This window comes from Paeniglutamicibacter psychrophenolicus (genome assembly GCF_017876575.1).
Taxonomy (GTDB): Bacteria; Actinomycetota; Actinomycetes; order Actinomycetales; family Micrococcaceae; genus Paeniglutamicibacter; species Paeniglutamicibacter psychrophenolicus.
Genome location: NZ_JAGIOE010000001.1, coordinates 4,282,905 through 4,340,575 on the forward strand (window position 1 = coordinate 4,282,905; position 57,671 = coordinate 4,340,575).

Below are 57,671 nucleotides of genomic sequence, written 5' to 3' on the forward strand. Positions count from 1 at the left end.
TTGCCCAGCTTGAGCTTGGCTTCGTCGAGCACCGCCTCAACGGTCTCTGCGGTGGTGTTCAGCTTCTTGGTCTTGCCGTCGACCTTGATCGAGACGTCCTTGGGAGTGGAGATGTCGATCGCGGTGGACAAGGAGGCCAGGGCGAGTGCCGGGCCCTGGTCGATCTGTGCCTTTTCGGAAACGTTGAGCTGGTCCACGACATCGGCGACGGTCAGTCCGGTGGTGTGCACGACGCGGTCCACGCCGTCGATGCTCACGTTCACGGCCTTGTTGCGCTTGATCTCGATCAGGGCGCCGTCGGCGACCGGTGCATCCAGTGCCGGGGTGACCACGTCGCGGTCCCCCACGGGGATTGCGGAGTCCTTCAAGACATCGCCAACGGTGGCGGCGCGCGTGGAGACGGACTGGCTTTGGCCGTCGATGGCCACGGCAATGGTCTTGCCGGCACCGACGAACATGACCAGGCCGAGGATCAACGCGGTCAAAACGGCTGCTTGCGCGCCGACTTTCACCCAGCGATTCTTAAGGGCATTCTGCACAGGATTCCAAACTTCGGTCTATCCCGGGCACGGGGGCAGCAATGCCACACGGTGGGTGAACGGTTGCTCCCGGCAGAAACCGGGCGCAGCCCACCATGTGCTCATTGGTTGGTGCGAGCACAATCCAATTCTTTTTCATCTCATCGATGTTGCGGCGGGGCGCTTGCGAACTCGCCCCGTGCAGAATCAAATGCACCCGGGAACCTTCCCCGATCCCGGCTACTAAAGACCAACCGTAACCGAATCGTAATAACGTCGCAAGCACTTCGTGCTTGCCTTGTGCATAAAACCGGCTAGAAGTCCCCGTAGACGCGCCGGGTGTTTGCCGCCAGGGCGCGGCAATATTCCTCGAGGTCCGAACCCGTTGCTTCGGCCATGAAGCGCACGGTTTGCGGGATCAGGTAGCTGGCGTTCGGCCGGCCCCGGTAGGGGTGCGGGGTGAGGAACGGGGCATCGGTCTCCACCAGCACCAATTCCGGCCTGGCCACCAACAATGCCGCACGCAGGTCGTGCGAGTTCTTGAATGTCACGGTGCCGGAGAAGGAGAGGTACCAGCCGTTTTCGTTGCAGATCTCCGCAAGCTGCGCGTCGCCGGAAAAGCAGTGGAAGACCACGCGCTCGGGAAGCGATTCATCCCGCAGGACACGCACCACATCGAGATGTGCGTCACGATCATGGATTTGCAGGGCCTTGGAATGCTCGCGGGCAATGCGGATGTGCTCGCGGAAGGAGTGCTCCTGGGCCGGGCGGCCGGGCTCCTTGGTGCGGAAATAATCCAGCCCCGTCTCGCCGATGGCGCGCACCCGCCCGTGGGCGGCGAGTTCCTCGATGCGCGCAATGGCCGCATCAAGGTCCCCGGTGGCGCCCAGGCGCGCGGCGTCGTTGGGGTGGATCGCCACGGCTGCCAGCACCCGGGAATCCTCGGAGGCCGCACGCACCGCGAACTCGGAGGATTCCACGTCGCAGCCGACCTGGATGACCCCGGGTACGCCGACGGCGTTGGCCGCGTCGAGGGCCTGGGCGACGCTGACGTGCACCGAGCCGTCACGGAAATCCAGGTGGGTGTGGTTGTCCGGGACGCCGAAGGGCAGCGGCGCCGGTGCCGGAGGGTAGGAGAGGTTGCGTTTCTTGCCGTGTTCGTCCTGGGCGCTGCGGTTCGGGGCATCCGGTTCGTGGCCGGCATCGGCCGGAAGGTAGGCGGCCGGCACGCCCAAGGTGGCGCCGATGTCCGTTTGCTGGTTTGAGGCAGGCATTGGTGCCTTCTCCCCCTTCGTTTGGTGTCCCGGATTTACGGGCCAATGGCCGTTGGCCCATCCAGCGTACGCGGCCCGGCACACCGGCGCGCCCCAGCGTGACGCAGCGCACGCCAATGACGGTATCGTTGGAAAGGAGATTACATACCTTCCACCGTACGGATGCGTTCCAGGAGGACCTTGCATGTCGCTTTCCACCGAGTCCCAGATTCTTCCGGCCGATGAATTCGGCCGGGTCTGCGAAGAAGTGCTGGCCGGTATCGCCACGGTGATCGATGGCAAGGCGGAGGTGGCGCGCACCGCGCTGATCGTCCTGCTGGCCCAGGGCCACCTGCTGCTGGAGGACGTGCCGGGGGTCGGCAAGACCATGCTGGCCAAGACCCTGGCCAAGTCGGTGGACTGCACGGTGCACCGCATCCAGTTCACCCCGGACCTGTTGCCCTCGGATGTGACCGGTGTGTCGATCTTCAACCAGAACACCCACGAGTTCCAGTTCCGGCCCGGACCGGTGTTCGCGCACATCGTGATCGGCGACGAGATCAACCGGGCCAACGCCAAGACCCAGTCGGCGTTGCTTGAATGCATGGAAGAGGGACAGGTCACCGTCGACGGAACCACCCACATGCTTGAAAGCCCGTTCATGGTGATCGCCACGCAGAACCCCATCGAGCTGGAGGGCACCTTCCCGCTGCCCGAGGCACAGCGCGACAGGTTCATGGCCAAGATCTCCATGGGCTACCCGGATGCCGCCGCCGAGATGGCGATGCTCGAGACCCACCAGTCCACCTCGCCGTTGGATGGCCTGCGCCCGGTCCTTGACCTGGCATCGCTGCACACGCTGATCAACACGGTGGCCGCGGTCTACGTTTCCGACCCGGTGAAGGAATACGTCGTGGCCCTGGGCCGGGCGACCCGCGAGCACGCGGACATCCGCCTGGGTGCCTCCCCGCGTTCCCTGCTGCAGCTGCTGCGCGCCGCCAAGGCCGAGGCAGCGCTCAACGCCCGGGACTACGTGTTGCCCGAGGACGTGCGCAACATCGCCGCCAAGGTCCTGGGGCACCGGCTGATCCTGCACCGGCGTGCCGAGGCCGCCGGCTCGAACGCCGAATCGATCCTGGTCTCCATCCTCAATGCGATACCGGTTCGCGCCGGGGCCCGCGGCTAGTCCGCCGGGTACGGCACAGGCCAAGGCAGCAACCACCATGAGCATCCCGTCGGCGGAACCCAACGAGTTCCGCGAATCCCCGTCCGGCAACCGCTGGATCGCCGCAGAAAAGCCTGCAACGCTACGCGAAAAAGTCCACCTCGGGTTTCTCACCGCGCGCGGCTGGGGACTCTTTGCCGCCGGGGCGGTCGCCCTGCTGCTGGCCTTCCTGATGGGCCGGCGCGAGCTGCTGGCCATCGCATTGTTCCTGCTGCTCACCCCGCTGCTGGCGGCATTCCTGCTGCGCTTTGGCAATTCCGAGCTGGCCGTCACGCGGACCTTCAACCCGCAGCAGGCCAGCACCGACTCCGGGGTGCGGGTGCGGCTGCACATCACCCACAAGGGCAGCGGGGCCGGGCCCCTGACGCTGCGCGACACCCTGCCGGAGGATTTCGGGGCGGGCCCGGAATTCCGCTACCCCTCGCGCACCGCCACCGGTGGCCCCGAGGGCTCGGGCAGCTGGTACGAATACCGGCTGCGCCTGGCCACCCGCGGCATCTACTCCATCGGGCCGGTCCGCGCCCAGGTCGGCGACGTCTTCGGGCTGGCCTCCCGGCCCTCGGCCCTGGATGCACCCAGCGCGCTGCTGGCGCTGCCGGTGTGCGAGATGCTTGAACCCACCGGCATCCCCGGCGAGCACGGCTCCCACGGGCAGGCCGCCTCGAACCGTCGCCTGACCCCGGATTCCTTCGAGGTGATGACCCGCGAATACCGTCCCGGGGACACCGTGCGCCGCATCCACTGGCCGGCCACCGCCCGGAAGGGAACGCTGATGGTGCGCCAGGAGGACTACCGGGCCACTCCGCGTGCAGTGCTGATGCTGGACCGCTCCCGCACCGCGTTCCTCGCCCAGGGCGTGGGCGCCGAACCGGTGCTGAAGATCCCGCAATTCACCTCCACCCCCAAGGACTCCAGCCGCCGCTTCGAATGGGGGCTGCACGCGGCCCTGGGCATCGGCGCATACCTGGCGCAGACCGGGTTCGGCATCGATCTGATCGACCACCGCGGCACCTCGATCAACGCGGTCTCGGCCTCGGGCACCGAGGACTCCGCGGAACTCTTTGCCGGGCCCCATGCCACCGCGAGGATGCAGCAGGCACTGGCAGCCCTGGGGCTCGAGGACGCCACCGGGGAACGCCGCGAACCTGCCCGGGCCACGCTTGCCGCGGCACTGAAGGAACGCATGCGCGAGCGCGGGGACCGGCTGGTGCTGATCCTGGGCGAAATCACCGAAGCGCAGGCCGACACCTGGCTCGAGGTGGTTGGCGCCCGCAGCAAGGTCACGGTGCTGTGCGTGGCCAACCGCGAGGGACACCTCGCACCGGTCATCTCCCGCTTCCGGCAAGCCGGCTGGGCGGCCGTTGCCGTCAACCCGAAATCCACGCTCGCCGGGGCCTGGGCGGAATTGGGGCGCACCTCATGAGCACGCCAACCCTGGACAAGCCCCGGGTCCCGCACCCGGACCCGCCGGCGCCACGCCGCGGGGCACCTGCCCGAAGCCTGCCGGCCGCGGCCTTCTGCGCCTTTGCGGTGCTGGTGGGCGTGCTGGGGGCTGCCGCCTCGCTGCACGGAGTGATCAGCGACTGGGGCTGGATGCTGCAGGTCACCGCGGTGGTCGGCGCCATCGTGCTGGCCGCCAACCTGGTTCGGGCACTGGGTGCCCGCCGCTACCTGGGCACCGCGGCAGGTGCCGTGGTGGCCGTGGCAGTGCTGACCTTCCTGTTTTTCGCCAACACCGCCTGGCTGGGCGTGGTGCCCACCGCCTCGACCTACCGCGCACTGCTGCGGGTGTGGGCGCTGGCCAACGACCAAATGGGCTCCCAGGTACCCCCGGTGCAGAGCACCGGGGTGATCGTCTTTTCCGTGTGCGTGTGGGCAGCCGCGGTGGCCCTGGCGGTTGACGCCCTGGCCTTCGAGATCCGGGCCGCGGCCCTGGCCGGGCTGCCGCTGGCCATGCTGCTGTCGATCTCCTCGCTCTTCGAGGCGAACGGGGCCGGCATCGGCACGGTGTCGGTCACCGCGGCGGGCTACCTGCTGGTCCTGGCAGCTTCCCGCTGGCAGGACGGTTCCGGGTCCGGGCGCCGGGCCATGGAGCTGCAGGATCCGGGCTCCGGCGGGCGGGGAATCCCGGGGCCGAGGACGCGTTCGGCACTGCTGCAGGGCACCGCGATCATCGCCGGGGCGCTGGCCACGCTGCTGGTGCTGCCATCGGCCATTCCCGGCTTCTCCAAGGGCATGCTCACCGAGGGCACCCGGCCCTCCTGGGGCCAGCTGGCCACCAACATCGACCCGATGATCGCCCTGGGCAACGACCTGCGCAACCGGTCCTCGGGCACGGTGCTGCACTACTTCACCGATTCGCACACCCCCGTCTACCTGCGCACCTCGGTCACCGGGGACCTCACGACCGATCGGTGGGAACCGGATCCGGACATCTACCGGGTCCCGGCCACCGAGAACCTGGTGACCCGTGCCTTCCCGACGGCCTTCGAGGCCGCCCGGCCGGCCTTCACCCGCGTGGTCACCGACAAGTACCGGGGAGCGTGGATGCCCCTGCCGGCCAACGCCATCACCCTGAGCGGGCTGGGCGGTTCCTGGGGCTGGAGCCCCGACACCGGGACGCTGCGCGCCGCCAAGGGCGCCGTCCCGGAGGCCGAGGACTACACCGTGATGAGCGTGAACCCCGAGATCACCGCCAAGTCGCTGCGGGAGCTGTCGGCCTCCATGCCCGGCGGATTCTTCGCCGAGGTCGACCAGGAGTACCTGGCGCTGCCCCAGGACACCCCCGATTCGCTGGCCGAGGCCACCAACACGGCCGTGGCCAAGGCCGGGGGCGAGGCGTACGGGCAGGCCGTCGCCATCCAGGACTACCTGCGTTCCACGGTGTTCACCTACTCGGAAAAGACCCCCGTGGAGGACGGCTACGACGGCAGTGGGATGAAGGTCATTGACGCGTTCCTGCAGGAAAAGGCCGGGTACTGCATCCACTTTGCCTCCACCATGGCGCTGATGGCCCGTGAGCTGGGCATCCCCAGCCGCCTGGTCACCGGTTACTCCCCCGGCACCCCCACCGGGGTGAAGATCACCGGGCAGAACGGCGCGGAACTGAACGAATACATCGTGAACTCGCGCAACGCCCACCTCTGGCCGGAACTCTACTTCCCCGGCGCCGGCTGGGTCGCCTTCGAGCCGACACCCGGGCGCGGGGTCCCGCCGGCCTACGCGCCGGCGCTTCCGGCGTCCACCGCCAGCTCCGCCGGGGACCCGCGCCTGACCAACCCGTCCAATTCCTCCTCCGGGCCGTCATCGGCCGAGTCCTCCGCGAGCACCCCGGCCGCGGCCCCGGGCTCCGGCCCCGACTCCGGGACCCCCTTCTCCGGCCTGCTGCCGCTGGTGCTGATCGTGCTGCTGGCCGGTGCCGGTCCGTGGGCGGCCCGCCGCATCCAGCGCACCGGCAGGCTGGCCCGGATGCGCCGCCCCGGCGAAAGCGCCCAGGACTACGGCAGGGAAACCGGTGCCGCGGCGGCGTGGGCCGAACTGGTGGCCCTTGGCCTGGACCATTCGATGCCCATGCGCCACGACGAATCGGCGGGGGACTACTCCCGCCGGCTGGCCCGCATCCTGCCGAGCGCTGCCGGGGCCTTGTCCGTCCTTGCCGGGGCCTACGAGCGGATGCGCTACGCGCCGGGGCGCGGGCAGCCGGACGCCGCGGTGTTGGCCGAGGCGCTGTCCGAGGTGAAGCACGCCCTGTCCGCCGGCATGGGCCCCGGCGAGCGCCTGGGCCGGGCCTTGTGGCCTCGTTCGCTCTTTGCCCCGCGCCCGCTGGAGCCCTTCGGCTACGCCTCGGGCAGGTAGGCGGCCAGGTAACCGGCCAGGGCCTCGAACTGGTCGGGCGGGATGAATCCGGTGGCCTTGATCTTGGACAGCTCCAGGGTGCTGTGCACCGGGCGCGGGGCCATCGCGGGGTGCGCGGCCCGGTAGCCATCGGTGCTCGTGGCGGTGATGCGGCCCGGGTCGTGGCCCAGCGCCGCAAAGACCTCGGCTGCGATGCGCGCCCAGGAGACCGTTTCTCCCTCGTTGGTCAGGTTGTAGGTCCCGTAGGGGGCCTGCGAATCGAGCAGGTGCAGGATGCCGGCGGCCAGGTCCCTGGCGAAGCAGAGGCGTCCGAATTGGTCGTCGATGACGCTCGGGTCCACCCCGGCGCGGGCCAGGCGCGTCATGGTGGACACGAAGTTCTTCCCGTCCCCCACCACCCAGCTGGTGCGGACCAGGTAGTGCCGCGGCGCCTGGGCCACCACGGCGTCCCCGGCGGCCTTGGTCTGCCCGTAGACCCCCAGCGGGCAGGGGGCGTCGAACTCGGTGTAGCTGGGCTTGCGCCCGTCAAAGACGTAGTCGCTGGATAGGTGCACCAGCGTGGTCCCGTGTTGGGTGCAGGCGACCGCCAGCTGCCCCACCGCGGTGACGTTGGCTGCCCAGGAGGCCCGGCGCCCGGCCGGGGTTTCGGCCTCGTCGACCTGGGTGTAGGCGGCGGCGTTGATCACCGCCCGGTACCCGGAGAGGTCAAGGGCGGCCAGCTGGCGGGCATCGGTGATGTCCATTTGCCCGCGGGTGGCGAATTCGTAGCTTCCGTCGGCAGGTGCCAGGGCGGCCAGGGCGCGGCCCAGCTGCCCGTTGGCGCCGAGCACCATGGTCTTGCGCGGGCCCACCGGGGTGAGCGCATCCAGCATCGGGTGGGTCCGGTCGGCTTCCGAGACGGTGGCCTTGGCCAGCGGGATCGGCCAGGGGATGCCGGCGGACGGGTCGGCCAGGTTCAGGAAGGTGTATCCGGAACGGGCCTTTTCCGACCAGTGCTCGGTGACCAGGTAGCTGTATCCGGTGTCCGGTTCCAGGGTCTGGAAGCCGTTGCCGACCCCGCGCGGCACGAACACCGCCTGCCCGGGGCCGAGCGTGGCGCTGAAGCTCTTGCCGAAGCCTTCCCCGGCGCGCAGGTCCACCCAGGCTCCGAAGACGGATCCGCCGATGACCGCCACGTACTTGTCCCAGGGCTCGGCGTGGATGCCGCGGGTGGTCCCGGCCAGGCGGTTGAAGGAGACGTTGTTTTGCACGGGGCGGAAATCGGGCAGCCCGGCGGCCACCATTTTTGCGCGTTGCCAGTTTTCCTTGAACCAGCCGCGGGCATCCTCGTGGACCGGCAGGTGGACCAGCAGCAGGCCGGCGATCCCGGTTTCCTGCACGATCGGTGCGTTGTTCACTCCCCCGCCCCGTTCTCCGGGGCCGCGATGCCTTGCGCCGCGTGGGCGGCTTCCTGGAGCAGGTAGCGCTGCTCGGTCCCGGCCTTGGCACCCTCCCACCACCACGCGTTCTGGCGGTACCAGGAAATGGTTTGGCCCAGGCCGGCGGACAGGTCCCGGTGTGCCGGGCGCCAGCCCAGTTCGGTGCGCAGCACCGAGGCATCGATCCCGTAACGCAGGTCGTGGCCAGGCCGGTCGGTGACGGTGTCAAAGGCTTCGGGGTCCTGGCCCATGAGCCCCAGGATCGACTGGAGGACCTCCCGGTTGGACTTTTCCCCGTCGGCGCCGATGAGGTAGGTCCTGCCCACCGTTCCGCGGTTCAGGATTTCCCACACCGCCGAGGAGTGGTCCTCCACATGGATCCAGTCCCGGACGTTGGCCCCGGCGCCGTAGAGCTTGGGCCGCACCCCGGCCAGGATGTTGGTGATCTGCCGCGGGATGAATTTCTCCACGTGCTGGTAGGGCCCGTAGTTGTTGGAGCAATTGCTGATGGTCGCCCGCACCCCGAAGGAGCGCACCCACGCCCGCACCAGCATGTCCGAGGCGGCTTTGGTGGCCGAGTACGGGCTGGAGGGGTTGTAGGGGGTGGTGTCGGTGAACCGGTTAGGGTCATCGAGTTCCAGGTCCCCGTAGACCTCGTCGGTGGAGATGTGGTGGAAACGCGTTTCGTGGCGGCGCACCGCCTCGAGCAGCGTGTAGGTGCCCACCACGTTGGTGTCCAGGAACGGCCTGGGGTCGAAGAGCGAGTTGTCGTTGTGGGACTCGGCGGCAAAATGCACCACGGCGTCGGAAGTGGCGACGAGTTCGTCGACCAGCGGCGCGTCGGTGATGTCGCCGATGGCCACAGTGAGCCGCGGCCCGGGGATTCCCTGCAGCGAGGCCAGGTTTCCGGCGTAGGTCAGCGAGTCAAGGACGGTCAGATGCGCATCGGAGTGCTCGATCAAGTAGTGCACGAAGTTGGCCCCAATGAATCCCGCACCCCCGGTAACCAGGATTCTTTTCATGATTGCAAGGCTAGCTCCCCTCCCCATCCGTGACTAGGTGTGTCTAGGATGGGGCCATGAAGGGGATCATACTTGCCGGGGGAACGGGATCGCGCTTGCATCCGATCACGCACGGAATTTCAAAACAGCTGGTGCCTGTCTATGACAAGCCCATGATCTACTACCCGCTGAGCACGCTGATGCTCGCGGGGATCACCGAGGTGCTGGTGATCACGACCCCTGCCGATGCACACCAGTTCCGCGGGCTGCTGGGCGACGGATCGCAGTTCGGGATCACCATCGACTACGCCATCCAGCCCTCGCCCGACGGGCTGGCCCAGGCCTTCATCATCGGCGCCGCGCACATCGGGGACGGGCCGGTGGCCCTGGTGCTGGGCGACAACATCTTCTACGGTCCGGGCTTCGGTTCGCAACTTGCCGATTTCCATGCCGATGGCGGGGCGTCGATCTTCGGGTACTGGGTCAAGGACCCGGGCGCCTACGGCGTGGTGGAATTCGATGCCGAGGGCACCGCGGTGTCGCTGGAGGAAAAACCGGCCAGGCCGCGCAGCAACTATGCGGTGCCCGGGCTGTATTTCTATGACAACTCGGTGATCGAGCGGGCGCGTGAGCTGGCGCCCTCGGCGCGCGGGGAACTGGAGATCACCGACATCAACCGCCAATACCTGGAGGAGGGCTCGTTGCGCGTGCACGTGCTGGCCCGCGGCACCGCGTGGCTGGACACCGGGACCTTTGATTCACTCAACGACGCCTCGAACTTCATCCGCACCATCGAGGCCCGGCAGGGGCTGAAGATCGGGGTTCCCGAGGAGGTCGCCTGGCGCCGCGGGTTGATCGACGATGAGGCGCTGGAGGCCTGTGCGGCGAAACTGGGCAAGAGCGGCTACGGCGCCTACCTGCGCACGCTGTTGGCCCACGACTTCGAGGATCCCTACCACTAGGCATCGCCGGCCGGGGTGCACCCCGGGCGACAAGCAAACGGCGGCGCCCCCTGGTCCACACTTCCCGTTCAATGGGGAAGGTTGGAACAGAGGGCGCTGGGCGTTTGGTGCTTGTTTAGCGTGCCGCGTACGGGTCGGCGATGCCGATGTACTGCGTGGTGGTGTACTCGGCCAGGCCCTCGGCGCCGCCCTCGCGGCCCAGGCCCGACTGCTTCACGCCGCCAAACGGTGCCGCGGCGTTGGAGATGACACCGGCGTTGAAGCCGACCAGGCCGAACTCGATCTGCTCCGCCACACGGAAGAGGCGGTTGTGGTCGCGGCTGTAGATGTAGGAGGCCAGGCCGTATTCGGAGGCGTTGGCCAGCTCGATGGCGTGGGCCTCGTCGCGGAAGGTCGTCACCGGGGCCACGGGCCCGAAGATCTCCTGGCCCAGGATGGCCGCGTCGTTGGCGACGTTGGCCAGCACGGTCGGTGCGTAGAAGTAGCCCGGGCCCTGGACCGGGGCTCCGCCGGTCACCGCCACGGCGCCGGCCTCGACGGCGGCCGCCACCAGTGCGTGGACATCGTCGCGGGCGCCGGAGTCGATCAGCGGGCCGACGTTGGTTTCCGGGTCGGTGCCGCGTCCCACCTTCAGCGCGCCCATGGCCGCGGCGAACTTGGCGGTGAATTCCTCGGCCACGGATTCGTGGACCAGGAAGCGGTTGGCCGCGGTGCAGGCCTCGCCCATGTTGCGCATCTTCGCTGCCATGGCGCCCTCGACCGCGGCGTCTAGGTCGGCGTCCTCGAAGACCAGGAACGGTGCGTTGCCGCCCAGCTCCATGGAGGTGCGCAGCACCTTGTCGGCGGCGTCCTTCATGAGCATCTTGCCCACGGCGGTGGAACCGGTGAAGGAGACCTTGCGCAGGCGGTCGTCCTGCATCAGCGGTCCGGAGATCTTCGAGGCGCTGGCCGAGGAAACGACGTTGAGCACGCCGGCCGGCAGTCCGGCTTCGAGCATGACCTGGGCGAAGAGCTGGGAAGTCAGCGGGGTGAGCTTGGCGGGCTTGAGCACCATGGTGCAGCCTGCGGCGATCGCCGGAGCGACCTTGCGGGTGGCCATGGCCAGCGGGAAGTTCCACGGGGTGATCAACAGGCACGGGCCGACCGGCTTGGTCTGCACGATGATCTTGTTCTTGCCCTCGGGGGTGGTGAGGTAGCGGCCGTAGTCGCGCACCGTCTCCTCGGAGAACCAGCGCAGGAATTCGGCACCGTAGGTTACCTCGCCGCGGGCCTCGGGGACCGGCTTGCCCATTTCCAGGCTCATCAGCAGCGCGAAGTCATCGGCACGCGCGGTGACAAGGTCGAAGGCGCGGCGCAGGATCTCGGCGCGGGTCCGCGGTGCGGTGCGTGCCCAGGATGCCTGGACGGCGTCGGCGGCGTCCAGGGCCGCCATGGCGTCCGCGGAAGTGGCCGAGGCCAGGGTGGCAAGCTTCTCGCCGGTGGCCGGGTCCAGGACGTCGAAGGTGCCGCCGTCCGAGGCGTCGCGCCATTGCCCGTTGATCAACAGACCGGTGGGGATGGTGGCAAGAAGTTCGGATTCACGCGTTGAGGTAATGGTCATGGCGGCGGTCTCCCTTGATCGCTAGGGGGTGTACGGGAACGGTTCTGCTCTTCCCTGCCCACGCTAGTGCCGCAGCGGGTGGGTGTAAATTTCTATCTGCACTATGACGCGCACCATGTGTTGTGCAGGTATCCCAAGGCCCCGCCCGCCCGGCGTGGCCGCCGGGCACGTACTTCGGCGTACGCCGGCGGGTTCCTTAGCCGCGCGCCTGGAGCACCGCGGCGTACAGCTCGCGCTTGGAGACCCGCTCGGTCTCGGCCACCGCTGCCACGGCTTCCTTCAACCGCAGTCCCTCGGTGACCAGTTGCTGCACCTGGGCCACGTGGTCGGTGGCCCGGGCCGGTTCCCCGGCCGGTGCCCCGGCGATCACCACGGCGATTTCCCCGCGGACCTCGCCCTCGGCCCAGAGCAGCAATTCGCCAAGGTCTCCGCGGATGACCTCTTCGTACATCTTGGTCAGTTCCCGGGCGATGGCACCCTTGCGGTCCGCCCCGAAGGCATCGCGCAGCGCGCGGATCATCGCGTCCAGCCGGTGCGGTGCCTCGAAGAAGACCATGGTGCGCTGCTCGGCGGCCAGGTCCTCGAGGCGCTTGGCCCGCTCCCCGGCCTTGCGGGGCAAAAAGCCCTCGAAGGTGAACCTGTCGGTGGGCAGCCCGGACAGGGCCAGCGCCGTCAGCACGGCCGAGGGACCTGGGACCGCCGTGACGGTGATGCCCGCGGCAACCGCGGCCTCGACCAGCTTGAACCCCGGGTCCGAGACCGCGGGCATTCCGGCGTCGGAGACCACCAGGATGGTGGCCCCGCCGGCCACCAGCTCGAGCAGCTCGGCAAGGCGGTGGGTTTCGTTGTGTTCGTGGTAGCTGATCAGTCTTCCGGGCACGCGGACGCCAAGCCCGGTGGCCAGGTGCAGGAAGCGCCGGGTGTCCTCGGCCGCCACGATGTCCGCGCTCTTCATGAGTTCGATCAGGCGTGGGGACGCGTCGGAAAGGTTGCCAATGGGGGTTGCCGCGAGGACGATCTGGCCCGGGGTTTCTTGAGTTTCCACGTCCCAAGCCTACTGCCCGCGTGTGCCTCCGGTTCCCGCAGGGGGCCGCCGGTACAGTGTTGATGGTGACTACCGCTTCCATGCAGAGAACGCGCCGCTGGGTTGAGTCCCCGCAGGGCGCCTTCGGGATCCAGGCCCTGAGGGACCGCTTGTCCGGCCCACTGCATCGGGCCGGGGTCTGGGGCTGGATCGTTCCGTTGGCCATGGCGATTCTCGGCGCGGTGCTGCGTTTCACCAACCTCCAGCATCCCCACCTGCTGATCTTTGACGAGACCTATTACGTCAAGGACGCCTACACCATGATGCACGCGGGTTACGAGCTGGAGTGGGGCGAGAATCCCAATCCCGCGTTCATCTCCGGGCACCCGGATCCCAAGGAATCGGCTTCCTTCGTGGTCCATCCCCCGCTGGGCAAGTGGCTGATTGCCGCCGGGATGTGGCTGTTCGGGACCGACAACGGGCTGGGCTGGCGTTTTTCCGCGGCACTTTTTGGCACGTTGTCGGTGCTGCTGTGCGCATTGGTGGCCCAGAAGCTGTTCTCCTCGGTGCTCCTGGGCGGGGTCGCCGGCCTGCTGGCCGCGGTGGATGGCCACCAGATCGTCATGTCCCGCACCGGGCTGCTGGACATCTTCTTGATGTTCTTCATCCTGGCCGGGTTCTACGCGCTGCTCCTTGACCGTTTCCACGGGCGGGCGAAGCTGGCCCGGGCGCTGTCCACCGCGGACGGGTCGCGGCCCGCGGACAGGTTGCTGGCCTACGGGCCATGGCTGTGGTGGCGGCCGTGGCGGCTGGTCGCCGGGGTGATGCTGGGGGCCGCGGCCGGGGTGAAGTGGTCCGCGCTGTCCTTCATTGCGCTCTTCGGGCTGATGACCGTGCTCTGGGACCTGTCGGCACGGCGCCGTGCCGGGATCCGGCACTGGGTCCTGGCCGGGCTGTGCCGCGACGGGATCCCCGCGTTCTTGCTGATCATTCCCACGGCCGCGGCGGTGTATCTGGCGACCTGGACCGGTTGGCTGCTGTCCATCGATGGCCGCTACCGCCAGTGGGCGGTTCAAAACCCCTCGGAAACCTGGGGCTGGGTGCCGGATGTGTTCCGTTCCCTGGCCGAGTACCACCGGGCCGCCTATGCGTTCCACCAGGGACTGAGTTCGCCGCACGGATGGGAATCCTCGCCCTGGAGTTGGCTCTTTGCCGGTCGCCCGGTGCTGTTCTTTTACGAGTCGCGCGGCAACGGCGAATTCGGCTGCACCAGCGCCAATTGCGTCCAGGCGATCACCGACTTGCCGAACCCGATCATGTGGTGGTCCGCGACCCTGGCCCTGTTGCTGGTGCTGTTCTACTGGATCGGGGCGCGCGATTGGCGTGCCGGGGCGATCCTTGCCGCCATTGCCGCCGGGTACCTGCCGTGGTTTGCCTACCCGGATCGCACCATGTTCTTCTTCTACACCCTGCCGTTCGCACCGTTCATGGTCCTGGCCCTGACCTACGTCCTGGGCAGGTTCCTGCCCACCGACAGGCAGGTCCCCTGGCACCGGCGGCGCGTGCTGTGGGGCGTGGGGATCTTCCTGGCGCTGGTGGCGGCGGTGTCGGCGTTCTTCCTGCCGGTGTGGACCGGGGGAATGATCACGTACGAGAATTGGCGCATCCACATCTGGATGCCCAGCTGGGGATGACGCCCCTTCATTACTTCCCAGTAACATAGACTATGGTCCACACCACACAACGACCACCCACGGGAACACACCACACCATGCGCGAGGCAAGCACCGGACTCATCATCGACCTGCCAGGGGATTCAAACACCACGGACCTGCTGCTGTCGCGCCTGGCCCGCAAGGATGCCGCACCGCTGTTCAGCGTCAAGCGCGGCGCATCCTGGATCGACGTGTCAACCGCGGATTTCACGGCCTCGGTCCGGTCCCTGGCCAAGACGCTGCTCGCCCACGGTGTCGCCCCGGGCGACACCGTGGCGATCATGTCTTCCACCCGCTACGAATGGGCGCTGGCCGAGCAGGCCATCTGGTTTGCCGGCGCGGTGTCGGTGCCCATCTACGAAACCAGCTCCCCGTTCCAGGTCGAGTGGATCCTCAAGGATTCCGGGGCACGGCTCGCCTTTGCCGAGGACCCCCGTCACGCGCAGGTGATCGAACAGGTCGCCGCAGCCCTTGGCGAAAAGGTCACGGTGCTCGCCTTCGAGGACGGCACGGCTGCGGATCCGGCGGGCATTCCGTCCTCGGGGCTAAAGGAGCTGGTGGATGCCGGCTTCCGCAGCGCCGTCACCGACGAACAGCTCGAGGCCGCACGGACCTCGGCTGGCCTGCAGGATTTGGCGACCCTGGTCTACACCTCCGGAACCACCGGCAGGCCCAAGGGCTGCATGATGACCCACGCGAACTTTTCCCTGATCGCCGTGAACCTGGCCCCGCACATGGCCCCGGTGCTGGGCAGCGGCGAACGCACCTTGATGTTCCTGCCGCTGGCCCACGTGCTGGCCCGCGCCGTGCAGCAGGTCTGCGTGCACGCCGGCTCCACCATCGCCCACACCTCCACCGCATCGACCCTCGTGGCGGACATGGCCGCGGTGAAGCCCGGCTTCCTGCTGGCCGTGCCCCGGATCTTCGAGAAGATCCGCACCACCGCATCCAACACCGCGCAGGCCGCCGGCAAGGGCGCGCTCTTCGCCCAGGCCGAGTCGGTGGCCATCGAATACTCCCGTGCCGCCGACGCCCGCGCCCGCGGGATTCGCACCCATCGCTCCCCCGTGCTGCTGGCCAAACACGCCCTGTTCAACAAGGTGCTCTACCCCAAGCTGCGGGCGGTGTTTGGCGGCAGGGTGCGCTACGCGATCTGCGGCGCCAGCGCCTTGAACACCGATCTGGCGCACTTCTTCCGCGGCGCAGGCGTCGACCTGCTGGAGGGCTACGGGCTCACCGAGACCACGGCCCCGGCCACGGTGAACATGGCCCGGGACGTGCGGGTGGGCTCGGTGGGCATCCCCGTGCCGGGCACCGTGATCCGCATCGCCGAGGACGGCGAAATCCGCATCAAGGGCATCGGGGTCTTTGCCGGATACCACCGCAATGCCCGGGCCACGGCCGAGGCCTTCGACGAGGACGGGTTCTTCAAGACCGGAGACACCGGGACCCTGGACGACTCCGGGTTCCTGAGCATCACCGGCCGCAAGAAGGACATCCTGGTCACCGCCGGGGGCAAGAACGTGGTCCCGGGCCCGCTGGAGGAAATCATCCGGGCCTCGCGCCTGGTCAACCAGGTCGTCGTGGTCGGTGAGAACCGCCCGTTCGTCGCGGCCCTGGTGACACTGGATCCGGACGAACTCGGCCCGTGGTGCCGCGCCAATGCGCTGGGCGGGCTCTCACTGGGGCAGGCAGCGGTGCACCCTCGGGTGCTCGCCGAGATCCAGGCGGCCGTGGATGCGGCCAATGTGACGGTTTCCAAGGCCGAGGGCATCCGCAAGTTCACGGTCCTGGACTCCGAGCTCACCGAGGAATCCGGACACCTGACCCCGTCCCTGAAGCTCAAGCGGGCCAGCGTCATCACGGACTACGCCGCGGTGATCGACTCGCTCTACGAGCGCTAAAGCACCACGGAAGCACGAATCCCCTCGGCGGTGCCGCAAGGCACCACCGAGGGGATCTTGTCGTTCTCCGCAGGGGCGGCAGCTACAGGCCGAAGACGCGCTTTTCCTGGCGCAGGCGTGCGGCCTCGCGGCGCTTGGCCGTGGGCCAGCTGCGGATCAGCGTGATGAGTGCGGTGAGCACGACCATCCCTGCAATGCCGATCGCGGCGTCCACCCAGAACTGCGGCGGATACAGGCGGATCAACGTGTCCGAGTAGTTGAACGTCCAGTTTCCCTGCGAGAAGAAGATCTCGTGGAACGTGGTGAAGAAGCTGTCCCAGCCCAGGATCGCCACGGTGGTCAGCCCGGCCAGCAGCACCAGGGTCACCACGGATCCGGCAAAGAGCCCGCGGCGGATGCCTCCGGCATAGCGCTTGCCCAGGTAGGCCAGCGCAATGACCGCAATGACGCCCAGGGCGATTCCGCCCAGGTAGGTGAAGGACATGACGTTCTTGACGTCGGCCATGTGCTGGACCTCGGTGCCCAGGAAAAGCGGGTTGCCGTTGGGGAACCGCAAGTCGCCCAGGTACCGGTTGTCGGCGACGTTGTTCAGGAAGTCCACGCCGTAGGACCCGTAGGTCAGCCTGTCGGCGGTGGTGAACCCGAACCCGTCGGCCGGGAAGCCTGGTCGCTGGTAGGCGATCCAGAGGAAGATCGGGCTGGCGATCAGCCGGATGGCGAGGATCAGCAAGATGAAGGGGTAGGCAATGGCCAGCAGCACCTGCAGGGTGCGGGCCAACGGAGGCTTGGAATCCAGGGCGGCCTCGCGGGCGGCACGGCGTTCGCGCGCGGCCGGGGTCGGCTCGGGCACCGGGGTGTAGGCACCGAAGACCCGGTTGCGGGCCTCGGCGATCGCGGAGGCCGTTTCCGGGGGCGTGCCGGCACCCTGTGCCGCGGCGCTTGGGCGCGGCAGCGTCTGGGTCCTGTCGTCGCCCACCGGTGCGGGGGCGGCGGTTGCGGGTGCCGCAGACACCGAGACCTTGGTGGTTTCGGGCAGTGGTTCCACCGGGATCTTGGCAATGATGTCCTCGATCTCCTCGGGTTCCTCCCGCTTTGGCTTGGCCACCGGCTTCGCGGCGGGTTTCAGCGGTGCGGCGGCCGGGGGCTTGGCGGAGGGCGCCTTGGTCGGTGCCGGAGCATTGTCTGCCGGGGCCTTGGCCTCGGGCGCTTGGGCCGGTGCAGGTTTGGCGGCCTGGGCCGGTTCCGCCGCGGGGGCCTTGGCCGGTGCCGGAGCCGTGGCAGGCTTCTGCGCCGCAGCGGCGGCCGCGGCACGCGAGGCAGCCAACGAGGCTTCGATCTTGGCGGCGGCGGCCGCTGCGGCCGCGCTCAGCGAACCGGAAGCCGGCTTCGCCTCGGCATTGGCGGCGGGCGCTGCCGGTGGGCTCGCCGGGGCATCCGGCTTGCCGGTCTGCACTTTGTCCTGCTCAGCCATGCTTCTCCCTCAAAACTCTGACATGCGGTGCGTACGCTCTGCTGTCGCGGCGCGCCGTGGCCGCACCGCCAAACACACAGCCCTAAGACTATCGAGCGATCGGTACACCAGCCGCCCACTGGCGGCTTTTCGGCCCGCGTGTCGGTATCCGTGGAACTGCGGCGGCCCGGCCGTCGGGTTCCGGAATTTCCCGGCGCCGCGCACCCTGGTCACGGTTGCCGGGCTTCATGCGCTGGACATGCCCGCATGGGGAGATGGTGCAGCTGGGTGGGGCGGGTGCGCCCGGGTTGGTGCCGCCAGGCAGCGACGCGCCCGGATGTGCTGCCGACGGTGTGGTCGGCGCGGATGACGCGATTCAGGCGGCTGCGGTTTCGGGGTGAAAGACCCAGTTCCGCCGGGGTCTTCGGAGCGGGTCCCGGGAGGCGGGAAGCACCACGAGCGGGATGCCGTCGACGACGGTGATGCCGAAGTGCCCCGCGTGGAAGGCCGTGTGACACCGGATGCACAATAATATACCGTTACTGACTTGGGTCTTTCCACCTTCAGAGTATGGCTTGATGTGATGCACTTCGGTCCGGTGGACGGGCATGGAGCAGCCGGGATTGGCGCAGCCGCGGTCGCGCGCGGCGATGGCGCGCTTCTGGCCCTTGGTGAAGAAGCGCTTGCGCCGCCCCACATCCAGGGGCTCGCTGCGCCCTCCCATCACCACCGGGGTGATCCCGGCGTTGCACGCCATCCGGCGGGCGGTGGCGGCGGAGATCTCGTGGCCGTGGGCCGTGAACCCGGCCGATTCCAGGGCCCCGGTGAGGGCGGCGTAGTCGATCATGACCAGCAATTCGATGCGGGACTTCATCGGCATCCCTTCCTTCGGGGTGCCGGCCGGGTCCATCCAGGTCTGCAAGGCGTCGAACAGCGCCTGCGACAGGCGCTGGGCTCGGCGCCGGGCGTTTGCCTCGCGGGCGGATTCCCCGGGGTATTTGTCCCCGTCCGGCAACCCGTAGGGGTTCTCGGGCGGCAGCGGCCTGCCCACATCGGTGAAGCCCGCGCGCGGGCGAAGGGATTCCGGGGTGTCCGGGTTGGCTGCCCAATCCGGGATCGGCGGGGCCGGCTCGGAATCTGCGGCGATGCACGGGCCCGCGCCGGTTCCCCTGCCCGGCCGTTCCGGTGCCGGGCCATCGTCGACGGGGGCGAAGGGTGCGGCGGGGGTGCCGGAAGCGGTCCGCGGGTTGTTCAGGTCGTCGGCGAGGGTGCAAAGCCTTTCCTGGCCCTCGGCATCGACGAGCAGTTCCCAGAGGAACCCGGCGGCCTTGCGGGTGCGGAAACGCAGTCCCAGATGGCGGGCCATGGCGGCCTCCTGGCGCTCCAGCACGCTGGCGTCAAGTTTTTCGGCGGCGTTCTTGATGAGCTTGCCCAGGTCCTTGGCGTCCCCCTGCCGGAGGATCCCGGTGACCTTTTCCAGCAGCTCCTGCCGGGCCGCGCCGGGATCGGATTGCGCTTCCAGGGACGGTTCCAGCCCCTCGAGCTTGGCCGCGGCGATGGCGACGGCGCGCGGATCTGCTCCTCCTCCGTCCACGACCCTGCCCAGCTCCGGGTACCGCGGCGGCACCAGGGTTCCGGTCTCGTCGAGGTGCTCGTGCAGGCGTTCGTGGGAAAGCAGCCGGTGACGGGCCTGGAAGTATTCGAGGTGGAGGCGGGAGGCGAGGAACTCGGCCGGGCCCGCGTGCAGGGATTTGCGGTCCGCGGCGCTGGTCTCGTCGGCGGGCAGGTGCGTGGCCCCGCGGGCGAAGGCGGCCGGGTCCGCCAGTGCCGTGTCCACCGCGGCCAGCGCGGCATCGGTGAGTGTGTGGGCCTCGGTCTCGGCGCAGGCACCGGCGGCGAGGACCTGGGCACGGGCCCCGGCGTGGGCGATGCGTTCAACCAGCTGTGCCAGGGCGGCGGCCAGCACCGGGGAGCCGTCGACCGCCGCGAGGGCATCGTCGATGGCCCTGCCCAGCACCGGCTCCAGGGCCGCGAGCACCCGCACCCGGTGCCCGGGCGCGGCCGTGTCCGGGGCCGGGAGCGCCGTTGCGGTCCCCAGCACCCCGTCGATGGCGGCGAGCACCTCCTCGGTGCTGCTGGATGTGTTGCTCATGCCATCCATCATCGGACCGCGCACGGGGTGCCCGGAAGAGGGGTGCGCGGGGATGTGGATAACCGGGCCCGGGCACCCGCTGAGGTTAGTAGCGGTACGCTTCGGGCTTGTACGGCCCCGAAACCGCCAGGCCCAGGTACGCGGCCTGGGTCTCGGTCAGGGTGGTCAGCTCCACGCCCAGCGCGGCCAGGTGCAGCCGGGCGACTTTCTCGTCGAGGATCTTGGGCAGCACGTGGACGGCCTTGGCGTACTCCCCGGTGCCGGCCTTGGTGAACAGCTCGATCTGCGCCAGCACCTGGTTGCTGAAGGAGCAGGACATCACGAACGACGGGTGTCCGGTGGCGTTGCCCAGGTTCAGCAGCCGGCCCTCGGAGAGCACGATGACCGAGCGCTCCGCCGCGGTCCCGGCCGCGAAGGTCCATTCGTGCACCTGGGCCTTGATCTCGACCTTGCGCACGCCCGGGACCGCGGCCAGCCCGGCCATGTCGATCTCGTCGTCGAAGTGGCCCACGTTGCCCACGATGGCCTTGTCCTTCATGGACTGCAGGTGCGCGGCGGTGATGATGCCGGTGCCGCCGGTGGTGGTCACGAAGATGTCACCGGCCCCCAGCACGGTTTCGAGGCGGGCGACCTGGTAGCCGTCCATCGCGGCCTGCAGCGCGCAGATCGGGTCGATCTCGGTGACGATGACCCGCGCGCCCTGCCCGGCCATGGCCTCCGCGGCGCCCTTGCCCACGTCCCCGTAGCCGCAAATGACCACGACCTTGCCGCCGATCAGCACGTCGGTGGCGCGCATGATCCCGTCGGGCAGCGAGTGGCGGATGCCGTACTTGTTGTCGAACTTGGACTTGGTCACCGAGTCGTTGACGTTGATCGCCGGGAAGAGCAGCGTGCCGGCGGACGCCATCTGGTTCAGGCGCATCACCCCGGTGGTGGTTTCCTCGCTGGCGCCCAGGATGCCTGCGGCGATGCGGGTGAACCTGGCCGGGTCCCCGGCCAGGGAGGCGCGCAGGGTGTCGAGCACGATGGCGTGTTCGAGGCTTGTCGCGGCCTCGGGTCCGGGCACCGCGCCGGCGGCCTCGTACTGCGCGCCCAGGTGCACCAGCATGGTGGCGTCCCCGCCGTCATCCAGGATCAGGTTCGGGCCAAGCTCCGGGTCCTGTTCGGCACCGGGCCAGGAAAGGATCTGTTCGGCGGTCCACCAGTAGTCTTCCAGGGATTCGCCCTTCCAGGCGAAGACCGGGACCCCTTCCGGGTTTTCGGGGGTGCCGGCGCCCACGACCACTGCGGCGGCGGCCTCGTCCTGGGTGGAGAAGATGTTGCAGGAGGCCCAGCGGACCGCCGCGCCCAGGGCGACGAGGGTCTCGATCAGCACCGCGGTCTGCACCGTCATGTGCAGGGAGCCGGCGATGCGGGCACCGGCCAGCGGCTTCGACGCCGAGTACTCGGCGCGCAGGGACATCAGCCCGGGCATCTCGTGTTCGGCCAGGCGGATCTGGTGGCGTCCTGCCTCATGCAGGGACAGGTCGGCGACCTTGTGCCCGAGTCCCATCTCGCCACCCGCCTAGCCTTGGCCCCTGGCCGGGATGGTCGTGGCCTCGGAGGCCAGCATGACCGGGATGCCTTCAATGATGTCGTAGCTGTAGGTTTCGCCGTTGGCACCGGTGCCAGTGGAGACCAGGATGTCCCCGTGCTGCACCAAGGTGGAGCCGGTGACGGGGCAACGGAGCTGGGCGATGAGTTGCGCTGAGAGATTCGACATGGAACCCAGTTTAGGGCTCCATGTTCCCTTCGCGCAGTACCCGCAGGTGGCGACGGGTCAGGGACTGGGAATCGCCGGGCTCGATGGCCGGCGGGGCACTGCGCGGGGACGGGGTCTCGAGGGGCGGGGCCGCGACGGGGAGCGCCTCGTCTTCCCGCACCGCGTTGGCCAGGGCGTAGAGGTCGTCGTTGCGCAACCGTCCCTGCTCGGGCAGTGCCAGGCGCAGGACCTGCCACCCCAGCGGCGCGGTCAGGCGCTGCGCATGGAGGTCGCACAGGTCGTAGCAATGCGGTTCCGCATAGGTCGCCAACGGACCGAGCACCGCCGTCGAGTCGGCGTACACATACGTCAAGGTGGCGATGGCCGGCTGGCGGCATGCCGAACGTGAACAAAGTCTATTGGATCCCACGGTTACACAGACTACCGCAGCGCGGTGCCCGCCACGGCCGCGCACCGCCGTGCGGGCCAACGGAACCGCAGCGGGCTTCGGGTGGCTTACGCTAAAGACATGTCCGGAAAACTGTCGATCGATTTGGACGGGCGCGATCCTGCCTCGTTGGGCAGCGGGTCGACCCGCCGGTTCGCCGACCGCAAGCGCAACCGGCACGGACGCGGCCGCCGCGGGCCGATGCTCCTGGCGCCGATGCCCGGTGCACGCACCCGGGCCGAACGCTTCGAGGACCTTTTGATCGAATCCGCCGAGCGCCTGGCCGACCGCTGGGGCGAGCGGGTGACCTCGATCGATTTCCGCATCCTGATGGTTCCCAACGCCAAGGTTCTCGAGCGGGCCAGGGCCGAAGGCACCCGGGTGCCGTGGGCGACCAACCGCTCCGCGCGCCCCGGGCGACCCGAACGCATCACGCTTTACCGCCGTCCCATCGAGGAGGCGTGCGTCCACGGACCCGAGTTGCTGCCCGAGCTGGTGCATTTCTCCATCGTGGAGCAGCTGGCCGACCTGTGGGCCATGGACCCGCAGGCGATCGATCCCGAATACGGGATCTGGGGCGCCGGCCCGGGCGCCTGAGCGGAACCTAGTCCCGCAGCACGACCTGGACGCCCTCGCGACCCAGCGGCGCATCGCTGACCGGAAGCGCGGCGATCCCGTAGGCCCCGTCCGTGATAACGGCGGCGGCGTAGCTTGGCGCGCCGGTGGCCGAGAGCACCAGGGCCGCCGCGCCGGAACCGAAGTCCTTCTCCCCCAGTGCCACTGACTTGGATCCCGACAATTCGATGGTGCGGCTGGCCGAGAGCTTCCCGTCGGAGCCCAGCGAACGCACCGACACCGTGGCGGTGTCCTCCGGGGCGCTCAGCACCACGGTGGCCTTGCCCGCTGCCGGCAGCACCATCAGGTGTTCGCTGCCCAGCCGGCTGGCCGCACCGGCCCAGGCCAGGTCGATGGGTTCGTTCGCCTTGGTGCCGCGGACCATTTTCACGCTCGCGCTCACCGCGGAGTCGCCCTCGACGACGATGGTGTAGTTCCCGGCCGGAAGCCCGCCCAGCGGCATGCGCGCGGTGGCGTTGGAGGCGATGACCACCTCGCCGCCGCCGGGGATGGCAACCTCGCCGTTGGGGCCCAGGGCCCGCACCTGCACGGTGGCGCCCTCGGCCGAGGTGGCGGCGAGCACGAGTTCGGCCACAGCGTCGGCGTTGGCGGCCGGCTTGCCCAGCTCGCCGGCCAGCTTCGGCTCAAGGATCCGGACCCCGGGGATCACCTGGGTGTTGTTGGCGGTGGCCGCGGAGCCCAGGTAGTCAAGGCCGCCGGGTACCAGTCCGCGCAGCGTTGACTGCTGGATGGTCGCGTTGACGCGTCCGCCGCTGGAGGCGACCTTGGCCGAGAGGGCCTTTTCGTTGGGGGCATACCCGGCCAGGACGATGGATTTGGTTTCGCCCGGGGCCACGGCCAGCGCGGAGAGGTTGGGGGCCTGGATCATGCCGTCGGCCCCGCGCAGGTCCACGCGCACCTGGGCCACGGAGGCGGTGGGGTTCACCAGGTTCAGCACCGCGGTGGACCCGGGGGTGGTGACGGCACCGGTCAGCCAGCTCTCGGCCGCCGGGGCGGTGCAGGCTGCGGCGGCGAGCCCCGCCAGGTCGCCGTCGGTGGCGCGGTAGGAGCGCACGGCCGAGACCAGGGACTGGACCCCGCCCAGCGGCTGGGCGTGCACCGTGAGCGGCTCGGAGTACTTGCTCACCGGGCCCAGGGCTCCCTTGCGCTGGTTGGTGCCGTCGGCTCCGGCGCCGGTCAGCTTTTCGGCCTCCTGCGCCGGCAGGCGCGGGGCAATGGTCTTTTCGACCGTGAGATCGTTCTTGAGCATCTGGGCGCCGGGGATGCGGCCGGCCGAGTCGGAGAGCACCGCGGCGCGGATGGAGGTCTGGGCGTCCTTGGAGGCCGGGGCGAATTCCGGGTCGACCCCGGTTCCGGCGCCGGTGAACAGCTTCATGGTTGCCGGGCAGGATGCAAGTGCGTCGCCCGCGGGCAGCGAGGTCACCGGGACCTCGGAGCCCGGTGCGGCGGTGGCCGGCGGGAAGACGGAACCCGCGGCGATGGCGGCGGCGCCCAGGCACAGCACGCCCACCGAGCCCAGTACGCCAAGGGTCCGGCCACGGGTCTTGGAGCGTTGCCCGCGTGCCCCGGCCTTGGCGGTGGATTCCTTGGAACCGGCCGGTGAAGCGGCAGGTTCGGTTTCCTTGGCTTCTGCGGCGGTGTCGGCCGGAGCGGGCCCCCCGCCGGTTGCCGGTGCCTCGGCTGCCTGCGCGCCGGCGGTGCCGGTCGCGGCCACGGGTGCCGGGGACGGCACCGCGGGAGCATCCTTGCCCGGGGCACTGTCGTCGGGCAGCTTCGCGCCGGGAGCGAGTCCCGCGGCCTCGCGGGCGGCCTGGGCTACGCGTTCGGCCTCGCGCCGTGCCCTGCGGGAATCGTTTTTCACTTCTTCTCCTTGGCCGCCGCGGCACGGTGTCCGCGATCGAGTTCGTCAATGCTTTCGGCGTTGCCGCGGGTGCGGTATTCGTCCAGGCGGCGGGCGGCAAAGCGGCGGCTGCGCGGGATCGGGACGACCAGCAACAGGGCCAGAAACAGCACGACGAGCTGGGCGATGGCCACGGGCACCTGGTAGGGGCTCTGGTAATGCAGTTCCAGGGTGCCGCCGGCGGCGCCCAGCTCAAAGCCCTGGGCCCACTTCGCGGTTTCGGCGCCGGTGCCCGTGGCATCGGCACCCTTGCCGGTGGCGGCGGCAACGCTGGTGGGTTTCAGTTCCACCCCGTCAAGGGTTGCCTTCCATCCCGGGTCGGCGCGTTCGGCCATGACCAGCATCCGGTTCGCGTCCCCGGCCGGGAGTTCGGCCCCGGAGACCGCTCCGCGGTGCGAGGGCAGCAGGGCCACGGTCTTGTCACCGGCCATGATGCGCACCCGGGCGGTCGAGTCGGTGGCGTTGTCCGCGCCGGGGATCCTTTCCTTCGGTTCCACGCGCCACAGCCAGCCGGACTCGGTTTGCCCCACGGCAACCAGGCCCGGAACGGCGTCGAGGCGTGCCACCAGGGCCGAGGCGGTCTGTCGCTGGTCCTGCAGCACCACGAAGCCGGCGCCCAGGGAAGCCAGTTCCGTCCGCGGATCCAACGCCGAATCGGACACCAGGGTCGCCACGGCCTGTTCGACCAGGCGCCCGGCATCATCGGATTCACGCAGCGCCGGGTCGATCAGCCCGCCGACCAAGCGATTTGCGGATGCCGTCTGGGACAGGGCATCGGCGGTGGTGCCGGCCCCGTTCATCAACGCGGCGCCGATGGCCCCGTCGGCGTTTTGGGCCAGCACCAGGGTGCGATCCTCGTAGGCGCCCAGCCCGCGGTCGGCCGCGGTGGCCGGCAGCGTGCGCGGGGCGACCGGCTGCAGCAGGCTGGCGGCACCGAGCTCGGTGAAGGTGGCAGTGCCGCCCTCGGCCGTGGCCGGAACCGGGTTCTGCGCCACGATCCAGTTGGCCCCGGCCACCAGGACGGAAATGCCCAGCAGGGCCGAGGCCCACGCCAGGGCCCCGGTGGCGATGCGGGGCGCACGATCCGCGGATGCGGCAGGCACACCGGTGCGCTCGCCGCGGAAGACCGAGATCCCCAGGCCCGCGGCGAAGAGCAATCCCAGGATGAAGAAGGAGATGAAGGGGCCGTTGAATGCGGTAACGAAGGTGTCCCCCGCCACGGCGGAGGGCACCAGGGAGGCACCGTACCCGGCGGCGAGCATCAGCACGCCGCCCAACCACAGTGCGCGGGCCAGCGGCAGCGAGGCGTTCCGCCCACCGGCAAAGAGGCCAATGACGGCAAAGAGCAGCAGCGGGGCCCCGACGAGCAGGACCAGGACCAGTGCCCAGGGCCCGGCGGGCATGAAGTCGAATCCTGCCGGGATGCCGCGGAAGTCAAAGGCGCTCGGGAAGCCAAGTGCCTGGGCCCACAGCGGGGCCGCGTCGTGGGGCAGGGCCAGTCCCGGGTCGGTGAGCAGCACACGCGGGTTGCCCAGGGCTGCAACCACCAGCGGCAGGTGGAAGACCAGCATCGGCAGCGGCACCCACCACAGGGTCTTGGCCCGTGAGCGCAGCACGATGGCTGTCAGCACGATGAGCACCAGCAGGGCCAGGCCCGCGGCCGGGGAGCCGGCGGCAACCGGAACCAGCAGCAGCGCGGCCGCCGCGGCGGCGGTCCACGAGGGGACGGAACCGACACCGGGATGCGAGGCGCCGCGCGCCTCGGGGCCGCGGCGGGAGCCGAAGTCGACCCCGGCGCCCACGGAGCGCAGCAGCGCCAGCAGCAGCAGCGGCGCGAGCACGTGCACCAGCACGGCCCCGGCGCGCCCGGACCCCAGGGAAACCTGCAGCACCGGGGCCAGGCCCCAGAGCAATCCGCCGACCATGCGGGCGGCACGCGAGCGGGTGACAGCGCCCAGGCCCAGCCAGGCGCTTAGCGCCGCCAGCGGCATGGCGGCCAGGCTCAGCACCACGGCCGCGGCATTGGCGTTGCCGCCTCCTACCAGCGCCAGCAGCCAATGGAAGTAGTCGATCGGGTCCCCGCCCGCGGGGCTGCCGGATCCGAGGTTGGCCCACCAGCCGGTGGCGTTGGCGAAGATCTCGGTGGCCTTGGTGGAGATCGGCAGCAGTGCGCCGCCCGCCACGGCACCGGCGCCCAGCAGGGCGCGCAGCCCGACGAGGGACACCGCCAGGGTGGCCAGCACGGCGATGACTGCGCTGACGAAGGCGGAGGTGCGGTTGGGTGCGGCCATTGCCGCGAAGTCGTTGCGGTTGTCTCCGCTGGGGTCCTGCGAGGTCATGGCCCCGGTGCCGTCGCCGTAGACGGTTGCCCCGTCCAGGGAGTCGATCATGTGCTTGCGGTGTTCGCGCACCAATGCCTGGTCGGTGAGCAGCCGGGAAATAGAGTTGCGCGGGACCTTGCGGGTGGCCGCCGCTGCTGCGCGGGAGCGGGAAAGTTTCAGGGGGGTGCCCACGGCACGGAACGTGGCACCGAGCTGGCCGAAGGCGTACGCGGGGTCCTTGGCGAGCACCGACAGCAGGAAGCGGTGGATCCCGCCGAGCACCGCGCCGAGAACCAGGAACGGGATGGCCCATCCCGGGGCGTGCTTCAGGCGCATGAAGACCTCGGCGCGGCGGGTTTCGGCCGGCCCGGCCAGGGCGCGGACGACCGCTGCCTTGTGGTGGATCTTGGCCGCGGGCACGATGACCACGCGGTTGCCCATGAGGCGGTTGCGCCAGCACAAGTCCATGTCGTCGCCCAGCCCGGGAAGCGCGGGGTCGAAGCCGCCGAGTGCCTCGAAGACGTCGCGGCGGATCAGCATTCCGGCGCTGGTCACCGCGAAGGAGTCGGTGCGCGCGTCGTACTGGCCCTGGTCGACCTCGTCGATCTCGATGAGGGTCAGCCGCTCGGCGTACTTGTTCACGCCCAGGCCCACGTCCAGCAGGCGGCGCGGGGAATCCAGGTCAAGTTGCTTGCAGCCGGCTATCGTCACCGATTCGGTGGCCTCGACGACTGTCACCAGCTTTTCCAGGGCGTTCAGCTCCGGCACCGAGTCGTCGTGGATCAGCCAGAGCCACTCGGTGCGCCCGGCCCGCGGGGCCCCGAGGGACTGGACAGCGGCCATCACCGAGTGCCCGAAGCTGTGCTCCGGCACGTTCAGGATCGTGGCATCGGAGGGCAGGTGCTGGCGCAACAGGTCCACCGAGCCATCGGCGGAGGACGCGTCGACCCCGACGAAGCGGTCGACCAGGCGCGTCTGGGCGCGCAGCGCGGCCAGGGTCCGTGGCAAGAAATCTGCACCATTGTGGGCAGCCACAATGGCGGTGACGTGGATCGTGGGGAGAATTAGACTGCTCGCTTCCGCAAGCGCCGACGTTCGCGCTCCGACAACCCGCCCCAAATCCCAAAGCGTTCATCGTTGGTCAGTGCGTATTCCAGGCATTCGGAGCGCACGTTGCAGGCGCCGCACACGCGCTTGGCGTCCCGGGTCGATCCGCCCTTTTCGGGGAAGAACGCCTCGGGGTCGGTCTGGGCGCACAGGGCCTCGGACTGCCAGCCCAGCTCGCCTTCCTCGTCCTCGGACCCCAATCCGATCCAGATGGCCTGGGCCGGGCTCTTGCCGTCGGCCGACGCATCCAGGCTTGGTGCCCAGGAGGGGGTCGGTTCGGTGACCAGGTCGTTGGCGGCATCATGCGCCGCAAGGAAGGCAGCGGTTTCCTCGGCCGGGGTCAGGACCCTCGAACCATTGGATTCCTGGTCCGGGCCGGGAGCCGCAGGGTCCACGAACCAGTCCGCCGGCACACCCCGGCCGCCGTTGAAGTTGGGCGCAATTCCCGTCGTTGCGGCTTCGTTGAAGCTTCGATCCACGTTCCCCATGGTTTACCAACCTTCCGCCGTTACGAACTAGACACAAAAAATGACCGTAAAATGAGCGACATCGACGACCTTCAACAAAAAGCCGTCGAGAGACAATTTCACTCCCCCAGACGGTGCACTATCTAATTACACTGGTGTAACTCCGGTTGCGTCAAGTGCGGCCGTCGATTTTAGCCACACATGTCGTAGATTTAGAGCCACGCCACGCCCGAGACTTCGGCGGGATCGCACAGCAATACGCCTGCCCGCGGATTCCCGGGGAATTCACAGGCTTGACAAGGAGCAACACATGCCCATCGATACCAACTCGTTATCTCCCGTCGAATCACTGCTGGCCCCGGTGCGCCATTCCACGCACCCGTACCTCACCTGGTACTCGCGGTCCGGGGAGCGCGTCGAGCTCAGTGGACGGGTCTTTGACAACTGGGTTGCCAAGAGCGCGAACCTTTTGCACGAAGAATTTGATTTAGCCCCGGGCAGCGTTGTCGCCACCGACATGCCCGGCCACTGGAAATCCGCTGCGCTGGCCCTGGCCTGCTGGCACCTGGGTGCCGAAGTGCGATGCGTGGCCCCCGGAACGGATCCCGGGAATGTCGATGTTTTTATTACCGCCGATCCGCAAACCCTAGCAGTCAACGGCTCGGTCGAGGTCATCGCTGTCCCCTTGCCCTCGCTGGCCATGGCCTTCGACGGTCCGCTGCCGGTCGGCGCCACCGACTATGCCTCCGAGGTCCGCTCCTACGCGGACTCGTTCTTCCCCTCCCCCATCGACACCGCCTCCACCGCGCTGGTCTCCGAAACCGGGACCCTGGCCTTCACCCAGCTCTTCGCCGCCGGCACGGATCCGGTGGCCGCCGGGGCCACCCTGGTGAGCACCGCGTGGCCGCTGGAGCGGATCCTGCCGGCGCTTGTGGCCCAGTGGATCGGCGGGAACCCGGTGGTCATGGTCGAGGACGGGGTCAACATCACCGATTCCCTGCTCGGCGGTGAACGCGTCGTCACGCGCCTGGACGCGCAGGCCTAGGGAAGCCACTCCCGGATCCGTTGCCGGGGCATGAAAAAGCCCCGGTACGATTCCTTCCCGGTTTCCCCATGCCCGGTGGCGGGCGGTGGATTGCGTGAAGGTTGCGTGCCGGGGCACAGGCGGTTCCGGGATGGGCCGAAGCTATCCGGCGGAGCCGCCGGGCGTCCGCTGCGTACGGTGGCCGCCGGCGGCACCGTGCTCCAGCGCACCGGTGTCGGGGCCGACGCCAATGAGTTCGCGGTCGTGGGCGAATTCCTCTTCGTCGTCCATTGCGGCGCCAAAGACCCAGAAGCGGTAGGCGAAGAACCGGAAGATGGTGCCCAGCACCAGGCCGACCACGGAGCCTGCAATGAACAGGCTGGTGGTGTCGGTCAGGCCCATCCAGTACTTGGTGACGAACACGCAGGCCGCGGCGATGCCCAGGCCGATGGCGTTCATGATGAGGAACATCACCAACTCGCGCACGACGTTGGCCTGTCGGCGGTGGCGGAAGGTCCAGAAGCGGTTGGCAACCCAGGAGAACATCGTGGCCACGACGCCGGCAACGATCTTTGCCTTGACCTCGGAGTCATGCATGGGGCCTTCGAGCATCCACAGGTAAATGCCGGAGTCAATGATGAACGCGACACCCCCGACCACGCCGAATTTGGCGACTTCCCGCCACATCATGGACACCAGGCCCATGAGTTTGCCCCAGATGTTCGTCAGCATGATCCTCCATGTTTTCGTTTCAATGCACTGCGCCGCCGCTTGGGTGTTTCCTGGTGCCGGCGCTGCAGCTGAACCGCGACTTCTTGACCCGGTCAACCAAGCCATTCTAATGCGTTTCGCTGAAAGTTCACCGCCAAAGGTGTCCAAACTCGCTTTGGACACCACAGGTGGGCACGCGGGTTGGGTAGGCTAGGCGGGTGACGTTTCCAGTGATTGGCGTTGTTGGCGGAGGCCAACTCGCACGAATGATGGCCCCCGAGGCATTGAACCTCGGCTTCGAACTACGCATCCTGGCCGAAGGCCCTGATGTCTCAGCCGCGCGCTGTGTTGCCGACGCACCGGTGGGTGATTACAAGGATTTGGCAACCCTTCGGGAGTTTGCACGCGGACTCGACGTGCTGACCTTCGACCACGAGCATGTGCCCAACGGACACCTGCAGACCCTGATTTCCGAGGGCGTGAACGTGCAGCCGCGACCCGCCGCGCTGATCCATGCCCAGGACAAGCTGGTCATGCGTGCGGCCATCGCCCAGCTCGGCCTGCCCAACCCGGCCTGGGCCGCGGTTCAGACCGTTGAGGAGCTGGTGGCATTCGGCGAGCGGATCGGCTGGCCGATCGTGCTCAAAACCCCGCGCGGCGGCTACGACGGCAAGGGCGTGCGCATGCTCGATTCCGCCGACGAGGCCCGTGAATCCGCCGACTGGTTCGGCAACGGAGCACTGCTGGCCGAGGACAAGGTCGCCTTCACCCGCGAGCTGTCCGCCCTGGTCGCCCGCACCCCCTCCGGCGAGGAAAAGGGCTGGGACGTGGTGCACACCATCCAGGTCGACGGCGTCTGCGACGAGGTCATCGCCCCGGCCAAGGACCTGCCCGAGGAAGTCGCCCGGGCTGCGAAGGAAGCGGCGCTGAAGATCGCCGACGCCTTCGGCGTCACCGGCGTGATGGCTGCGGAGCTCTTCGAGACCCCCGGCATCGGTGCCGGGTTCGTGATCAACGAACTGGCCATGCGCCCGCACAACACCGGGCACTGGACCATGAACGGCTCGATCACCAGCCAGTTCGAGCAGCACCTGCGCGCGGTCCTTGACCTGCCGCTGGGCGCCACCGACGCGCTGGCCGAGACCACCGTGATGAAGAACTTCCTCGGCGGGGCCAACCAGGACCTGTTCACCGCGTTCAACGCGGCTCTGGCCGCCGAACCGCGCGTGAAGGTCCACGCCTACGGCAAGTCCGTGCGCCCCGGACGCAAGATCGGCCACGTCAACGTGGTTTCCGAGCCCGGCGAGTCGGTTGATTCGCTGCGCGCCCGGGCCAACGCCGTGGCCTCCCTGATCCGTGACGGCGTGCCCACCGCGGCACCCGCCACCGCCACCGCCACCTCCGTCGAAGGACACATATCTTGAGCACCACTGCACCACTTGTAGGCCTGGTCATGGGCTCCGACTCGGACTGGCCGGTCATGAAACTGGCAGCCGAGGCCCTGCGTGAGTTCAACATCCCCTTCGAGGCCGACGTGGTTTCCGCGCACCGCATGCCCGAGGACATGATCGCCTACGGCAAGGCCGCGCACACGCGCGGCATCCGGGTGATCATCGCCGGCGCCGGCGGCGCCGCACACCTGCCGGGCATGCTCGCCTCGGTCACCCCGCTGCCGGTCATCGGCGTGCCGGTGCCGCTGAAAACCCTCGACGGCATGGATTCGCTGCTGTCCATCGTGCAGATGCCCGCGGGCGTTCCCGTGGCCACGGTGTCCATCGGAGGGGCGCGCAACGCCGGCCTGCTGGCCGTGCGCATGCTCGCCGCCGGCACCGACGAGTTCGCCGCCCGGCTCCAGGAACAGCTCATCGACTTCGCAGGGACCCTGCGGCAGGTCGCCGCCGACAAGGGTGCCGCGCTGCGGGCCGCAGTCGCCGCCGAAACCCCCGGCAGCTAAGGACCCCTATGCCATCGACCCGCCACCACCCCCGCAACCAGGACCTGCTTCCGGACGCCGTCTCGGCCCCGGCGCCGGTGCGTTCCAAGCGCGCGCTGTTCCTGCTGCTGCTGACAGTGTTCTTCCCCGGCAGCGCCCAATGGGTCTCGGGCAAGCGCGCGCTGGGCGGGTTCGTCATGCGCATCACCCTGGCCTGCTGGGCGCTGGTGCTGCTGGTGCTGGCGCTCGCACTGTTCAAGCGCGACTGGCTGCTGGGCATCTTCGCCCAGTCCTGGGTGCAGCTGGGGGCCTCGGTGCTGCTGGTGGTGCTGGCCGCCGGCTGGCTGTTGATGTTCCTGAACACCCTGGCGATCATCCGTCCCAGGTACCTGGCACCGGGGGCCCGCATCGGGCTGACCGCCACGCTGTTGGTGTTGGCCCTGGCCATCACCGGGTCGCTGGGCTACGGCGCGTTCGTGCTGAACAAGGGCCGCGAAACCATTTCCAACGTCTTCTCCGCCGGACCGGCGTTCAAGCCCGTGGACGGGCGCTACAACATCGCGGTGTTCGGCGCCGACTCGGCCGGGAACCGCGAGGGCGTGCGCACCGACTCGATGTCGCTGCTCAGTGTCGATGCCAAGACCGGCAAGTCGCTGTTGATCTCCATCCCGCGCAACTTCCAGAACGCCCAGTTCTCCAAGGACTCCCCCATGCGCAAGGTGTACCCCGACGGGTACAACTGCGGCGATGAGTGCCTGTTCAACGCCATCTACCGCAACGCCACCGACAACCACGCCGACCTCTACCCCGGGGTGGAGAACCCCGGGGCGCAGGCCACCATGGAGGCCATCGAGGGCACCACCGGCCTGAAGGTCCAGGCCTACGTGATGATTGACATGGCCGGGTTCGCCGGGTTCATCGACGCCATGGGCGGGGTCACCGTGGATTCGGGCGGCTGGGTTCCCTACAACGGCAAGTACTGGCCCAACTCCTCGGTGAACACCCACTGGATCGCCCCCGGCGAGCACCACTTCACCGGCAAGCAGGCCCTGTGGTTTGCCCGCTCCCGCGACTTCACCACCGACTACCACCGCATCGCCCGCCAGCAGTGCCTGCAGCAGGCCATGATTTCCCAGTTCAGCCCCAAGACCATCCTCACGCGCTTCACCTCGCTCATGGATGCGGGCAAGCAGCTGGTGGAAACCGACATCCCGCAGCAGCAGCTCGGTTCGTTCCTGAACCTGGCCGACAAGGCCCGTGCCACCCCGTTCAAGCGCCTGACCCTGGGCGCACCGGACTTCGGGTCGGCCGCGGACAAGTTCTCCACGTACCCGAACTTCGAGGCGATCCACACCCGCATCCAGGACATGATCGCCGCGCAATCGGGCGCAGCGGCCTCCGGGTCCCCGGCCAAGAAGAGCGCCGAGGCGACCAAGAAGTCCGAGTCCGCCGAGTCCTCGTCCGATTCGGGCACCCAGTCGGGCAGCAAGCGCAATTCCGAGCCCGGGAAGATCTCAGTGGTTCCCTCCGACGCGCCCACCGAGCAGCCCGATGGGTCTGCCCTGACCGAGAGGTACCTGGTGACCCTGGAACAGATCGGCCGCACGGACTTGCTGGAAAAGATTGCCGCCAACAACAACGAGTGTTCCGTGCCCTGATTCGGGCCCACCACACCCCACCAGTCCAAAGGACCATGATGTATCGCCTGACAAACACCATCCGTGATTATGCCTGGGGATCCACCGGCGCCATTTCCGGTCTGTTGGGAACCGCCCCCAGTGGCAAGCCCGAGGCCGAGATGTGGCTCGGAGCCCACCCTTCGGCTCCTTCCCTGGCCGCCGATGGCACCGACGGCACCGCCACCGGCCTGGACCGGATGATTGCCGCGGACCCGCAGGGACTGCTGGGCCCGGAGGTCGCGCAGGCCTACGGCCAGCTGCCGTTCCTGATGAAGCTGCTGGCCGCTGGCAAGCCGCTGTCCATCCAGGTCCACCCCTCCGCGCAGCAGGCGGCCGCCGGATTCGAGGCGGAGAACGCCGCGGGCCTTCGGGCCGACGCGCCGCACCGCAACTACCGGGACGGCTCGCACAAGCCGGAAATGATCTATGCGCTTTCCGATTTCGCGGCGCTGAGCGGCTTCCGCTCCCCCGCCGAGGCGGCCGAACTCTTTGGTTCCCTGGGCGCGGTGCTGGAGGGGCAGAACGCGGCAACCTGCGCACGGATCGTCCAGCTGCTCTCCAACCCGATCGAGGCGCAGGCGCTGAGCTCGACCTGCGAGTACCTGCTGGGCGCCACCGAGGAACCGGGATTGCTGGTGCCCGCTGCCGTCGCGGCCGTGAACGCGAACCCCATGCTGGCCGAACACGTCTCGCTGGCGGAGCTGCCCAGGATCAACGAGCACTACCCGAACGACATCGGGGTGCTGGTTTCGCTGCTGCTGAACCTGGTGGTGCTGGCCCCCGGGCAGGCCATCTACCTGGATGCCGGAAACGTGCACGCATACCTGCGCGGGCTGGGCGTGGAGGTCATGGCCAACTCCGACAACGTGCTGCGCGGCGGGTTGACACCCAAGCACATCGACGTGCCCGAGCTGCTGCGCATCACGCGCTTCGAGGCCCTGGGCGTCCCGCTGCTCGAGCCCGAGACGACCATGTACGGCCAGCAGGTCTTCATCCCGCCCTTCGCCGAGTTCCAGCTCCAGCACATCGAACTGGACGCGGTCGCCGACTCCGCCGACATGGGCGGCGGGGACGTGCCGGTGGCCGCCAACGGCCCGGTCATCGTGCTGTGCGTCGCCGGCGAGGTGCTCATCGACACCCCGCGCGGGGACGAGCTGCTGCGCCGCGGCGACTCGCTGTTCATCGGCGCCAACGAGGCCCCGGCCATGGCCCGGCGCAGCGCGAACTCCGCGGGCCGCGCGTTCGCCGTGACCCCCCAGCCGGTGCAATAGTTCAGCAAGGCACAAAAAAGCCGCGGGGCCGGCAGGAATGAACTTCCTGCCGGCCCCGCGGCATTAAGCGGCAAGGCCGCCATGGAATTTAGCGGGTGTAGGCTTCCCACTTGTCGGCCTGGTGCTCGCCCTCGACGAAGCGGATGGTGCCCGACTTCGAGCGCATCACGATCGACTGGGTGTGGATGCGGCCGTTCTTGTAGCGCACCCCGCGCAGCAGGTCGCCGTCGGTGATGCCGGTGGCGGCGAAGTAGCAGTTGTCGCTTGTGACCAGGTCGTTGGTGGTCAGCACGCGGTCCAGGTCGTGGCCGGCGTCGATGGCCTTCTGCTTCTCGTCGTCGTCGGTGGGCCACAGGCGGCCCTGGATGATCCCGCCCAGCGACTTGATGGCGCAGGCGGTGACGATGCCCTCGGGGGTGCCGCCGATGCCCATCAGCGCGTCCACGCCGGTGCCCTCGCGGGTCGCGGCGATGGCGCCGGCGACGTCGCCGTCCATGATGAACTTGGTGCGTGCGCCGGCGGCGCGGATCTCGTCGACCAGCCCCGCGTGGCGCGGGCGGTCCAGGATGCACACGGTGATCTGGGAGACCTTCTTGCCCTTGGCCTTGGCGATCAGGTGCAGGTTCTGCTTGACCGGCAGGCGCAGGTCGACAAGCTCGGCGGCCTCGGGGCCGGTGACGAGCTTTTCCATGTAGAAGACCGCGGAGGGGTCGAACATCGAGCCGCGGTCGGCCACTGCCAGCACCGAGAGGGCGTTGTTGATGCCCAGGGCGGCCAGGCGGGTGCCGTCGATCGGGTCAACCGCAACGTCGCATTCGGCGCCGGTTCCGTCGCCCACGCGTTCGCCGTTGAACAGCATGGGGGCTTCATCCTTCTCGCCTTCGCCGATGACGACGACGCCGTTGAAGGAAACGGTGGACAGCAGCGAGCGCATGGCGTCGACGGCAGCGCCGTCGGCGGCGTTCTTGTCGCCGAACCCAACCCAGGGGCTCGAGGCGATGGCAGCGGCCTCGGTCGCGCGCACCAGCTCAAGGGCAAGGTTGCGGTCCGGTTCGGCGTCGCCAACCGAAAGTCGTGGGGACAGGTGGGCAAAATTCGTGGCTTCAGTCACGGTCTTCCTCGTCGTTGAGATCTGTTCGTTTGCCGGGGGCCAACACCGTCCATCATATCTCCCGTGGTCAATTACTCCCTTTCGGCACCCGCTTGCGTTACGTGCCGCCTTGGGCTGCGGCCGGTGCCCGGCCGGTTTAGATTCTGCGGCTGCAATGGGCGAGAATGGAGGGGTGAGTGAACACCCCGAAAGCCCCGCCGTGCCCGCAAACACCCCAGAGCCGACCCAGACCCCGGCCGCGGTGGACACCGCCGTGCCGTCGAACACGGCCGGACAGCTGCCCGATTCGGGCCAGGAACCGGCCCAGAAGCCGCTGCTGACCCCCTCACAGGCCAAGCGCGCCAACCAGACGCTCAAGGGCATGATCATCTCGGTGCTGCTCACGGTTGCAGTGGCGGTCCCCGTGATCCTGATCAACCCGCCGAACAAGGCCGACACCTACCGCGCCCCCGTCGACATCGCCGCGGTGGCCTCGCAGGCCGCCCCCGACGCCGACTTCACCCCGTGGGCCCCGCAGCTGCCCGAGGGCGACTACGTGAACTTCGCACGCTGGATCACCAAGAACGTCGACGGGATCAAGTACTGGGAATTCGGCGTCGTCACCAAGGACGACAAGTTCGTGTGGGTCCGCCAGACCGCCAAGACCAACCCGTCCTGGCTGGCCGCGGTGACCCAGGGCGCCACCCCCGCGGGCACCCACGCCGTGGACGGGATCCAGTGGGAGCTGCGCAAGAGGGACAAGACCCAGGTGTTGATCGCCACACGCGGCCAATCCACCATCGTGCTCTCCAGCGACAGCGGCACCGAACCCCTGGAGAAGCTCGCCCGCCTGGCTCAGCGCGAGATCCCGGCCAACTAGACGGTCGGTTGCCACCCCGCGTTCGGGAAGCGGCATTTCGCGGACCCGGGGGCAAAAATGAGACCTTCCCCACAGCCGACAACCCCGGCGCGCCGCGGGGAAGCGTTTGAACGGCGCTTCACGAAACGCATGTCTTTGAACCGGACACCGGTGTTGCGTCTATGCTGAAAAACATGAACCGACCCGAAGCCGAGCCACTTGCCGACCACGTGCAGTTGACTCCCGCCCAGGCCTGGCGGAAATTGCGTGAAGGCAATTCCCGTTTCGTTGCCGGGCATACCGACCACCCCAACCAGGATGCGTTGCGCCGCCAGTTCCTGGTTGACAAGCAGCATCCCTTTGCCGTGATCTTCGGCTGCTCGGATTCGCGCCTCGCGGCGGAAATCATCTTCGACCTCGGTTTGGGCGACGTCTTCGTGGTGCGCACCGCCGGGCACGTGATCGACTCCGCGGCGCTGGGCTCGCTGGAATACTCGGTGGACCTGCTCAACGTGCCGCTGATCGTGGTGCTGGGCCACGACTCCTGCGGCGCTGTGACCGCCACCATCAACTCGGTGGAGAGCGGGGAAATGCCCCCGGGCTTCATCCGCGATTTGGTCGAGCACATCACCCCGTCGGTGATCACCGCCCGGCGCAACGGCATCCGCGACGTGAACACCACCGTGGTGGAGCACGTGCAGCAGACCACCCACCGCCTGGTGGAACAGTCGCGCATCATCTCCTCCGCCATCGACGAGGGCCGCACCGCGGTCATCGGGGTGACCTACCGCCTGGCCGAGGGCAAGGCGGAAATGGTTTCCGGCTTCGGCGTGCTCTAGGCACCCCCACGAACAACACCCTTGACCGGCCGGCCCCACGGGGCCGGCCGGTTTTTTCGTGCGCGAGGTGCGCCCAGCGGGCATTTATTCCCGTGTTCGCCCTTCGCACGAACTGTGCCCCCGACCACTGCCGAAGCGGGGCCTTCGGGCGTACCGTGGGTGACATGGACACTTCTGCTGACTTCCGCATCGAGCACGACACCATGGGCGAGGTCCGGGTTCCCGCCGCCGCCCTCTACCGGGCGCAGACCCAAAGGGCCGTGGAGAACTTCCCGATCTCCGGCAAGAAACTCGAGCCCGCACACATCCGCGCGCTGGCCCAGGTCAAGAAGGCCGCCGCCGCCGCCAACCTGGAACTCGGCGTGCTGGATGCGGAGCGCGCGCACGCCATCACCGCGGCCGCCGACGAGGTGGCAGCCAACAAGTATGACGAGCATTTCCCCATCGACGTGTTCCAGACCGGCTCGGGCACCTCGAGCAACATGAACATGAACGAGGTGCTCGCCGAGCTCGCGACCCGCGCGCTCACGGCGGCCGGCTCCGAGACCATCGTGCACCCCAACGACCACGTCAATGCGTCCCAGTCCTCCAACGACGTCTTCCCCACCTCGGTGCACGTCGCGGCCACTGCCGGGCTGCTGCAGGACGCCATCCCGGGCCTCGAGGTCCTTGCGGCCTCCCTGGAGGCCAAGGCCGCCGAGTTCAAGGACGTGGTCAAGTCCGGGCGCACCCACCTGATGGATGCGACCCCGGTGACCCTGGGCCAGGAATTCGGCGGTTATGCGGCGCAGATGCGCTACGGCATCGAGCGCATCATGGCCTCGCTGCCGCGCGTGGCCGAGGTGCCGCTGGGCGGCACCGCGGTGGGCACCGGGATCAACACCCCCGATGGCTTTCCCGAGCGCGTCATCGAACTGCTCGCCGCGGACACCGGGCTGCCGCTGACCGAGGCCCGGAACCACTTTGAGGCCCAGGCCAACCGCGACGGGCTCATCGAGGCCTCGGCCCAGCTGCGCAACATCGCGATCTCGCTGATGAAGATCAACAACGACCTGCGCTGGATGGGCTCGGGCCCGAACACCGGGCTGGGCGAGATCTCCATCCCCGACCTGCAACCGGGTTCCTCGATCATGCCGGGCAAGGTCAACCCCGTGATCTCGGAGGCCGCAATCATGGTCGCCGCCCAGGTGATCGGCAACGACACCGCGATCGCCTGGTCCGGGACCAACGGGGCGTTCGAGCTGAACGTGGGCATCCCGGTGATGGCCTCGAACCTGCTCGAGTCGATCCGCCTGCTGGGCAACACCGCCCGGGTCATGGCGGAAAAGATGGTCGACGGGATCACCGCGAACGTGGAGCGCGCACGCTTCCTGGCCGAGGCCTCCCCCTCCATCGTGACCCCGCTGAACAAGCTCATCGGGTACGAGAACGCCGCGAAGATCGCCAAGAAGGCCATTGCCGATGCGCTGACCGTCCGCGAGGCCACCGTGGCGCTGGGCTTTGTGGAGCGCGGCGAGGTGACCGAGGAGCAGCTCGATGCGCTGCTGGATGTCACCACCATGACCGGCAAGCACTGACGCCCACGCAGCATCCCCGGTCCGCGGCGGCCCGTCGAGGAAGGTTCCATTTCCCTTCCCCGGCGGGCCGCCGCTTCCGTGTCCTGGCGCCACGTCGGAGGGGCCCTGGACGGCGGCCCGGTGAGCAATACCACTTAAGTTGCACTCAACAATTAATAGTGCAAAACTGCACTCTATGGACAATAGTGCAAATAATGTTCCCGCCGAGCCGGCCACCCCGCCGAGCCTCAGCGCCCGCATGCTCAAGACCCGCCTGTCCATCTCGCGGAACGCGCGCGAGCTGACGGCCGAGCACGGCTTTGCCGGGTTCACCGTCGAGGAACTCTGCGCCCGCGTCGGGATCTCCCGGCGCACGTTCTTCAACTACTACGCCACCAAGCTCGACGCCGTCTTCGGGCACGCCGAGGACGGGGTCTCCGCCGAGGCGCTCGAACGGTTCATGAACGCCCGGCCGGCCGGCACCACCGGGATCTCCCCCACGCTGCTGGCCGACCTGGTGGCCCTGGTGCTCGAGCAGCTGCGGCTCGACGACGCCGAGATCCGCGGGGTCCACGGGTTCTTCACGATCCTGCACCGCGAACCGGAACTGCTGGCGCGCATGATGAAGGTCGGTCCCGAGCGCCAGGCCGAATTCACCGCCCTGGTGGCCAAGCGCGAAGGCGTGGCGGCCGACCACAGCGGCATCGGCATGCTGGTGCACGTCCTGCAATTCGCCACCCACCGGGCCATCGAGCGCTACCTGGCCTCCCCCGAAGGTCCCTCGCTGGAGGAGGAATTCCTCTCGGTCATGAACCAGACCCGCGAGTTGTTCGGCCAGCACCTGCAGCACGAGGCCCGGCCTCCCGCTTCCTGACCCGGCACTCCGTCCCCGCCACACATCTTTCCCACCACACGCAAGGAACTCCCCTCATGGCCACCACCACCGCGTCCCGGAAATCCCCGGACCCGGCGCCGTTGCTGCTGACGCAACGGCGCATCTGGATCATCTTCTCCGCGCTGATCGCCGGCATGATGCTCTCCAGCCTCGACCAGACCATCGTCTCCACCGCCATGCCCACCATCGTGGGACAGCTCGGCGGCGTCGAACACCAGGCCTGGATCACCACCGCCTACCTGCTTGCCACCACCATCGTGATGCCGATCTACGGCAAGTTCGGTGACGTGTTGGGCCGGCGCAACCTGTTCCTGATCGCCATCGCGCTGTTCACCCTGGCCTCCGTGGGTGCGGCGTTCGCCGGGACCTTCTGGATGTTCGTCTTCTTCCGCGCCATGCAGGGCCTGGGCGGCGGCGGGCTGATGATCCTCTCGCAGGCCATCATCGCCGACATCGTCCCGGCCTCCGAGCGCGGGAAGTACATGGGCCCGCTGGGCGCCATCTTCGGCCTCTCCGCCGTCGCAGGTCCGCTGCTGGGCGGCTTCTTCGTCGACCACCTCACCTGGCAGTGGGCGTTCTACATCAACATCCCCATCGGCATCGGTGCCTTCCTGATCGCCTGGTTCGCACTGACCATCCCGAACAAGAAGTCCACCAAGAAGATCGACGTGCTCGGCGTGCTGCTGCTCTCGATCGCCACCACCTGCCTGATCTTCTTCACCGACTTCGGCGGCTCCAAGAACCACGGCTGGGCAGCGACCGAGACCTGGGCCTGGGGTCTGGGCATGCTCGCGGCCATCGTGCTCTTCGTGATCACCGAGGCACGAGCCGAGGATCCGATCATCCCGCTGTCGCTGTTCAAGAACCGCGTCTTCGTCAACGCCACGGCCATCGGCTTCACGCTGGGCCTGGGCATGTTCGCGGCCATCGCGTTCGTCCCGACGTTCCTGCAGATGTCCTCGGGCACCTCCGCGGCCGTCTCCGGCCTGCTGATGCTGCCGATGATGCTCGGCCTGATGGGCACCAGCATCTACTCGGGCATCGCCATCACCAAGTCCGGCAAGTACCGGGGCTACCCGATAGCCGGCGCGCTCATCACCGCAGTCGCCATGCTTGCCTTCACCACGTTGGGCGCCACCACCCCGCTGTGGCTGATCTGCCTGTACCTGTTTGTCTTCGGCGCCGGGCTCGGATTGATCATGCAGGTGATCGTGCTGGTGGTGCAGAACGCCGTGGACCCATCCATGGTCGGCACCGCGACCTCCACGAACAACTACTTCCGCGAGGTCGGTGCGTCCCTGGGCGTGGCGATCTTCGGGGCGATGTTCACCAACCGGCTCTCCGAGAAGCTCACCGACGTGTTCACCGGCGCGGGCGCCAGTGCCGCCGATGCCGGCAGCGCCACCGCGACGCTGGACCCGCAGACCATGGCGCAGCTGCCCGAGGCCGTGCGCGAGGGCATCGTGAACGCGTACGCGGACTCGCTGGCACCGGTGTTCTGGTACCTGATCCCGTTCATCCTCATTGCCTTCGTGCTGGCGCTGTTCCTCAAGCAGGTCAAGCTCTCGGACACCGCAGGGATGGTGGCCCGCGGCGAGGCCATCGGCGGCGAGGAAGCCAAGGTGCTCGAGGACGCGGCACGGTTCGGTGACAAGGTCACTTCCGGCGCCACCGGGGACCCGGAGGCAGCAGACCGCAACCCGGGGTCCAACGGCTAAATGCCCGGGTCCTGACCTGGTTCCTTCGCGACAAGACCCCCGACCGCTCCGGTCGGGGGTCTTGTCGTCCGTGGCCGTGCACAGCCGGCAGGGGTGGACTGCACCCGGTGCGACGGTCATGATTATTCCAGGGCAAGGTCGTGGGGACCGGGAACGGAAACACCCCCGCTGCCAGGCCCTGCACACCAGGGGGTGCCGCACGCCGGCACCGTCCTGCGGACCGATCGAGAGCCGGGCGTACCGTGATGAATGCGGGCAAGTTCGTGGAGGACTACTACAGGCACTTTGCTGCCGCGGACCTGGATGGCTACGCCCCCGATACGCTGGAGCAGCGGGCGCTGTTCCACCTGGGAGTGGCCGGCGCACGGCCGCCGGGCCAGGTGGCCACCGGCATCCTGGCCGAAACCGATGCCAGCGTGGTGGCCATCGCCGTGGAAAACATGCCCTACCTGGTCAATTCCGTGACGGCCGAACTGACCCGCCAGGGCGCCGCCATCCGGCTGGTCGTCCACCCCATTTTTGCCGTCCTGCGCGACAAGCACAGCCACCGGATCCTGGATATCCACCTCCTGCCCGCACCGGGGGCTCCAACGCACCTGGAGGCCACGGAGCGCAGCTACGCATGCGAGGAGTCCTGGCTCGCGGTGGAAATCCGTTCGCCGGGTGATGCCTCGGCCGGCCAACTTCTCCTCGAGTCCATCGCCACCGTCGTGACCGACGTGGCAGCGGTGGCCACCGACGCCGGGGCCATGCACCAGCAGGCACTGGGCGTCATCGACTCGCTGGGGACCCGCCCCGGCTCCGGGAACCGGCAGGAGCGGGAACAGGCACAAGACCTGCTGCGCTGGATGCTCGACGGGAACTTCACGTTCCTGGGCTACGGCGACTACGACGTGCCGGACGGCGGCGGGCTCCAGTCCTTGGCCAGCCGCCCGTCCTCCGGGCTCGGCCTGCTGCGGGAAACACCCGGCGGCCCGAGGCAACCGCGCCCCGCCCTGCCCGGGCTCCGCCGGCCCCTGGGCCAGCGGCTGCTGACCCTGACCAAGGCCGATTGGCGTTCGACGGTCCTGCGGCCGTCCTACCTTGACCAGGTCGCGGTCAAGGACCATGGCGCGGACGGCAAGGCCAACCGCGAACGGCACTTCCTGGGCCTCTTCGCCCCCGGCGCCTACAACCAGCCCGTGGGCGAGGTGCCCATCGTCCGGGACAAGGTCGCCGAGGTGCTCACGCGCTGCGCCTTTGCCCCCGATTCGCACTCCGGGGAAACCCTGCAGGCCGTCCTGGAGTCCTACCCGCGGGACGAACTGTTCCAGATCGAGGTCGATGACCTGCTGACCACCGCCCTGGGCATCGTGCATTTGCAGGAACGCCGCCGCACCCGGTTGTTCCTGCGCCCCGACGCCTACGGGCGGTTTGTCTCGGCGCTGGTGTTCCTGCCCCGGGACCGTTACAACACCGCGGTGCGCCAGCGCATCGAACACGAGCTGGGCCAGGGGTTCGGCACCACCACCATCGAGTTCGCGGCCCAGCTCAGCGAGTCGGCGCTCGCCCGGGTGTTCTTCCGGATCTGGCTGCCTTCCGGAAGCACGCTTCCCCGCATTGACGCCCAGGCGCTGGAACGGCGGCTGGCGGTGGCCGTGCGGTCGTGGGCCGAAGGCGTCGAGGAGGTGCTGCACGAGCGGTTTCCCGCCGCCGAGGCCGCACGCCTGGGAATGCTGTGGGCCGAGGCCTTTCCCGCCGGATACCGCGTGGGCCACCGGGTCGAGGACGCGGTCGATGACATCGTGCATTTCGAGGAACTCGGCCTGCGGGACGCCGGCGGGCCCGAAGTCGATGACCCGGTCGTCTCCGTCCGCCTCCCCGCCGCCGCCTCCAGCACGCTGGCCGAAGACGCACGGATCAAGCTCTATTTCGCCAAGCCCCGAAGCCTGTCCCGGATCCTGCCGTTTTTCCACAACCTGGGACTCGAGGTCCTCGACCAGCGGCCCTTTGAGATCCGGCGCGGCGACAACCAGGAGTTCCTGCTCTATGACATCGGGCTGAAATACCCCTCCGGCGTCGACCCCATGGAAACCAGCGGCCTGCTCTCCAACGCGTTCCGCGCAGCCATGCGCGGGGAGACCGAGTCGGACGGCTTTGACGGCCTGGTGCTGGCCGAAGGCATCGAGTGGCAACGCGTCGTCATCCTGCGCAGCTATGCCAAGTACCTGCTGCAGCTTGGCACCACCAACTCCTACGGATTCATGGCCGAATCGCTGCTGGCCAATGTTCGGGTCACCCGTGCGCTGCTGGGACTCTTCGAAACCAGCTTTGATCCCGGACGCGAAGGGACCGACCGCGCCGGGGACATCGTGATTGCCAGGAAGGAACTGGTCGCGGCCATCGACGAGGTGCCGGCCCTGAATGCCGACCGCTTGCTGCGCACCTTCACGAACCTCGTGGGTGCCACGGTGCGAACCAACTACTTCCAGCACCGGCCCTACCTCAGCTTCAAATTCGATTCATCGGCCATCCCGGAATGCCCGCTGCCTCGGCCGAAGCATGAAATATGGGTCTACTCGCCCCGCGTGGAGGGATTGCATCTGCGCTTCGGCGCCATCGCCCGCGGCGGGCTGCGCTGGAGCGACCGGAGGGAAGATTTCCGCACGGAGATCCTCGGCCTGGTCAAGGCCCAGACGGTCAAGAACGCCGTCATCGTGCCAACCGGCGCCAAGGGCGGGTTCTTTCCCAAGCAGCTGCCCGACCCCTTGCTGGACCGTGACGCATGGCTGGAGGAGGGCCGCGAAAGCTACCGGGACTTCATCCGCGGGATGCTGGACATCACGGACAACCTCGGCACCACGGACACCGGGAAGGTACCGGTCCCGCCAAGGAACGTGGTGTGCCACGACGGTGCGGACTCCTACCTGGTGGTGGCGGCCGACAAGGGCACGGCAACGTTCTCCGACACGGCCAACGAGCTCGCCCGTGAATACGGCTACTGGCTGGGCGACGCCTTTGCCTCGGGCGGATCAGTCGGCTATGACCACAAGGAAATGGGCATCACGGCCAGGGGAGCCTGGGAATCGGTCAAGGCGCATTTCGGCGAGCTTGGCATCGACGTCCAGAACGAGGACTTCACGGTGGCGGGCATCGGGGACATGAGCGGGGACGTGTTTGGAAACGCCATGCTCCGCTCCCGGCATATCCGCCTGGTTGCGGCGTTCGACCACCGACACATCTTCCTTGACCCGCATCCGGACGCCGCCGCTTCCTACGCCGAGCGGAAGCGCCTCTTTGGCCTTCCCCGATCTTCCTGGGCGGACTTCGACGCCTCGGTGGTCAGCGACGGCGGCGGTGTCCACCCTCGCCATGCCAAGTCCATTCACATCACCGACCAGGTCCGTGGCGCCCTGGGACTGGAGGATGGAATCACCGAACTGGCGCCGGCCGAACTGCTCCAGGCGATCCTGCGCGCACCGGTGGACCTTCTCTACAACGGGGGCATCGGCACCTACGTCAAGGCTTCTTCCGAACCACACGAGGTGGCAGGGGACAAGGCCAATGACTCGATCCGGGTCAACGGCAACGAGCTGCGGGCCAGGGTCGTCGTCGAGGGCGGCAACCTGGGCATCACGCAGCACGGCCGGATCGAGGCGGCACTAGGCGGCATCCTCGTGAACACGGACGCCATCGACAACTCCGCCGGGGTGGACTGCTCGGACCACGAAGTCAACATCAAGATCCTTGTCGACAACCTGATCGCCGCCGGAAAGCTGGGCGCCGGGGAACGCGCGGATTTCCTGCACTCGCTGACGAACGAGGTCGGGACGCTGGTGCTGAAGACCAATGCCGACCAGAACACCTTGCTGGTCAACGACCTCTACCGGGTCGGGCCTTGGAGCCCGGGCTTCGAGAGGATGATGGATTGGCTCGAATCGGCCGCAGGACTTGACCGCAGGCTGGAAGGGCTTCCCGGCACCGGGGAACTCCACGCCCGGCTGGCGGAGGGCCACGGGCTCACCGGCCCGGAACTCGCCGTGTTGTGCGCCTATGCCAAGACCGAACTGGCCTCTGCGCTCATCGCCAGCGACCTGCCCGATGACCCATGGTTCAAGCAGACCCTGCGCAGCTACTTTCCGGCCCGGCTCTCCGAGAGGTTCGATGCCGATTTGGACACCCATCCCCTGCGCCGGGAGATCATCGGCACCGTGGTGGCCAACGACATGATCAACATGGGCGGGATCACCTACGCCTTCCGGGCCGCGGAGGAAACCGAGGCTTCCCCGGCCGCCGTGGCCCGGGCCTTCGTCGTCCTGCGCCGGGTCTTCGACCTCGACTCGGTCATGTCCGAGCTCGCGGCCCTGCCGCCCAGCTGCCCCGCGGAGAACCGCTGCGTCGTTGCCGAGCAAATGCGTCGGTTGCTGGATAGGGGAACGCGCTGGTACGTCACCCGCGACGGGCGGGGCGAATCGGTCGCCGACACCATCGAACGATTCAAGCCACGGATCGACCCGCTGTGGGCCGACTTGACCCGATACCTGCGCGAAAGCGACTTGACGTTCCTCTATGCCCGCCTGGCCGATCACATGGCCGGAATCCCCGCCGGCATGGCCCGGCGCTCGCCAACCATCCTGGCGGGATTCGGGCTGCTGGACCTGGCGGTCATCTCGGAGCAGATCCGCGAACCCGTCCACAACATTGCCCAGGTCTACTTCGCCCTCTATGCCCGGATCGGGGTCATCCGGCTGTTGCTGATGATCACGGACCTGCCGCGCCACAACCGCTGGGAATCCCAGGCCCGGGCCGCCTTGCGCGACGACCTCTATTCGGCGGTGGCGGACATGACCGTTGCCGTGATGCAAGGCACCGGGTCCACGGGCCGCGGCGCCGACCCGCTGGAGCGCATCGCGGCCTGGGAAGGGCAGCACGCCCAGCGAATGTCGCGCATCTCCGAAACCCTGGAGCAATTGGCCGGTCCCGGGCAGGCAGATTTTGCTTCGGTCTCCGTTTTCCTGAAGCAGCTGCGCTCGGTGGTCCGGAGCTAACCAAGACCTTGCCGCGGCATGGGCCCGGCCTTGGGGATGGCGGGGCGGTTTCCCCCGGCGGCGGATCAGGCCCGGTCGGCGATGCCGGTGATGAAGTGCCCTGTTTCCTTCGGCTCGAGCGTCCAGTCAATGGCGCGTTGGTGCTTGGGCGGCACCCCGGGCAGCGCATCGAGTCCGAACCAGCCGACCTCGAGGTTCTCGTCGTCGTTGACCTTCGCTTCCCCGCCCAGGTATTCCCCGGCCAGGATGATGTCCAGGTATTGGGCGCGGTCACCGTTGGGATAGAGGGCCTCGTCGGTGGTGGCCACCCCCACCAGGCGGGTGATGGCGCAGTGCACGGCGGTCTCCTCGAAGACCTCGCGCACCGCCGCAACGGCAGGTTCCTCCCCGGGCTCCAGGATTCCGGCCGGAAGGGTCCATTTCCCGTTGTCGGCCCGGCGGACCAGCAACACCCGAGCTTCGTGGATCACCACGGCCTTGATCCCGGGCAGCCACAGCGGGTCGTTGCCGATCTTTTCACGCATCTTCAGGATGAATTCGGGTGTGGGCATGTAAGGCCTCGGGAACCTTTCGTGGATTTTTGTTTTGGCTTGGTCTTGGCTATCCGGCCACGGCCAGGGCGACAGCGGCGCCCACCAGCATGAACGGGCCAAAGGCCACCGAGGAACGCAACGTGACCTTGCGGGCCAGCAGCAACGCAATTGACCACAAGGCCCCGACGATGAAGGCGAACGCCGTGGCCCACAACAGGTGGGTGTAGGAGAGGAAACCGAGGTAGAGCCCCAGCACCGCGGCGAGCTTCACGTCCCCCAGGCCCATCCCCGCCGGAGCAATCAGGTGCAGCACCAGGTAGCCGGCAAAGAGGATCACCGCACCCAGCACCATCCGCAGCAGGATCATCGGTTCCCCGGCCAACAGCGCGGCAGCACCCAGCAGCACCAGGGCGGCAATGAACCACGGGCCCAGGATCCGGTTGGGCAACAGGTGGGACCGGAAGTCGATAATGGTCAGGCGCACGGCGTTGTACAGGTACAACGCCAGGGCCAGGGCGGCCAGGATTCCGGCCACCGTGGCCAGCGCCGGCGGAGAGGCAAACCAGTGCAAAATGAGTTGCGGCATGGGCCAAACCTTACGCGGTGAGGTGCCCCGCTGTCAGCGGCGGCACGCTGGCCACCTGGCAGGGGCATCCGGTGTCTGGCCTCGCTACACTGAAGTCATGGAACAGCTCAATGGTGCGGCCGTCTTCCCGGACCCGGATCGGGCACCCAGCAAGGAACTCATGGGGCATTTCCGCCGCCTGGCCCGTTCCTCCCCGTGGCTGTGGAACACCGTCCAGATCACCATCGGCGTCACCGACGCGGAGCAGCATGCGATCGCCTTTGCCGCCCCGGACCTGCCCACGCACCTCACGGTGCTGATCAGGCGCCCCGACGCCATCCGCGTCGAGGACAGCTCCGGCGCGGTGCTCTTCCGCACCGAGCACATCAACGACTCCCGCGATGCCAGCTTCGTGGCGGCCACCCGCAAGAGCTGGTTGCTGCCCCCGCAGCTGCTGGCCCCGGTCTACGGGGACGATGGGTTGGTCTCCCGGCGCCCGGAGGCCGACTACGTCAACGAGTTGATGCCGGTGGGGCTGTGGAGCGCGTTCCTGGATCCGGTGGAGGTTTCCGGCTTTGCCCCCGGGCCCGCCGACATGGCCTTCCCGCATCCCAGCACCATCCATTCCCTGCGGTCCATCGGGGACGATTCGGGACGCGAGTGCCTCGAGGCAGTGCTTTCCCGCGGCCACTCCTATGCACCCCTGATGCCCGAGGCTCCCCTGCTGGGCGAGGGGTTGACCCGGATCCGGCTGGATAGGGCCACCGGCATCTGTGTGCTTCGCCAGGTGCTGGACGGGCCCGATGCCGGGGTCGAGCACCGGATCGCGATCACCGCCGTGGACGAATACATGATCGACGGGCTGTTCACCCAGCCGCTGTCCTCGCTCTCCGACGTGCGCCGGGCCCCGCTGTGGCCAATCCCCGGGCTGGCAGACTATCCCGGGCCCGAAGCGCCGGAGCACGCACGGCACCGGGGCGGGCCCGCGGCCTGAACCGCGCGCCCGCACCCGGGGATGTGCAGCGTCCTAGTGGATCCGGTCCTCGAGCAGCTCGGTGACCAGCGCGGCGATCTCGGAGCGCTCGGAGCGGGTCAGGGTGACGTGCCCGAAGAGGTGGTGCCCCTTGAGCTGTTCGACCACCGCCGCGACGCCGTCGTGCCGGCCCACCCGCAGGTTGTCGCGCTGGGCCACGTCGTGGGTGAGGATCACCTTGGAGTTCTGCCCGATCCGCGAAAGCACCGTGAGCAGCACGTTGCGCTCCAGCGACTGGGCCTCGTCCACGATCACGTAGGCGTCGTGCAGGGACCGGCCGCGGATGTGGGTCAGCGGCAGCACCTCGAGCATGCCCCGGCTCAAGACTTCGTCGATCGCGTTCTTGGAGACCACCGAGCCCAGGGTGTCGAACACCGCCTGGGCCCACGGGTTCATCTTGTCCGCCTCGGCGCCGGGCAGGTAGCCCAGTTCCTGGCCACCGACCGGGTAGAGCGGCCGGAAGACCATGATCTTGCGGTGTTCGCGGCGTTCCATGACCGCTTCGAGCCCGGCGCACAGCGCGAGCGCCGACTTGCCGGTCCCGGCCCGGCCGCCGAGCGAGACGATGCCGATTTCCTTGTCCATCAAAAGGTCCAGGGCCAGGCGCTGCTCGGCGGAACGCCCGCGCAGCCCGAAGGCCTCGCGGTCCCCGCGCACCAGGCGCACCAGGTGGTTCCGGTCCACCCTGCCCAGGGCCGAGCCGCGCGGGGAGTGCAGGATCAGCCCGGTGTTCACCGGCTGCTCGGCGGCCTCCTCGAGTTCCAGGGATTCCTCGGCGTAGAGCGCCGACATGTTTTCCTCGGACACGTTCATTTCATGGACGCCGGTCCAGCCCGAGTCCGCGATGAGTTCGTTGCGGTATTCCTCGGCGATCAGCCCCATGGCCGAGGCCTTGATGCGCATGGGCATGTCCTTGGAGACCAGGGTGACATCCAGCCCCTCGTCCAGCAGCGACTTGGCCACGGCCAGGATCCTGGTGTCGTTGTCCGAGTTGCGGAAGCCCACCGGCAACACGTCCGGGGCAATGTGGTTCAGCTCGATGCGCAGGGTTCCGCCCTGCTTGCCCACCACCATGTCATTGGCCAGCCCGCCGTGCTTGGCCCCCAGGTCCTCCAGGGTCCGCAGCGCCTCGCGGGCGAAGAACCCCAGGGTAGGGTCGTTTCGCTTGTGCTCGAGTTCGCTGATCACCGTCAACGGCAGGACCACGTGGTGCTCGGCAAAGCGCAGCATGGCGTGCGGGTCCGCGATCAGCACCGAGGTGTCCAGGACGAAGGTGCGTGCACCCTCCTGGGCGGCCGGTTCGGTGGCGTCCGCAACGGATGCGGCGGGTGAGGTGGTTGGGTGTTCCTGGTTCGCTGCCAAGTCTCGCTCCTCGCGGGGAGATGCTCCCCGAATCGGCGGGCGATGACGGCCTCATCACCCGTTATTCCCCAACATACGCGCACATCAACGCGCAATTCTAGGGCACGTGGCGAGTCGTGATGAAGACGAGATTAAGGTTTCCCTCCCGCCCGGTGTCCGGGAGGTTGCCGCGCCGGGCGCGGCGGCCTCAGGAACCGAAGCGGCGCTGCCGGTCGGCGAAGTCGCGCAGCGCGCGCAGGAAGTCCACGCGCCGGAAGTCCGGCCACAGCGCCTCGCAGAAGTAGAACTCCGAGTAGGCGCTCTGCCAGGTCAGGAATCCGGAGAGGCGCTGTTCGCCCGAGGTGCGGATGACCAGGTCCGGGTCCGGCTGTCCCTTGGTGTACAGGTGGGTGGCCAGCTGGTCAGGGTCCAGGCCCTCGGCGATCTGCGCCGCGTTCTGCCCGTTGGCGTGCCCCTGGAGCAGCAGCGCCTTGACCGCATCAACGATTTCCTGCCGGCCGCCGTAGCCCACGGCCACATTGACATGGATGCCGGTGACCCAGGCGGTGGAAGCCTCCAGCTCGCGCAGCTTGTTGGCCAGGTAGTCCGGCAGCAAGTCGAGGTTCCCGACGGGCTTGACGCGCACGGTCTTGGTTTCGCCCAGCCGGTCCAGGGTGTTGGCGATGATGCCCATGAGGTCATCGAGTTCCTGGCTGGAGCGGTTCATGTTGTCCGTGGAGAGCATGTAGAGCGTGACCAGGTTGATGTCCAGCTCCTGGCACCAGCCGAGGAATTCCAGGATCTTGTCCGCGCCGGCCTGGTGCCCGCTGGCGGTTGTCTGGCCCGAAAGCTTGGCCCAGCGGCGGTTCCCGTCCACGAGCACGCCAATATGTGCGGGCAACTTTTCCGGGGTCAAGAGACCCCGCAGCTGCCGCTCATAGAGCCGGTAGACGAATCCCGGTAGTTCCACGGCGATACTCCTGCTTTGGATAGGGGGTGCATGCGGGCGGTCCCCAGGGACCGCATCCGTTGGTTAACGCTACCGGGTTCCACGGCCGGCGGGGCATCATGACTCGGGCATTGTCCCGGGCAATACCCCACATCGCGCTCGCCGGGGTGCACGGAACCCGGGGTGTCTTGCGGCAAGAAGGCAGTAGACCTACCACGTGGCAAGTTAGGCTGGGTGCATGACCCACCCCTCCGGAAACCGCTCCCGGCCACCGGTTCCGGCCCAGCCGGACAAGCCATTGCTGCGCGGCTGGATACACGCGGCCACCGCCCCGCTGGCCCTGGCCGCGGGCATCGTGTTGGTGGTCCTGGCCCCGGCCGGAGCTGGCAAGATCACCAGTGCCGTCTTCGCGTTCACCGGGGTGCTGCTCTTCGGGGTCTCGGCGTTCTACCACCGCGGGAACTGGTCGCCGGCCACCACGCTGGTGCTCAAGCGGATCGACCACACCAACATCATGCTGCTGATCGCCGGCTCCTACACGCCGCTTGCCTGGGCATTGCTTCCACCGAAGTCCGCCACGATCCTGCTGGTCTCGATCTGGATCGGGGCACTGGCAGGGGTGGGTTTCCGGGTGTTCTACACCGATGCCCCGCGCTGGCTCTACACCCCGGTGTATGTGCTGCTGGGCCTGGCCTCGCTGCTGTTCATCGGGGACTTCTTTGCCGCGAGCCCGGCCGCGGCAATCCTGATCTGCACCGGCGGGGCCTTCTACATCGTCGGGGCGGTGTTCTACGCGAGCAAGGCCCCCAACCCGATTCCGGGCATCCTGGGGTTCCACGAACTCTTCCATGCGTGCACGCTCGTCGGCTTTGCCTGCCATTTCACCGCGATCACCATGGCGGTGCTGGGCACCGCCTAAGCGCCCTGCCCGCCGCGGGCAAGACCGGGCACGATCAGGGCCGCCAGCGAGGGGATGTCGCTGACCGGTGCATGGCAGATTCCGCCACGGCACACATAAAGCCGCAGCTGGCCCTTGGGCCCTGCGGGATATCCGGCCGTCTGGGTTCCGGTGCTTCCCGAGCCCAGCTGGGACAGCCCCGCCAATACTCCCAGGCGCACGGCGGACCGGCGCTCGACCTCGGTTCCGCCGGCCACGGCCAGCTCGGTGCTCGATCCGTGGAGGAACCGGGCGACCACACCCAGGGCGCTGCCGACCGCCTGCGGTGCCCGTTCGGCCAACGCCGGGACGAACCCCAGCAGCATGCGCACCACAGCCAGGTCGGCCTCGCTGCGCACGAACCCGGGATCCGTTTCCGCGGAGCCAAGCTGCAGGCGGCCGGCCCTGTCCAGCAAGGCCGCGGCCAGCAGCGAGGTGGCCGCCGGCACCGCATCGTCAAGCGCCTCGGCACTGCTGGCGCCCCCGCGCACGGCCTGCACCCGCGGGTCGTTGGCTGCGCTGTCGCGCGGCCGTCCATCCTGTAGGAAGATTTTTTGCGCGGAGGCCAGCACCTCGTCGGCCCTCGCAAACCACTCCGGCTCCCCCGTGGCAACCCCCAGCGACTGGAATCCCAGGGCGACCCCCGCGTAGTCCTCGAGCACGGCGTCGATGGCCGTGTTCGCCTGGCCCTGGTGGCTGATGCGGTGGAGCACTCCCCCGGCGCTCGCGGTCGCCGGAGCCCAGTGCACCGCATGGAGGTAGGCGGCCGCCCCGGTGGCGAGCTCCAGCATGCGCGGTTCGCGCAGCAGCACCGCAGCCACGGCCAGCGAGGCGATGGCCAGGCCGTTCCACCCGGCAACGACCTTGTCGTCGCGGCCCGGCTGCACGCGCTTGGCACGCTCGGCATCCAGGGCCGCAAAGGCCCTGGCCAGTTCCGGCCACTCGAACAAGCTGGGGGTTCGCGAAAGCGCAATGGTCATGGGCGCATCCTGCCGCGGGAGGCTTGCCGCCCGGGCATCCTCGGCGGGGAGCCTGGCGCCCTCCCACAGCTGCCAGAAGACGTTGCCCTTCGCCGGAAGCGCATCGGGACGCGGCCCTGCCCGGTTCCCGCTTGGTTCGCCGAGGATCCGGGCGACCTCGGCCCGGGTGAAGACGTAGGTGGCACCCTCGTGGTGGGTTCCGTCGGGCATCACGGTGTCGGCGTCGATCGAGGAGGCGAAGCCGCCGCCGGGAAGCAGCATCCGGTCCTCCAGCCACCTGGATATGCCCATGGCCGAGACCCGGCACAGCTTGGCCACCTCGGGATCGGGCAGCTGCACGGCCGCCCGGGCATAGAGGCCCAGGAGCTGGGCATTGTCGTACAGCATCTTCTCGAAGTGCGGGATCTTCCACCCGGGGTCCACGCAGTATCGGGCAAAGCCGCCGCCAAGGTGGTCGGCCAGGGCGCTGCGGGCCATGGTTTCCAGGGTGTCCGAGGCCAGCGCGGTGGCCTGGCCGGCCGCCGATCCCAGGCCCAGCCCGGCGCGCAAGAGGAAGTCCAGCACGGGGCTGGGCGGGAACTTGGGTGCCGGCGCAAACCCGCCGGTTGGATCCTGCAAGGTGGCCAGCTTGTTCACGGCCGCGGACACGACCGGCGCCAGCGCGGAGCCATTGCTGCCGGTGGGCAGCGGCAGGGCGCGGGAGAACAGCTTGGCCTGTCCCCCGGCCACGGATCCCAGGTGGTCGGCGAGGGTCGTCGCCTGCAGTTCGAGGGCGTCCCGCCGGTTCACCCAGGCATCGGTGACGGCCTCGAGCACCTGCCCGAAGGAGGGCATGCCGGGGCGCGGGGTCGGCGGGAAGTAGGTTCCGGCGTGGATGGCGCGTCCGTCCGGGAGCGTGAACACGCTCATGGGCCAGCCTCCGGCCCCGGTGAGGGTTTGCGTGGCGGCCATGTAGGCCTCGTCGACGGCGGGATGCTCCTCGCGGTCGACCTTGATCGGCACGAAGTGTTTGTTGAGGTATGCGCCGACCCCGGGATCGTCAAAGGATTCGGCGGCCATCACGTGGCACCAGTGGCAGGCCGCGTAGCCGATGGACAAGAAGACCGGGATGTCGCGCGCCTTGGCCTCGGCGAAGGCCTCGTCGCCGTAGGGCCACCAGTCCACCGGTTGGTGGGCATGCTGGCGCAGGTATGCGGAGGCACTGGAGGCGATTCGTTGTCCCATGCCTACAGTCTCCCCCACCAACGCTCTTGAAGTCGTGGCCCGTAAAATCATGCATATACCTGATGTTTGACTGTAGAACCCATAGGTTCTAAATTGAAAACATGTGGAGCGTCGACCTTGAGCTGATCGCCGGGTGGCTCGTTTCGCTTGATGTCGATTCTCGGGAGCAGGTCATTGCCGCCATCCAGCTCGTGGAGGACCGCGGCCCGCAATTGGGCCGTCCGTCGTGGACAGCGTAAATAATTCGCGTCATGCGAACATGAAGGAATTACGGCCGGGCTCATCGGGCAGATCTGAACTTCGCGTTCTTTTCGCCTTCGACCCCCTGCGACAAGCGATCATGTTCATCGCAGGCGACAAGGCCGGAAACTGGGATCGCTGGTACAAGAAAAACATCCCCGTTGCTGACGATTTGTTCGACGACCACCTACGCTCATTGAAAGGAAAATGACCGTCATGGCAATGTCACTAAAGGACTTCCTCGCAGAGCACCCCGTGGACTTGGAACGAGTCGAGGCACACAAGGAGCGGATGCTTGCTGAGGTCCGCGCCTACCGGCTCCGTGAGCTGCGCGAAGCAGCAGGAATGACGCAGGAGCAAGTCGCCACCCGGATTGGCGTCTCCCAGCGCCAGGTCTCCAAGATCGAGCACGGAAATTTGGAGAACTCCAAAGTCGGGACCATTCGTGGCTATATGGAAGCCGTCGGTGGAAACCTCACCATCGAGTACGTGATCGGCGACGCACGCGTCCAAATCGCCTAAGGGCAACTCCGGCGATGGGTTCATGAATTGAGAACTCACGGCGGACATGGCTTCGACGCTCGGTGTGCTCGTCGCCCTCGCAAGTGCCGTCGCCACAGTCGTGTTCGGCGTGCGCGCTGAGTTCGGTGCCGCTACACGATCCGAACACGCAGCTGCCCTGAGCGATCCGAGCGCCCGCTGTGCCGTCGTGTTGCACCCGAATGCCAAACCCGCAGCAATTCCATACCGCGCTGGTCGATGACATACGTCGCGAGGGAGCACACGCCCCCGCTGCCCGAGGTGGTGGCCCTGCATGGAGCAGGCTACGACAAGCGCCGGGTCGCGCATCTATCTTGGACATCGATCATCCAGGGGTAGCATGGGGAGACTTGGACGCGGACGGGGTGAATATCTCGGCCCCGCGCAGCGCCGCCAGGCTGTTCACCCGAGGCCGGGGATTTCGAACTGATGCGGGAACGCGGCGGGCTGAGCCTGGAACAGGAACGCATCGGCTGGGCGCACGCGCTGCAGGCCACTCGACGCACGCTGCCAGCCGGCTGGCTGGCTGGCGCCCTAGACCCTCAGCTGCAGCGCAAAGGCCGCGTCGATGCGTTTAGCATCAAAATCCGACTCGTCAAATAACATGCCCTCGGACAGTCCCAGCATGTCTCGTACGTGCTCGAAATCCTCGTGGCTTGAATCGTTGCTGACTTCAATGGCGTGGTACCAGCCCGGGATTCCGCCGATGTCGTCTACCGGGGCGCGCATGCGCCCACCGGTGCAACGCACGGCTTGCCCCGCGGGCGAGTCGATAATTTTCTCCACCATGATCTTGTGTCGCCAGCTGTCGCCAAAATCGTAGTTGTAGTAGATCTTGTCCTTTGGCCTGCCCACCAGCTGGCCCAGGGTGTAGTCCCACTCATCGAGCGTTTCTTCAAGTTCCATGTCGGGATCGGAGAACCTCTGGCTCTCTCCGTACGGTCCGGCGAATGGGAGCTCGAAATCATGCAGGTGGCTGTTGTCCCACTCGAAGGCGACCTGCAGCGCGACATGCAGATCAGCCAGGGACATCGTGGCGGGCACCACCAGCCGGCGCCATACCGGAGGTTGCATGTGTTCCAGATCCACGCGCAGCTGCAGGCTCTTGCCGTCGGGCACCAGTGCGTCGAGTTCGAGCCGGTCGGTTTCCCCCAACTCGGCCAATCCGGGCATGTTCCCCGTGGACCCCGGGCCAAAGACCTCCTTGATCATGCCCACCATCTTGGCGGGATCGACATTGGAGAGCTGCTCGTCCATTACATACATCGAGAACAAGTCATAGCTTCGAGTGAAAGCCGGATCCGCGCGGTAGTGCGTATCGATCTGGACCACGCCAAGCTCCGCAAGTTCCTCAAGCATGTCGCACAGGGCCTGGAGGGAAGGATCGGCCGCCACATCGCTCGTGGCGAAGACTTCGGGCCTGGAGGAATACAACGCGGCATCCAGAATCTGCATAAGGCTACCGCGCAATGCAGCACCGTTGATTCGGTCATGCTCCACGATCCAGTCGCCGTAGGACATCATGAAGGCCCCGATGAATTCGGCGACGATATCGCGATTTTCTTCCGAAACCTCGCCGTCGAGGAAATCCCGGGCGTACAGGCCCTGCGTTGCCCATGCCTTGTCCACCTCGATTAGCTCGCATTCAAGCAGCGAATCCCAGATCAGCTGAAGCCGCTTGACCGCTTTCATGGAACCTGCATAGGGGGCCAGGTCGTCCTGGCCTTCGGTGCCAAGCCCGGGAAGGGTGGCTTCGGTCGGCTGCTTCGAGGTGCGAATCGCCACCCCGGCAACGGCCGCCGCTTCAACGAGCTCCTTTTTGGGCAGGCCACCCGAGGCCGTTAGCTCGCGCCCCGCATCAACCCATGCCAGGAGCTGGCGAGCATACCGAACCAGCGGCATTGCATTGAAGACCTCGAAGGACTCGGCATCACTGACCGTGGGAAGTTCCTCATGCTCCTCGCTGCCAGCGGGCCCGCCTTCGACGACGGCATGGAGCGCGTCAAAAGCTTGTTCGGAACCAGTCCAGC

At 68.1% G+C, this 57,671-nt stretch carries 45 protein-coding genes (2 of these 45 cut by a window edge); 23 read left to right on the forward strand and 22 right to left on the reverse strand.

Annotated features, from left to right (window positions below; all coding sequences use genetic code 11):
• Together JOF46_RS22620 and JOF46_RS19285 are read right to left on the reverse strand one after the other, a co-directional pair.
• Window positions 1-512, reverse strand: partial view of a resuscitation-promoting factor gene (locus tag JOF46_RS22620; protein WP_342592512.1) — the start only. Its footprint begins 586 nt before the window's first position; the window shows 512 of its 1,098 coding nt (coding positions 1-512); it begins with the start codon at window positions 510-512; the stop codon falls past the left edge of the window.
• Between the two features lie 320 nt (window positions 513-832).
• A complete protein-coding gene (locus JOF46_RS19285) occupies window positions 833-1,792 on the reverse strand; it encodes a TatD family hydrolase (protein ID WP_209910249.1) in 960 nt (319 codons plus the stop codon).
• Window positions 1,793-1,976: 184 nt separating this feature from the next.
• Here JOF46_RS19285 and JOF46_RS19290 point away from each other — a divergent pair, with 184 nt between their 5' ends.
• From JOF46_RS19290 to JOF46_RS19300, 3 genes are read left to right on the forward strand one after another with little or no spacing between them, the layout of a single operon-like run.
• Window positions 1,977-2,957, forward strand: a complete 981-nt coding sequence (locus JOF46_RS19290; RefSeq protein ID WP_209910252.1) for an AAA family ATPase — start codon at window positions 1,977-1,979, stop codon at window positions 2,955-2,957.
• 37 nt (window positions 2,958-2,994) lie between these two features.
• Window positions 2,995-4,419, forward strand: coding sequence for a DUF58 domain-containing protein (locus tag JOF46_RS19295; RefSeq protein WP_209910255.1), 1,425 nt, complete (start codon window positions 2,995-2,997; stop codon window positions 4,417-4,419).
• On the forward strand, window positions 4,416-6,851 hold the full coding sequence (locus JOF46_RS19300; RefSeq protein WP_209910258.1) for a transglutaminase TgpA family protein: 2,436 nt from the start codon (window positions 4,416-4,418) through the stop codon (window positions 6,849-6,851). Before JOF46_RS19295 ends, JOF46_RS19300 begins: the two co-directional genes overlap by 4 nt.
• Here the strand turns inward: JOF46_RS19300 and JOF46_RS19305 are convergent.
• On the reverse strand, window positions 6,833-8,248 hold the full coding sequence (locus tag JOF46_RS19305) for a sugar nucleotide-binding protein (protein WP_209910261.1): 1,416 nt from the start codon (window positions 8,246-8,248) through the stop codon (window positions 6,833-6,835). The genes JOF46_RS19300 and JOF46_RS19305 overlap by 19 nt on opposite strands.
• Window positions 8,245-9,291, reverse strand: a complete 1,047-nt coding sequence (rfbB, locus tag JOF46_RS19310) for a dTDP-glucose 4,6-dehydratase (protein WP_209910264.1) — start codon at window positions 9,289-9,291, stop codon at window positions 8,245-8,247. The genes JOF46_RS19305 and rfbB overlap by 4 nt, the downstream gene beginning before the upstream one ends.
• Window positions 9,292-9,347: 56 nt before the next feature.
• Between rfbB and rfbA the strand changes: the two genes are divergently transcribed.
• On the forward strand, window positions 9,348-10,232 hold the full coding sequence (gene rfbA / locus JOF46_RS19315; RefSeq protein WP_209910267.1) for a glucose-1-phosphate thymidylyltransferase RfbA: 885 nt from the start codon (window positions 9,348-9,350) through the stop codon (window positions 10,230-10,232).
• 115 nt (window positions 10,233-10,347) lie between these two features.
• Here the strand turns inward: rfbA and JOF46_RS19320 are convergent, their stop codons facing one another.
• Complete coding sequence (locus tag JOF46_RS19320) at window positions 10,348-11,832, reverse strand: NAD-dependent succinate-semialdehyde dehydrogenase (RefSeq protein WP_209910269.1); 1,485 nt, start codon at window positions 11,830-11,832, stop codon at window positions 10,348-10,350.
• Window positions 11,833-12,028: 196 nt separating this feature from the next.
• On the reverse strand, window positions 12,029-12,877 hold the full coding sequence (rsmI, locus tag JOF46_RS19325; protein ID WP_209910271.1) for a 16S rRNA (cytidine(1402)-2'-O)-methyltransferase: 849 nt from the start codon (window positions 12,875-12,877) through the stop codon (window positions 12,029-12,031).
• A gap of 80 nt (window positions 12,878-12,957) precedes the next feature.
• Between rsmI and JOF46_RS19330 the strand changes: the two genes are divergently transcribed.
• Window positions 12,958-14,550 (forward strand): dolichyl-phosphate-mannose--protein mannosyltransferase, encoded by a 1,593-nt coding sequence (locus JOF46_RS19330; protein ID WP_245348197.1) that lies wholly within the window; start codon window positions 12,958-12,960, stop codon window positions 14,548-14,550.
• A 77-nt stretch (window positions 14,551-14,627) separates the two neighbouring features.
• On the forward strand, window positions 14,628-16,475 hold the full coding sequence (locus JOF46_RS19335) for an AMP-dependent synthetase/ligase (RefSeq protein WP_209910277.1): 1,848 nt from the start codon (window positions 14,628-14,630) through the stop codon (window positions 16,473-16,475).
• Window positions 16,476-16,557: 82 nt separating this feature from the next.
• Here JOF46_RS19335 and JOF46_RS19340 read toward each other — a convergent pair whose 3' ends face one another.
• The 5 genes from JOF46_RS19340 to JOF46_RS22395 all read right to left on the reverse strand — a co-directional run bounded on the left by JOF46_RS19340 (window position 16,558) and on the right by JOF46_RS22395 (window position 22,248).
• Entirely contained in the window at window positions 16,558-17,946 is a 1,389-nt protein-coding gene (locus JOF46_RS19340; RefSeq protein ID WP_209910280.1) for a TIGR01906 family membrane protein, read from the reverse strand.
• 355 nt (window positions 17,947-18,301) lie between these two features.
• Complete coding sequence (locus tag JOF46_RS19345; protein ID WP_209910283.1) at window positions 18,302-20,077, reverse strand: HNH endonuclease signature motif containing protein; 1,776 nt, start codon at window positions 20,075-20,077, stop codon at window positions 18,302-18,304.
• 85 nt (window positions 20,078-20,162) lie between these two features.
• A complete protein-coding gene (ahcY, locus tag JOF46_RS19350; RefSeq protein WP_209910286.1) occupies window positions 20,163-21,629 on the reverse strand; it encodes an adenosylhomocysteinase in 1,467 nt (488 codons plus the stop codon).
• A 12-nt stretch (window positions 21,630-21,641) separates the two neighbouring features.
• Entirely contained in the window at window positions 21,642-21,839 is a 198-nt protein-coding gene (locus tag JOF46_RS19355; protein ID WP_209910288.1) for a Trm112 family protein, read from the reverse strand.
• 10 nt (window positions 21,840-21,849) lie between these two features.
• Window positions 21,850-22,248, reverse strand: coding sequence for a DUF3499 domain-containing protein (locus tag JOF46_RS22395; protein WP_342592514.1), 399 nt, complete (start codon window positions 22,246-22,248; stop codon window positions 21,850-21,852).
• 99 nt (window positions 22,249-22,347) lie between these two features.
• Between JOF46_RS22395 and JOF46_RS22400 the strand changes: the two genes are divergently transcribed.
• Window positions 22,348-22,863, forward strand: coding sequence for a metallopeptidase family protein (locus JOF46_RS22400; RefSeq protein WP_245348199.1), 516 nt, complete (start codon window positions 22,348-22,350; stop codon window positions 22,861-22,863).
• A gap of 7 nt (window positions 22,864-22,870) precedes the next feature.
• Here the strand turns inward: JOF46_RS22400 and JOF46_RS19365 are convergent, their stop codons facing one another.
• Genes JOF46_RS19365 through JOF46_RS22405 form a run of 3 tightly spaced genes read right to left on the reverse strand, consistent with a single transcriptional unit; the run spans window position 22,871 to window position 28,718 of the window.
• Window positions 22,871-24,763, reverse strand: a complete 1,893-nt coding sequence (locus tag JOF46_RS19365) for a DUF5719 family protein (RefSeq protein ID WP_209910294.1) — start codon at window positions 24,761-24,763, stop codon at window positions 22,871-22,873.
• Window positions 24,760-28,158 carry a glycosyltransferase gene (locus JOF46_RS19370; RefSeq protein ID WP_209910297.1) on the reverse strand — a complete coding sequence of 1,133 codons (3,399 nt, stop codon included), beginning with the start codon at window positions 28,156-28,158 and terminating at the stop codon, window positions 24,760-24,762. The genes JOF46_RS19365 and JOF46_RS19370 overlap by 4 nt, the downstream gene beginning before the upstream one ends.
• Window positions 28,159-28,187: 29 nt before the next feature.
• Complete coding sequence (locus JOF46_RS22405; RefSeq protein WP_245348201.1) at window positions 28,188-28,718, reverse strand: WhiB family transcriptional regulator; 531 nt, start codon at window positions 28,716-28,718, stop codon at window positions 28,188-28,190.
• A 289-nt stretch (window positions 28,719-29,007) separates the two neighbouring features.
• Between JOF46_RS22405 and JOF46_RS19380 the strand changes: the two genes are divergently transcribed.
• Window positions 29,008-29,742 (forward strand): TIGR03089 family protein, encoded by a 735-nt coding sequence (locus tag JOF46_RS19380; protein WP_209910299.1) that lies wholly within the window; start codon window positions 29,008-29,010, stop codon window positions 29,740-29,742.
• A 141-nt stretch (window positions 29,743-29,883) separates the two neighbouring features.
• Here the strand turns inward: JOF46_RS19380 and JOF46_RS19385 are convergent, their stop codons facing one another.
• Entirely contained in the window at window positions 29,884-30,453 is a 570-nt protein-coding gene (locus tag JOF46_RS19385; RefSeq protein ID WP_209910302.1) for a GtrA family protein, read from the reverse strand.
• A gap of 197 nt (window positions 30,454-30,650) precedes the next feature.
• Here JOF46_RS19385 and JOF46_RS19390 point away from each other — a divergent pair, with 197 nt between their 5' ends.
• Genes JOF46_RS19390 through manA form a run of 4 tightly spaced genes read left to right on the forward strand, consistent with a single transcriptional unit; the run spans window position 30,651 to window position 35,315 of the window.
• On the forward strand, window positions 30,651-31,856 hold the full coding sequence (locus JOF46_RS19390) for a 5-(carboxyamino)imidazole ribonucleotide synthase (RefSeq protein ID WP_209910305.1): 1,206 nt from the start codon (window positions 30,651-30,653) through the stop codon (window positions 31,854-31,856).
• A 29-nt stretch (window positions 31,857-31,885) separates the two neighbouring features.
• Window positions 31,886-32,386: a 5-(carboxyamino)imidazole ribonucleotide mutase gene (purE, locus tag JOF46_RS19395; RefSeq protein WP_209912072.1), complete on the forward strand. Its 501-nt coding sequence runs from the start codon at window positions 31,886-31,888 to the stop codon at window positions 32,384-32,386.
• Window positions 32,387-32,394: 8 nt separating this feature from the next.
• Window positions 32,395-34,023: an LCP family protein gene (locus JOF46_RS19400; protein WP_245348203.1), complete on the forward strand. Its 1,629-nt coding sequence runs from the start codon at window positions 32,395-32,397 to the stop codon at window positions 34,021-34,023.
• A gap of 38 nt (window positions 34,024-34,061) precedes the next feature.
• Window positions 34,062-35,315: a mannose-6-phosphate isomerase, class I gene (manA, locus tag JOF46_RS19405; protein ID WP_209910308.1), complete on the forward strand. Its 1,254-nt coding sequence runs from the start codon at window positions 34,062-34,064 to the stop codon at window positions 35,313-35,315.
• Between the two features lie 88 nt (window positions 35,316-35,403).
• Here the strand turns inward: manA and glpX are convergent, their stop codons facing one another.
• On the reverse strand, window positions 35,404-36,426 hold the full coding sequence (glpX, locus tag JOF46_RS19410; protein ID WP_209910311.1) for a class II fructose-bisphosphatase: 1,023 nt from the start codon (window positions 36,424-36,426) through the stop codon (window positions 35,404-35,406).
• 172 nt (window positions 36,427-36,598) lie between these two features.
• Between glpX and JOF46_RS19415 the strand changes: the two genes are divergently transcribed.
• The 6 genes from JOF46_RS19415 to JOF46_RS19440 all read left to right on the forward strand — a co-directional run bounded on the left by JOF46_RS19415 (window position 36,599) and on the right by JOF46_RS19440 (window position 47,299).
• Complete coding sequence (locus JOF46_RS19415) at window positions 36,599-37,285, forward strand: DUF4245 domain-containing protein (protein ID WP_209910314.1); 687 nt, start codon at window positions 36,599-36,601, stop codon at window positions 37,283-37,285.
• Between the two features lie 173 nt (window positions 37,286-37,458).
• The gene (locus tag JOF46_RS19420; RefSeq protein ID WP_245348204.1) at window positions 37,459-38,103 is read left to right on the forward strand and encodes a carbonic anhydrase; all 645 of its coding nucleotides are present in this window, start codon (window positions 37,459-37,461) and stop codon (window positions 38,101-38,103) included.
• Window positions 38,104-38,267: 164 nt separating this feature from the next.
• Window positions 38,268-39,680 carry a class II fumarate hydratase gene (locus tag JOF46_RS19425; RefSeq protein WP_209910319.1) on the forward strand — a complete coding sequence of 471 codons (1,413 nt, stop codon included), beginning with the start codon at window positions 38,268-38,270 and terminating at the stop codon, window positions 39,678-39,680.
• Window positions 39,681-39,855: 175 nt separating this feature from the next.
• Window positions 39,856-40,533 carry a TetR/AcrR family transcriptional regulator gene (locus tag JOF46_RS19430; protein WP_209910321.1) on the forward strand — a complete coding sequence of 226 codons (678 nt, stop codon included), beginning with the start codon at window positions 39,856-39,858 and terminating at the stop codon, window positions 40,531-40,533.
• 56 nt (window positions 40,534-40,589) lie between these two features.
• Complete coding sequence (locus JOF46_RS19435; RefSeq protein ID WP_245348205.1) at window positions 40,590-42,272, forward strand: MDR family MFS transporter; 1,683 nt, start codon at window positions 40,590-40,592, stop codon at window positions 42,270-42,272.
• 245 nt (window positions 42,273-42,517) lie between these two features.
• On the forward strand, window positions 42,518-47,299 hold the full coding sequence (locus JOF46_RS19440) for an NAD-glutamate dehydrogenase (RefSeq protein ID WP_209912075.1): 4,782 nt from the start codon (window positions 42,518-42,520) through the stop codon (window positions 47,297-47,299).
• A gap of 65 nt (window positions 47,300-47,364) precedes the next feature.
• On the opposite strand, the gene JOF46_RS19445 is transcribed toward JOF46_RS19440, so the two are convergent.
• Together JOF46_RS19445 and JOF46_RS19450 are read right to left on the reverse strand one after the other, a co-directional pair.
• Complete coding sequence (locus JOF46_RS19445) at window positions 47,365-47,850, reverse strand: NUDIX hydrolase (RefSeq protein ID WP_209910323.1); 486 nt, start codon at window positions 47,848-47,850, stop codon at window positions 47,365-47,367.
• Between the two features lie 49 nt (window positions 47,851-47,899).
• Window positions 47,900-48,418, reverse strand: coding sequence for a prepilin peptidase (locus JOF46_RS19450; protein ID WP_209910325.1), 519 nt, complete (start codon window positions 48,416-48,418; stop codon window positions 47,900-47,902).
• A gap of 97 nt (window positions 48,419-48,515) precedes the next feature.
• On the opposite strand from JOF46_RS19450, the gene JOF46_RS19455 reads away from it, so the two are divergent.
• Window positions 48,516-49,391 carry a hypothetical protein gene (locus tag JOF46_RS19455; protein ID WP_209910327.1) on the forward strand — a complete coding sequence of 292 codons (876 nt, stop codon included), beginning with the start codon at window positions 48,516-48,518 and terminating at the stop codon, window positions 49,389-49,391.
• Window positions 49,392-49,424: 33 nt separating this feature from the next.
• Here JOF46_RS19455 and phoH2 read toward each other — a convergent pair whose 3' ends face one another.
• Window positions 49,425-50,684, reverse strand: a complete 1,260-nt coding sequence (gene phoH2 / locus JOF46_RS19460; RefSeq protein WP_425355088.1) for an RNA 5'-3' helicase PhoH2 — start codon at window positions 50,682-50,684, stop codon at window positions 49,425-49,427.
• Between the two features lie 295 nt (window positions 50,685-50,979).
• Window positions 50,980-51,741, reverse strand: coding sequence for an isoprenyl transferase (locus JOF46_RS19465; protein WP_209910330.1), 762 nt, complete (start codon window positions 51,739-51,741; stop codon window positions 50,980-50,982).
• Between the two features lie 217 nt (window positions 51,742-51,958).
• Here JOF46_RS19465 and trhA point away from each other — a divergent pair, with 217 nt between their 5' ends.
• Window positions 51,959-52,639, forward strand: coding sequence for a PAQR family membrane homeostasis protein TrhA (gene trhA, locus JOF46_RS19470; protein WP_209910332.1), 681 nt, complete (start codon window positions 51,959-51,961; stop codon window positions 52,637-52,639).
• Here the strand turns inward: trhA and JOF46_RS19475 are convergent.
• Window positions 52,636-54,861: a thioredoxin domain-containing protein gene (locus JOF46_RS19475; protein ID WP_209910335.1), complete on the reverse strand. Its 2,226-nt coding sequence runs from the start codon at window positions 54,859-54,861 to the stop codon at window positions 52,636-52,638. The genes trhA and JOF46_RS19475 overlap by 4 nt on opposite strands.
• Window positions 54,862-54,962: 101 nt before the next feature.
• Here JOF46_RS19475 and JOF46_RS19480 point away from each other — a divergent pair, with 101 nt between their 5' ends.
• Genes JOF46_RS19480 through JOF46_RS19490 form a run of 3 tightly spaced genes read left to right on the forward strand, consistent with a single transcriptional unit; the run spans window position 54,963 to window position 55,623 of the window.
• Window positions 54,963-55,100, forward strand: a complete 138-nt coding sequence (locus tag JOF46_RS19480; protein ID WP_209910338.1) for a hypothetical protein — start codon at window positions 54,963-54,965, stop codon at window positions 55,098-55,100.
• A gap of 20 nt (window positions 55,101-55,120) precedes the next feature.
• A complete protein-coding gene (locus tag JOF46_RS19485) occupies window positions 55,121-55,312 on the forward strand; it encodes a type II toxin-antitoxin system RelE/ParE family toxin (protein ID WP_245348206.1) in 192 nt (63 codons plus the stop codon).
• 5 nt (window positions 55,313-55,317) lie between these two features.
• On the forward strand, window positions 55,318-55,623 hold the full coding sequence (locus JOF46_RS19490) for a helix-turn-helix domain-containing protein (RefSeq protein WP_209910344.1): 306 nt from the start codon (window positions 55,318-55,320) through the stop codon (window positions 55,621-55,623).
• A 552-nt stretch (window positions 55,624-56,175) separates the two neighbouring features.
• Here the strand turns inward: JOF46_RS19490 and JOF46_RS19495 are convergent.
• Window positions 56,176-57,671 carry the 3' portion of a plasmid pRiA4b ORF-3 family protein gene (locus JOF46_RS19495; protein ID WP_209910346.1) on the reverse strand. 259 nt of this gene lie beyond the right edge of the window, so the window shows 1,496 of its 1,755 coding nt (coding positions 260-1,755); its start codon lies off the right edge, out of view; it ends in the stop codon at window positions 56,176-56,178.

Bases quoted from the DNA above. Each gene is read 5' to 3' on its own strand.
- JOF46_RS19285 (WP_209910249.1), bottom strand. From the start codon at position 1,792: ATGCCTGCCTCAAACCAGCAAACGGACATCGGCGCCACCTTGGGCGTG.
- JOF46_RS19290 (WP_209910252.1), top strand. From the start codon at position 1,977: ATGTCGCTTTCCACCGAGTCCCAGATTCTTCCGGCCGATGAATTCGGC.
- JOF46_RS19295 (WP_209910255.1), top strand. From the start codon at position 2,995: ATGAGCATCCCGTCGGCGGAACCCAACGAGTTCCGCGAATCCCCGTCC.
- JOF46_RS19300 (WP_209910258.1), top strand. From the start codon at position 4,416: ATGAGCACGCCAACCCTGGACAAGCCCCGGGTCCCGCACCCGGACCCG.
- rfbB (WP_209910264.1), bottom strand. From the start codon at position 9,291: ATGAAAAGAATCCTGGTTACCGGGGGTGCGGGATTCATTGGGGCCAAC.
- rfbA (WP_209910267.1), top strand. From the start codon at position 9,348: ATGAAGGGGATCATACTTGCCGGGGGAACGGGATCGCGCTTGCATCCG.
- JOF46_RS19320 (WP_209910269.1), bottom strand. From the start codon at position 11,832: ATGACCATTACCTCAACGCGTGAATCCGAACTTCTTGCCACCATCCCC.
- JOF46_RS19330 (WP_245348197.1), top strand. From the start codon at position 12,958: ATGCAGAGAACGCGCCGCTGGGTTGAGTCCCCGCAGGGCGCCTTCGGG.
- JOF46_RS19335 (WP_209910277.1), top strand. From the start codon at position 14,628: ATGCGCGAGGCAAGCACCGGACTCATCATCGACCTGCCAGGGGATTCA.
- JOF46_RS19340 (WP_209910280.1), bottom strand. From the start codon at position 17,946: ATGGCTGAGCAGGACAAAGTGCAGACCGGCAAGCCGGATGCCCCGGCG.
- JOF46_RS19345 (WP_209910283.1), bottom strand. From the start codon at position 20,077: ATGAGCAACACATCCAGCAGCACCGAGGAGGTGCTCGCCGCCATCGAC.
- ahcY (WP_209910286.1), bottom strand. From the start codon at position 21,629: ATGGGACTCGGGCACAAGGTCGCCGACCTGTCCCTGCATGAGGCAGGA.
- JOF46_RS19355 (WP_209910288.1), bottom strand. From the start codon at position 21,839: ATGTCGAATCTCTCAGCGCAACTCATCGCCCAGCTCCGTTGCCCCGTC.
- JOF46_RS22400 (WP_245348199.1), top strand. From the start codon at position 22,348: ATGTCCGGAAAACTGTCGATCGATTTGGACGGGCGCGATCCTGCCTCG.
- JOF46_RS22405 (WP_245348201.1), bottom strand. From the start codon at position 28,718: ATGGGGAACGTGGATCGAAGCTTCAACGAAGCCGCAACGACGGGAATT.
- JOF46_RS19380 (WP_209910299.1), top strand. From the start codon at position 29,008: ATGCCCATCGATACCAACTCGTTATCTCCCGTCGAATCACTGCTGGCC.
- JOF46_RS19385 (WP_209910302.1), bottom strand. From the start codon at position 30,453: ATGCTGACGAACATCTGGGGCAAACTCATGGGCCTGGTGTCCATGATG.
- purE (WP_209912072.1), top strand. From the start codon at position 31,886: ATGGGCTCCGACTCGGACTGGCCGGTCATGAAACTGGCAGCCGAGGCC.
- JOF46_RS19400 (WP_245348203.1), top strand. From the start codon at position 32,395: ATGCCATCGACCCGCCACCACCCCCGCAACCAGGACCTGCTTCCGGAC.
- manA (WP_209910308.1), top strand. From the start codon at position 34,062: ATGTATCGCCTGACAAACACCATCCGTGATTATGCCTGGGGATCCACC.
- JOF46_RS19420 (WP_245348204.1), top strand. From the start codon at position 37,459: ATGAACCGACCCGAAGCCGAGCCACTTGCCGACCACGTGCAGTTGACT.
- JOF46_RS19425 (WP_209910319.1), top strand. From the start codon at position 38,268: ATGGACACTTCTGCTGACTTCCGCATCGAGCACGACACCATGGGCGAG.
- JOF46_RS19430 (WP_209910321.1), top strand. From the start codon at position 39,856: ATGGACAATAGTGCAAATAATGTTCCCGCCGAGCCGGCCACCCCGCCG.
- JOF46_RS19435 (WP_245348205.1), top strand. From the start codon at position 40,590: ATGGCCACCACCACCGCGTCCCGGAAATCCCCGGACCCGGCGCCGTTG.
- JOF46_RS19440 (WP_209912075.1), top strand. From the start codon at position 42,518: ATGAATGCGGGCAAGTTCGTGGAGGACTACTACAGGCACTTTGCTGCC.
- JOF46_RS19445 (WP_209910323.1), bottom strand. From the start codon at position 47,850: ATGCCCACACCCGAATTCATCCTGAAGATGCGTGAAAAGATCGGCAAC.
- JOF46_RS19450 (WP_209910325.1), bottom strand. From the start codon at position 48,418: ATGCCGCAACTCATTTTGCACTGGTTTGCCTCTCCGCCGGCGCTGGCC.
- JOF46_RS19455 (WP_209910327.1), top strand. From the start codon at position 48,516: ATGGAACAGCTCAATGGTGCGGCCGTCTTCCCGGACCCGGATCGGGCA.
- trhA (WP_209910332.1), top strand. From the start codon at position 51,959: ATGACCCACCCCTCCGGAAACCGCTCCCGGCCACCGGTTCCGGCCCAG.
- JOF46_RS19475 (WP_209910335.1), bottom strand. From the start codon at position 54,861: ATGGGACAACGAATCGCCTCCAGTGCCTCCGCATACCTGCGCCAGCAT.
- JOF46_RS19480 (WP_209910338.1), top strand. From the start codon at position 54,963: ATGTGGAGCGTCGACCTTGAGCTGATCGCCGGGTGGCTCGTTTCGCTT.
- JOF46_RS19485 (WP_245348206.1), top strand. From the start codon at position 55,121: ATGAAGGAATTACGGCCGGGCTCATCGGGCAGATCTGAACTTCGCGTT.
- JOF46_RS19490 (WP_209910344.1), top strand. From the start codon at position 55,318: ATGGCAATGTCACTAAAGGACTTCCTCGCAGAGCACCCCGTGGACTTG.